The organism is Falsiroseomonas sp. CW058 (assembly GCF_050563535.1).
In the GTDB taxonomy this organism is placed as follows: domain Bacteria; phylum Pseudomonadota; class Alphaproteobacteria; order Acetobacterales; family Acetobacteraceae; genus Falsiroseomonas.
Genome location: NZ_JBNXUO010000028.1, coordinates 1 through 52,372, shown reverse-complemented (window position 1 = coordinate 52,372; position 52,372 = coordinate 1). Strand labels below are relative to the sequence as shown.

Genomic DNA, 52,372 nt, shown 5'->3' with positions numbered 1-52,372 from the left:
ACGAGCGCGGGCGACCCTTCGACGCCGGCCGCGTGGCAGCCAAGCGCGCCGAGCGCGGCGCAGCCGGCGATCAGCGGCAGTTCGTAGACCAGCACCGTCGCGACGCGGCGCCAGGTGAGGCTCTCGCGGGAGACCTTGGCCAGCAGCAGCGTGCGGCCGGCCATCGCCGCCAGCAGCGAGGCGCCGGCCTCGGCGCCGCTGGGCAGCGGTTCGGGAAGCAGGGTCATCGGCCGGTCACGCCAGCAGTTCGATGACGGTGATGAAGCCGTCGCCGCCGCGCCCGCCAGCGCCGCCGATCGCCGCTTCGGCCGAGCCGCCGCCGCCGCCGCCGGCGGACCGGCCGCCGGCGCCGCCCGCGCCCCCCACCGCGCCGATCGCGCCACCGCCGCCGGCGCCGGAGAATCCTGCCATGCCGGGCACCGGCGCACCGGCCGTGCCGGCACCGGCCGGCACCGTGCCGCCGATGCTGAACAGGGCACCACCGGCCAGCGGAGACCTGCCCGTGCCGCCCGCGAAGGCGGTGCTGGCGGTGCTGACGCCGCCCCCGCCCGCGCCGCCGCTGCCGCCGGACAGCGAAGCGCCTGCGATGCTGCCGACCGCGCCATTGGCGCCGCCGCCGCCCCCGCCGCCGCCACCGGCATTGGTCCCGCCGGACGTGACGGGGGACGGCTGCGTGCCCGCGCCGCCGATCCCGCCGCCGCTCGGCCCGGCGGTGCCGGCCACCCCGGTCGCGGTGCTGCCGCCCACCCCGGCGAAGCCACCGCCGCCGCCGCCGCCGCTGACGCCGGCCAGCTGCCCCCCCGCGCCGCCACCGCCGGCGAAGGCGGTCAGGATCGCGACGCCCCCCATCAGCAGCGTCGTGTTGCCGCCGGCCGCCCCCGCCCCGCCCGCGGTGTTGCCCACCGTCGCGCCGGCCCCGCCGTTGCCGCCGGCGCCGATGGTGGGGGTGAGCGGCCCGGTGATCTCCGCGGCGGGGATCACGCGCTCGACCACGGCGGCGCCGCCGCCGCCGCCGCCGCCGGACGAGGCGGAGCCGGCCGCCGTGCGCGCGCCGCCGCCGCCACCCCCGCCACCGCCACCGGCGATGATGCGGATCGCCACCACATCCGGCCCGGGCGAATAGGGGACGCCGCCCGTCAGCGTGACGCTGCGGGCCCGGGGTTCCAGCCACATCGGCATGCGTCAGGCCTCCCAGGCCACGAAGGTCTGCCCCGCGGTCGCGCCCCAGATGCTGAGCGCGGTGACCGGCACGTCATGCGCCGCAGCCTCGTAGAGGGCCCCGGGCGGGATGCGGATGCCGGCGGAGGAGGAGGCGACGCCGGTCGAGCGCAGCCGGAGCTCGGCGCCCGAGGTGTTCTGCACGCCCAGCGCGCGGCGGTTCGGGTTCGAGACGGCCATCACCTGCGCCGTGTCGGCCGCGGCGATGGAGCCGGACAGGTCGGTGCGCGTCGTGCCGCTGCTGCCGGCCCGGACATAGGGCTCCAGCGCGCCGCTGGCGGGGTCCTGGAAGTGACGCGTGAGCGCGGCCGAGGCCGCCCTTCCGGGGAAGGTGACGTCAGGCATGGGGAATCCTTGTTGGTGGGGCCGCCCGCAGCTTCAGGGCATCAGCAGCGGCGACATGAAGCCGGCGAGCAGGTCGTCCGCTGCCGCGTAGCCAAGCCTGTCGATGCCGAGCACGCGGGCATCCGCGCCGGCGCCCAGGCCTGCGTCGTTGCCGAGGCGCAGGGTCGTCGGCGTGAAGGCCAGCGCGGCGACGCTCGCGGGCGCGCCGCCCTGCAACTGCACCACGGCCCGCCCGCCCTTGAGCGCGAGGGCGATCGCTTGGCGCCCCCGCGTCACCGTGCCGAGCGTCGTGACATCCGCCACCGCGCCACCCGCCGTGACCGTGGACAGGCGGATATTCCCCGTGCCCGCCGGGTTGCGGACGATCAGGCGGTTGCCGTTGCCACCGTCGTCCAGCTGCATCAGCACGCGATCCGCGGCGCCCGCCGGGAAGGGCAGCCGCAGCGACGCGAGGACCGTCCCCTCGCCCGCCGGCCACAGCACCGCCAGCGCCCCGGACAGCCCTTCCGCCGCCCGCGTCGCGGCAGCCGCGCCGGTCGCGACATAGGCGGAGGGCCCCCGTGCGCGTTCGAGCTGCGCGCCCCAGACCGGCACGGCGACGCCCGCCGGCGACCAGGTCACCGTGGCCGGGCTGTTGCTCAGCAGGGCGTAATGCCGGTGCGTCGTCTCGCTTCCGCTCGTCACCGTCAGCCAGGGGCGCCACCAGCCGTTGCCGGTCGCCTCGATCCCAGCCTCGATGCCGGTGAAGGAACCGAACACGGCGGTGCTCACGATCGCCATGGCGCCGAGGTCGACCACCGCGCGGCCGCCGTTGCCGTTGGTGCCCGCATCCGCCCAGAGATGCAGGTAGAGCCCTGCTGCACCGCGCGTGAACACGCTGCAGGACAGCCACATCGGCGCGGCCGGCTTGGCGCGCGACTGGCCGACCGCGAGCGAGGTGGATGCCCCCGTCCCCCCGAGTGTCTGCGCCGTGGCAGTGCCGTCCGGCGCGGTGCCGCCACCCCAGGCCGCGATGGCCGCGACGCCCACCTTGGTCCAGGCTGCCTGCCCGAAATCCCCGCTGTGCAGCAGTTCGTTCGTGCGGGCGCCGTCCAGGGCCATCTCGCCGGCGGGTCCGTCCCAGCGCGGCAGGTTGGGGGCGATGCCCTCCACCACGCCGGCGGCCGAGACCCGGTTGCCCGCCGTGGCACGCGCGAAGGCGAGCCCGGACAGCAGGTTCGGCCGCAGCAGCACGCTGCGGCCGCCGAGGATGCCGTCCATCAGCGCCACCATGCGCGCCGTCACCCATTCGGTGTTGGCGACCTGACGGCTGCTGTCGAGGACCGCCGGGGTGGCGGACTGCAGCGGTGCGGCCGCGTCGTCGGCGCCGTAGTAGGCGCCCCCGGTCATCACCACCTCCCCGCCGCGGGCAACGAACCGCGCTGCGGACAGCGTGGCAGCGAGCGGCTGGGTGACGGCCCGCAGCGTGCGGATGTTGCCGCCACTGACCGAGGCGTCGCGCAGGTTGACGGTGCGGGCCGGGTTGGCGGCGCTGATCCGCAGTTCCTGCCCGTCCTCGAGGCCGGTGACTGTGTCGAGGTCGTCGGAGGCGGCGCCGCCTTCCGTGTCGACCACCAGGTCGCGCGTGTCCGGCCAAGCGGCGACGGTCCCGCCCACGATGGTGGCCGTCCGCCGCGTGTCGGCGGCGACCCGGTTGCTGGCGTTGGCGCCCCGCACATAGGGGGTCGCGCAGCCCCGCAGGTCGTTGTCCGCCGCGATCCGAGCGTTGCCGACCCCGTCGTCGAGGCGGATGCCCACGGCCGAGGTGGGGCCGTCGGCAGTCACCCCGTTGCCGCTGGCCTGCGCGCCGTCGACCAGGCCCGGCGCGGTGGCGTTGAGCCAGATCGCCGTGCCGGTGGCGCCGGCGGGCAGGTGCACGGCATTGTCGCGGATGCGGGGGGCTGCGGTGTCGCGCAGCCGGATCGCGTGCTGGGCGGTCCCGTTGGTGATGACCGTGTTGCCGCCGACCCGCAGGTTGCGGGCATCGCGGATCCACACCGCATCGGCCGCGACCGAGCGCCCCCGCGCATCGACGCGGTTGCCCTCGATCCGGCCGCCGGCGATGGCGCGCGCGGCGTCGCCCTGCACGAACAGGCCCTGCGCGTTGAAGTCGCGCACGCGGTTGCCGATGATGTCCACCCGGTCGTAGCCGGCTGCGGAGGCGTTGCCGACCGCGACGCGGATTCCGACGCCCGATGCGGCCAGGCCGACCGCCTCGACCTCGCAGTTGAGGATCCGGATGTCGCCCGGCCGCCCCGTCTCGTTGTGGACCCCGATGCCGTGGCTGTCGGCGCCGATCACCCGGACATGCTCGATCACGCCGCTGGCACATTCGAAGTTCACCGCCTGCAGCGTCGCGCCCCTGACGGTGACATGGCGGAAGTTGATCCGCTCTGCCGCCGCGTGGGTGTCGAGCGCGTCGCCGCCGCCGCCCGCGCCGTAGTTCGCCCGCGCCGAATTCTCGACGTCCGAGAACGCGTATTCGCAGTCGCGCGGGATGCCGCCATAGGCGGCGCTGTTGCCGGTCGTCACCGCGTGGCGGCAGTTGCGGCTGGTCATGTGGTGCGCGCGGCAGTGCTGCGCGGCATCGGAGAAGGAGACGCCGTAGCCCGTGGTCGCGGTGACGGTGTCGAGGGTCGTGCAGTGTTCCGCCACGCCGGAGATCGTGTCCCGGAACTGGATGTGGACGGCGTCGAAACGCGCGATCTCCACGCCCCGCACGGTCACGTCCTGCGCGCGGTAGAACCGGATCGCGGCGGCGGCGTCGCCGGGTGGCGTCGTCGGCCCCCAGATCTGGCCCCCCTCGATCACGACGCCGGTCGACGGCGTCACGACCTCGACCATCGCGGCGGCCGCCAGGCGGTAGGTGTCCCACAGCGCGGACTGCAGGGTGACCATGTTGCCGGTCACGCCCCCGACGCGCACCATCTCGCCCAGGCGGGAGTTGGTGCGGCCGGGGTCGAACAGGTCGGTGGACCAGATGCGCAGCAGCGCGCCGGGCGGGATCGCCGCGCCGTCGGCGACCGCGATCGTCATCGTCCCGCGCACCGCATCGCCCGTCAGCGCCACCGCGCCGCCGGCGGAACCGGCGACGAGGAGGCCGGTGACGTTGGCTGCCGCCGGCCCGAAGTCCAGCGCGACACCCCCGTCGATGATGACGCGCGTGCGCGGCGGCACGACCAGGCCGGCTGCCAGCCGGTAGATGCTGCCCGCGGCCGTCCTGCGGATCCTGACCTCGCGGCCTGCCCCCCGCGTGAGCAGGAGCTGCAACGCAGCCGCGTTGTCCGTCGTGCCATCGGGCACCGCGCCGAAGCCGGCGGCCGTGAACTCCCCGTCGCGGATGATGTTGGCGACCGGCAGCAGGGGCGCTAGGTCGTCCTGCCGCGCCGCCGCCGCCGCATCGCGCAGCCCCTGCCAGGATACGCGGCCGCCCTGGCCGCCCCGCACCACGGGCAACAGGTCCTCCTCGAGCGGCGCGCCGAGGGCCGGGAGATTGTCGATGCGCTGCGCCGTCACCGGCTGGCCGGACGGCGTGATGAGCGCGCCGCTGCCGGCATCGACCCAGGGCGGGGCGCCATCCGCGGGCACCACGGCGGATGCTACGCAGTCGAAGACCCGCTCATCCACCGCTTCGGTGGGGCCGGCGCAGGACACGCGCACGGCCCAGGCGCCGGCCTGGTCGAGCCCGACATCGACCCACCAGGTCGCCGCAGCGCCGCCCACTGCCGCGCCGCTGAGGACCAGCACGGTGCCGTCCGGCTTGCGGAGCCGGAATTCGACCCCCGCCACGGCGGCGGGCGTCGCGGCGACCTGGTCGGCGAAGTCGGCCAGGACCCGCAGGCTTTCGCCCCGCCAGTAGCGGGGGCGCAGGCGGCCGGCGTCGCGCTCGAAGCGCAGCGTCGCCGTGACGGCCGCGAGCGTCGCGCTCATCGGGATCTCCGGACGTGATGGGGGGCGTCGGGTCGGGGCTGGGTGTCAGGCGGTCTCGGCCGGCGTGCCGTCGGCCAGCAGCGCGGCCGCTTCCGCGGGGGTGACCAGGCCGGCGCCCCGCAGCGTGGCGACGCCGGCCGCGATCTCCGGATCGTCGAGATCCACCTCGCGGCTCGCGGCAAGATCGTCCAGGAACATCTGCAGCTCGGCCGAGCCGCCCTCCATCGCCTGCGACGCGGCCAGCGTGATCGCGGCGCGCGAGGCGGGCGAGAGGCGGCGGCGGAAGGCCAGGGTCCGGATGCGACGGATCGGCGGCGCGGGCGGCGACGGCGGCGGATCGCAGGGGACAAGCGCGGTGCCGTCCCATCGCTGCCCCGCCGTATCGGCGATCCAGGCGGTCCAGGTCTCGGCCGGGATGGGGAAGCTGCCGGGCGGAATCGCAGCGTGCAGCGTCGCGTCATGGAAAGCCAGCACGCGGCCGTCCGCGTCGGTCAGGGCGAAGATGGTCATGTCATCAGTTCCCGAGCACGAGGTAGGCCGCCTGGAACCCCTGCGTGGGCGCGTAGCCCGAGGCGATGCCGGTGACGGTGATCTGCGATGCGGTCACGCCGCTGAGCCATACATTCGTCCCGCCCCAGCCGGTGCCGACGATGCCGCCATGGATCAGCGAGACGAGCGCCCGCAGCGCCCCGGTGGGGAAGGTGGTCGGCAGCGTGACGGTCTGCGTCGCGTTGATGTTCTGCCCGGCCGCGGTCGGGGTGGTGACGAGGCCCCACTGGACGATGAGGCCGCCGGGCAGCCGCTGCCAGCCGTTGCCGCCGAGGCTGCCCCCGCCGCCGTAGAGCACGGCCAGCGCGTCGCGCAGCTGGGTCCAGACCGTCTTGCTCGGCGTCAGGCCGCCGGCGACGACGACGGCGCGCAGTTCCTCCTGCAGCATGTTGAGGAACCAGTCGGGGATGACGGTGGCGGGCACGCCGCCACCCGGGTTCCCGTTGGTGAAGAAGCCTTCCGTTCCCGCGGCCGGGACCGCGGGGGCGGCGGCGGCGGCGGTGGCGACATCGATGCGGCGCATGGATCAGGTCCCGTAGAGGAAGCGGATGACGGTGTGGGCGGGCCGCAGGCGCGACAGGGCGCATTCCAGCGGCCCGTTGCCCCAGCTCCGCAGCGGTTCGCCGGCGACGGCCGCGCCGGCCTGCGCCTCGGTGACGGTGTCCGCCGGCGCACGCACGGTCAGGGCATGGGCCCAGGCCTCGCCGCCGACGGGCGATCCGGCGGTGGCGACGCCGGCGCGGGCCGGGGCGTGTTCCTCGATCGTCACGGCGAAGCCCGCGGCCGCCGCGACGCCGACGAGGTAGGGGACCGACTGGCCGCCGCGCGCGGCGACCCGCGCCACGACACCCGCCCGGCGCTGCTGCACCGTGTCCGGCGTGCCGGTGCAGGGGTCCGGCAGGCCGACGGTGAGTTCCCAGTCGGCCAGCAGTTCCAGCGCGCTGCCCGGGAAGGCATCGACCAGCAGCCCCCGGGCGCGGGCACGCAGCCGCGCGACGCCGGCGACCAGGCCGCCCAGCACCGCATCCTGGGTGGTGCCGGGGTGGCGCGGCCAGACCGCGCCGGTCGGCATGAGGGCCCGCGCCGCGGCCAGGTGGTCCGCGGCACCGCGATCGACATCGGCCATCGTCAGGCCGGCCAGGTGATGGTGCCGAGCACCGGCAGCGCGCCGGCCGGCGCGGTAAGCGAGGCGACCGGCGACAGCAGCGAGAACCGCCCGACCCCGGGAACGCCGTCGATCGCGGCCACCAGGTCGGACTGGTAGATCGTGCCGCCGGGGGCCGCGGTGCGGCGGAACATGCCGCGCAGCGCATCGGTGATCGCGGCGCGGATCCCGCTGTCGTCGGCCGACAGGTCGGCGATCGTCAGGTTCACCGGGTAGGCGGTCGGCGCGACGACATGCACCAGCGCCGTCGCGGGGCGGAGGGGGTGGATGCGGTCCGCCACGACCAGCTGGTCGCCCGTGGCCGGGATGCCGCGCGGCTCCGCCGCGGCGACGCCGCCCGTGCCCTGCGGAAAGCCACCGAAGGACGCCCGGACATCGTCGAGCATGACGTAGACCACCACGGTGCCCGCCCCGGCCCCGTTCGGCGCCGCCCAGGCGCGGGTGACGCCGGGCACCTCGAGGGCCCAGAGCGGGTAGTCCGCCGCGGCACCGCCCTGCGGCGGCGCGCGGTAACGGTCGAGCATGCGGGTCCGGAAGTCCTCCTCCGCCTCCTCGTCCGCGCCGCCGGCGGCCGCGGTGGCGAGCGCGCCGGTGGCGTTGACCCCGGACGCCGAGCCGGAGATGACGAGTTCCGCGCCGGCCGGGGCATTGCCGGCGCTGCCGGGCTGTTCGGCCGCGACCGGGACCGTCACGGTGCCGACGCCGCCGACGGTGCCGATCGCGGTGGTGAGGTAGGACACGCCGTCGGCGGCGCGGCTCAGGCGCGTGCCCTCCGCCAGGATCGCACCCGGCGTGCCGGTGAAGGTCGCGCTGCCGGTCGCGGAGGCCTCGCCCTTGCGGATGACGCCGACCAGGGCCGCCCAGGCGATGAGGTGGACGCCCGTCGCGGTCGCCGGCACCGCCTGCCGCGCGATCCAGTCGAGATAGCCGTAGACGCCGTGGACGAGGCCGGAGGCGACCTTGGCGAGGATCGCGAGCGGCGAGCTGCGGAGGATGGCGCCGCCGCCGACGGCATCGCGCAGATCCGCCCGCGCCTGCCGCAGCAGGGCGGTCAGGGTGGGCCGTTCGAAGGACATGTTCCTGTGCCTCAGACGCCGGCGCGCATCCGCGCGCCAGGCTTGCGCGCCGATGCAGCGGCGCGCGGGTTGGAATGTCGGCCGGTGCGGTCTGCGGGGGGCCTACAGGCCCCCCCAGGCCCATTCGGCCCGCAGCGCAGCGGTGCCGCCCCCGGGCTGGGTGACCGTGATGACGGCGCCCATGCGGGTCGGCGTGCGCCATTCGGTCGCGACCTCGACGCGGTCCGCCAGGCCATCCTCGACCAGCCAGGCCAGGGCTTCCCGGATGTAGTCGCGGGCGAGCGCCAGCGTCTCCGGTAGGCGCTTGGACCGGCGCAGCAGCCAGAGCCGGGAGCCGACCGGATCGCCGAGGGCGTTGCCCCACCAGCCGCGACGGTCCGTCTCGCCGGGCGGCAGCCGGTCCCCCGGGTCGGCGCGGGCGTCGGTGAAGAGGCTGACGATCACCGCCGTTTCCAGCGCCGCCGCGGTCAGCAGCGCGCCGTCGCCGGTGAGCTGCCAGTCACCCGTCGTCAGCGCGGGATCCCAGACGATCGCGATGTCGGTGGCGGTCATGCCGGGGAGCCGGTGCTGCTGCCGGTTTCGGGGTGCGTGTGGGTGTTGAAGGTGCGGGCGCCCACCCGCACGTCCCCGGTCACCTCGAGCAGGGACTCGATGCGGACCTTCGGCGTATTGGTGACCGTGACCTGGCGGCCCCCGCCATCGATAACGATACCGGCGCGGGTCAGGTGGACCCGCTGGCCGAGATCGTCGTGGACGGCGCATTCGCCATCGGCCAGTTCCAGCTGGTAGCGGCGGTCGTTGGTGGCGACGATGAAGCCGGCGGCGCGGTTGCCGCCGGGAAACAGCACCACTACATCCGCGCCGGCCCGCGGGCGCGACGCGAAGCCGTAGGCGTTCAGCAGCGGCGTGTCGTCGCGGATCTCCGCCCCGTCGAAGCGCACCTGCAGGCGCCGCGCGCCGCGGCCGCCGAGCGCGGTGCTGGCGACCACGCGGCCGACCGCGATCATCGACATCAGCCGGGCATAGAGGCGGTCGATCACGGGGTCGGTCCGCTGGCCGGGCGCAGCGCCTCCGCGACCTGCCAGTCGAAGGGCTGGAGGATGATCGGCTGCGGCTGGAAGGCCTCGCGGGGCATCAGGGTCAGGCGCGCGCGGGTGCCGGACCGCCCGAGTTCGAAGTTCACCTCGGTGATGAGCCAGTCGGCGTCGGGCAGCCCCAGCGTGGGCAGCTGCACGCGGGCGATCGTGTTCGGCCGCCACAGCGCGCCGGCGGCATCGCGCCAGGAATCCGCGACCACCTCCACGGCCTGGCTGCGGCCGAGCCGGCGGGCCCGTTCCCATTCCACGCGGCGCTGGATGAAAGCCGGGTCGTTCTGCGCCACCTCCGCGACGATGATCAGCGGGCGGAAGCGGCGCCCGCTGCCTGGCACGGCGGCGCCAATCGAGATGTCGGGGGCGGATGCGCGGGTGTTGAAGTCCGCCGACGCCGTGGCGCGCGCGACGTCGCCCAGCGTTTCCACCGGCATGAAGACCGCTTCGTACAGGCTGTACCGCTTGTCGGCGGAGCGGGTGACGTTCGCCTCCTCGACGTTCACGCCTTCCTTGAAGCCGCTGGCGGCGCGGTCGGCGCCGAGCCGCGCCAGGACCAGCCGGCCGTCCGGCCCTTCATGGGCCAGGAAGTCGGAATGGCGCGCGATCCGGTCGATGATGTCCCAGGCGGTTTCCGTGAGGATGACGTTGAACTGGGGCACGACCTCCCCATCGCCGGCGCGTGCGTCGACCTCGATCCCGTAGACCGCGGCGAGGCGTTCGATGACCGCGCGGGCTCGGCTGGCCCGGATCTGGTTGGCGCTGCCGCGCAGATAGGCCGAGCAGTCCACCAGGTCCTGGCAGCGCCCCCGCCCGGTGACCTTGATGGCCGTCCCGCCGCGCCGGCTGACGGCGACCGCGTAGCGGTCCACATAGCCGGTGACGACGGTGTCGGTGCCGATCTGCAGGACGCATTCCATCCCCGGCTGCACCGGCACTGCCGCCTCACCCGGGAAGGTGTCCGTCACCAGCAGGGTGAAGTCCCCCGGCATGCGTTCGATGCCGATGCCGACGGAGATCTCCTGCCAGCCGGACAGCTGCCGGTCGCCCACCGTCAGGGTCACGTCGCCGTCGCGGCTGGGCATGGGCTCTCCGGAGATCATCGGGCATATCTGCCCGGTCTGCGCTTGACGCTCGGGCACATCTGCCCGATATTGTCGGCATGAAGCCCGCCGATCTTCTTCGTCGCCTCCGCCGCCTCGCCACCCGGCGCGGCTGGGACATCGATGTCAGCGAAGGCGGGCGGCACACGAAGGTGACGTTGAACGGCCGGTCGACCACCGTGCCGCGCCACCCGGTCGACCTGAAGACCGGGCTCTACCACGCAATCCTGAAGCAGCTCGGCCTCAGCCGGGCGGACCTGGAGGACTGACCATGCGCTACGCCTATCCCGTGACGCTGACGCCAGAGCCCGGGGGCGGCTTCAGCGTGTCCTTCCCGGACGTGCCGGAGGCGCTGACCCAGGGCGAGGACGAAGCCGACGCGCTGGCGATGGCAGAGGACGCACTGGTCAGCGGCCTGAGCTTCTACGTCGACCGCGAGGCGCCGCTTCCGGTGCCGAGCGAGGCGGCGGGCCGTCCTGTCGTTGCCGTGCCGGTGCTGGAGGCCACCAAGCTGGCGCTGCACGAGGCGATGCTCGCGGCCCGCATCAGCACGGTGGAACTGGCCCGTCGGATGGGCATCGACGAGAAGAACGCCCGCCGGGTGCGGGACATCCTGCACCGCAGCCGGGTCGACCAGGTGGAACTGGCCCTGCGCGCCCTCGGCCGCCGCGTCGTCGTCGAGGTCGAGGCCGCCTGAAGCGTGGTCCACGCCCCCGCTGGCGCGGATCACGCTTCAGTCCCCGCGCACGCGGAACCGGCCGCCGATGAAGTTCGGGTCCTCGGCGCCGGCGGCGAGCGCGACCTCGTCCGCGCGGTCGGGATCCTCGAACAGCCGCCAGGCGTGGACGAGGGCGGGCAGCGGTTCCGCCACATTCACCTCCCGCAGGCGGGAGAGGTCGGCGGCGCGGGCGGTCAGATCCTCCGCCACCGCGGCGCGCAGGTCCCGCAGGGCCAGCGCCGCGGCGGCGTCGCCGGCATCGGCGGCGCGGATCTCCTCCGCCTCCAGCAGGGTGCAGGTGGCATCGCGCAGCGCCACCGCTTCCTCGTAGCCCGGCGGCGTCGCGGCGGCCGTGGCGCGGGCCAGGGCCGCCAGGGCGGCGCGGCGGCACAACGCGGCCGCCGCTGCCTCGGCCGTTGCCATGGCCCGGCCCAGGCCGTCGTCCCCGGTCGCCGCGACGGGCCCCACGGCGGCCAGCAGCGCCAGCAGGCGGATGGCGTCGGCCGGGTCCTGCCCCAGCCGGCGCACCGCCCCGGCGAGGTCCTGCACGGCCGCGGCCAGGTCCGACAGCGCGGTCACAGCCGGGCCGCCAGGCGCGTGACCCGGTCCACGCCGTCGGCCACGCGGCGGCGGGCCGAGCCGAGCGCAGCCAGGCCGCCATCGACCGTGCGCAGCGTGCCGCCGACCGGCGACAGCGCGTTGCGGTAGCCGGCCGTGAAGCGCCCGAAGGCACGGTCGACCCCGGGCACCACGAGGCCGGCGACGTTCAGCACCGCGCGGGCGTCGCCGATCAGGCCGCTGGCGATGCGGGTGTACTGCCCGACCGCCGTCTGCACCTGGCGCACCACGGCCGCGCCGCCGCGCAGTGCGTCGCCGGCGGCGCGGGCGAAGTCGCCCGCCGCGGCGGCGTCGAGGGCGCCGGCCAGCGATTCCACCCGCGCGCCGGGCGCGAGACCCGCGAGCGGGAACAGCTCCGCGCCGTTCTCGATGAAGGTGAAGTGCAGTTCCACCACGCGGCCAAGGTCGTGGCGGACCGTGCTGCGGAATTCCACGAGGCTGGCCTTCAGGGGGCCGAGCGTCGGGTGCATCAGCTGGCCCGGCCCTTCCGCCTCCGCCGCCTCGATCATCTCGGCCTCGAGCGCGGCGACGTCGTCACCGACGAGGAAGCCGCGGAGGCCGAGCTTGCGGGTGGCGCGGCCGAGGTCCTCGACCCAGACGGAGTCCCGGAAGGGGTATTCGTGCACCGCCGTGGCGCGGCCGAAGGCGCCGTCGGCGTCCCAGACGCCGAAGGGCACGCCACGCCAGGAGGCGGGGCGATAGGGGCCGGGGCGGGTCATGGCGTGGCCCCGAGCGCGGGGCGTTCGATGCGCACGCCGCCGCCCGGCGTCTCGGTGCGGATGGTGGCGCCGGCGCTGCCGGGCCCGGCCAGGGTGACGCGCACATTCACCTCCTGCGGGGCGGCGGCGGCGGCCGGCGCGCGCGCGGCTTCCAGCACGCCATCGACGGTGCGCTGGTCCACGCCCGGGCGGCGCTGCCCGGCATAGGCGCCCTGCCCGGTGCGCGGGTCCGGGATGGACGCCCATTCGCGCGCCAGGCGGGACTGAAATTCGTCACGCGAGATCGCGCCAGCCTGGAACTGGCGCAGGCCGCGGCGTTCCGCCAGCGCGGTGGCCAGCCGGTCCTGCATCGCCGCATCGAAGCGTTCCGACCCGTCGAGGCCGAGCGCCCCGCGCAGGTCGCGCAGGGTGCTGCGGGTGATCTGGTAGCGGCCGGCGGCAGAGGAGTTCAGCGTGTTGCCGGGATGGCGGAGCATCGCGCCCTGCATCTCGTCGATTTCGTCGAGCGTCATGCCGGTGAGGTCGCGGTCGCCGCCGATGAAGGCGCCGTAGCCGAGTGTCTCGTTGTAGCCGCGGCCGCGGTCGGTGCCCTCGGCACGGCCAATGAGGCCGAGCAGGTCCGTCGGCGCCGGGCCGGGTTCGGCGGGGATGCCGCCATAGACGGCGCCGCGGTCGCGCCACAGCGTGGCGCGTTCCCTCTGCCGTTCCGGCGAGCCGGCGCCCGTCTCGCGATACCGCTCCAGCATCCGCACGAAGCCGTAGCCAGCACCGCCGACCACGGCAGCGCCGCCCAGCGCCGCGGCGGCGCTGGTGCCGGCTGCCGTCCCGGCGAGGGATGCCGCGCCGCCCAACGCCGACAGGCCCAGCCGGCCAGCCAGCAAGGCGATCGAGGTCAGCGGCGACAGGAGACGCGCCGTCAGGACGGCGCCCAGCACGATGGCCGCATTCTGCATTCCGCCCATCCAGCCGATGACGGTGTCGAACGCGCCGCCGATCGCCTCGAGGCGTTCGCCGAGCCGGGTCAGGCCGCCGTCATCGACCCAGGCTGCGAACCGACGGGCCAGGCCCTCGACGATGTCGCCGAGCTGCGGCCCCTTCTCGATCAGCCAGTTCGACAGGCGGTCCAGCAGCGGCACGAGCACCGGCGCCAGCCGCGCGGCGAGGATGTTGGTCAGGCCCTGCCCGGCGAGGCTGAGGCGCGTCTGCGCCATCTCGAACTGCCGGGCGGCGGCCGCACCCTCCTCGGTCACGGCGCCCGCTCGGCGCGCCTCCTCCTCGTATGCGCGCATGCCGGCGGCGCCCTGGCGCAGGTAGGGCAGCAACCCGGCCGGCAGGCGCAGCGCGCCCATGACGCGGGCCTGCAGGCGCGGATCGGCGATGCGGGCGATGCCGTCGGCGACCTCCGGCAGGACCTCCGACGCGGTGCGTGCCTCGCCGGCCGCGTTCCGCATGTCGATGCGGAGCATGCGGAGATACATCGCCGCCGTGTCGTCGCGGCCGCCGGCGGCGTCGATCACGGCGCCGCCGAGGCCTTCGAGGCCGGCGGACAGGTCCTCGGCCGAGGATCCCGCGAGCCGCGCAGCGCCGCCCATCACATGCAGCGCGGATGCCGTGGTCTGCACGCGGTAGGCGGTGCGGCCGAGTTCTGCCCCCATGGCCGCGAAGCCGCCGACCAGGCGATACAGGCCGGCGACGCTGCCGGCGGCGGTCACCGCGCCGAGCGCCGGGACCATCGCCGCGAGGTTCCGCACCGCGGCGCCCAGGCCGGCCGCCAGCGTCCGGACCGCCGGCGTGACGCCGGAGGCATTCCCGAGCCGCCCGAGCGCCGCGTTCAGCGCCCGGACATTGCCCCCGATCTTCAGGAGCGGCGCCGAGACCTGGTCGACGCCGCGGATGACGACGTTCAGCGTGCCGGCGGATGCCGTGGTCATGTCAGAGCCGTCCCATCTCGGCCGCGCGGCGGGTCCACCACAGCAGCTGCGCCGGCGTCATGACGAAGGCGTCCCGCGGCCCGAAGCCGCAGGCCATCGTCACCCGGGCGGCGGCGCGTCCCCAGCCGCCATCGGGCCATTCGGCAAAAAACGCGCGAAATACTCCGAGGCGTGTTCCAGCACCTTCGGCGACATCTTCACCGCGAGCTGGGGCGGGATGCCGGCGCTGGCCACCATCATCGCCACCGCCTGTTCCACCTGCCCCTTCTGGCGCTGCGCGGCGAGGATCATCTCGATCGTCAGCGGCCGCAGCGTGATCTCGGTCCAGGTGGTGCCGTTGTACTCGACCGCCGGGAAGCGGACCGTGCGGGGCGGGATCTCCTCGATCACGTCCTCGGCGTCAGTCAGGCTGCGTGCGTCCATCGTCAGCCCTCCTGCACGTCCGCGCCTTCGAAGCGGACTTCGAAGGTGGCGTCGTCGCTGTTCACCTCGACCGCGTTGACGCACCACATGCCGTTGCCGGTGATGCGCTTGCCGCTGGTGAGCTCGAGCGAGACGGAGACGCTCTCCATCCCCTCGAAGTCACCGACGCGGGTGCCCGCGCTGTCGCGGATCTGCGCCTTGATGTAGGGGGCGACCGGCTTCACGCTGAAGCCGTGGACGCCGCCCTGGCCCATCAGCGTTTCCTTCACGCTGCGGCTGACCTGGTAGCCGACGCTGCCGACGACCGCGTATTCGACGCCGTCGATGTAGAGGTAGGAGGTGCCGGCTAGGGCACCGGGCTCGAAGGCCATGGAATCGATCCTGCCGAGGATGGTGGGGATGTGCCGGGCGGGCCGGGCCGCCCGGCGACCGGGGACGTCAGGTCAGCGAGGTGGACTTCCGGAACTGGATCAGCGCCGCGAACTGGCGGAACTGGTCGATCGGGACGATCGGCAGCAGGCCGTTCACCCGGCAGCGGTTCGCGCTGTCGCGCTCCACCACCAGCGCCTCGGCAAAGGCATCGTACTCCTGCACCAGGCCGTCCGCCTCCATGCGGCGGTACTCCGCGAGGATGCCGTCGCGGATCACGCCCGTGGTGACGATGTTGGAGCCCGGGCGGAAGCGCGTGCCCTCGCTGCCCAGCTTGAAGCGGCCGAAGGTGCTGGTGACATAGGCCTTCAGCCGGCGGATCGCGGCGGCGAGGACGTACATCGTCTCCGGGTACAGGTAGCTGTCATCCGGCACCGACTGGGCATTGAGCCGGTAGGTGGTCACCAGCGTGTCGGTGAGGACGGTGCCGTCCGCGGTGACGACGAAGGCGCCGAGGCCGTTGTTCAGCAGCGTGTTGCGGTCATCCACGTCGCCCCACCGCTTTTCCCGCGGCGGTGCCATCACGTCGAGCCGCAGGCCGTGCAGCGGCAAGCCCGGATCGGCGCGGATGGAGGCGGCGCAGGCGCCGGCGAGGTTCGCGGCCCAGAGCCAGGCAGGGGTGGGGGAGCCGTCGGCCGGCAGGCAGACGGTGTGCTGGTCGTTGCGGGTAAGGCCGAAGGTGACGGCGGTGCCGAGCGTGCCGCGGAGCCCGGCGAAGGCACCGCCGTAGAGCATCCGGTCCCAGCTCCACCGCGCCGCCAGGTGGTCCCGCAGCGCGTTGAGGCTGGCCGCGTCGGTGTAGGGCATGGCGTGGAATTCGAAGGGCTCGCCGGCGAGGTTCGCCAGCGCGGCCGCGAGGTCCGGCGCCGTGGTGCCGCCCGACAGGCCGGCCGCCGTGATCGCGAGGCCTGCGGGCGCGACTTCCCCGCCCGCGGAGCCGAGGAGGTTCCGCGCGAGGGTAATGTCGTTGCCCGTCAGGCCCTTGTGGCGCGCCGTGACGGTGACGGTGTTGGTCGCGGCCGTCGCGGTGACCGGCAGCGAGGTGTCGGCATTGATCGCGGCGGCGATCGCGGTGGCCACCTGCGCCGTCGTCTGGGTCGGGGCGACCGCCACCTGCACGCGGCGGTCGCCGATGTAGACGGCCTCGGTGCCGGCGGCCGTGGGCGCGGCGGTGACGGTGAGCGTGCCGGTCGCGGCGACGCCGGCGCCGTTGTCGGCCAGCGGCAGCAGGTGGACCTCGCCGCTGCGGTCGCCCCGCCGGTAGGCTTCCGCCATCAGGGCGAGCATGGAGCCGCGGCCGGCGCGACCGCGCAGCCAGTCCAGCCCTTCCAGCAGCACCGGCAGGCCGGTCGGCAGGTCGCCGGTCGCGAGCTGCTGGCCGATGATGAGGCTGCGGAGCGAGCCGGCGGTGCCGGAATTGGCGCGGGAGTTGTCGAGCTCGGCGAAGAACAGGGTGGACCTGTTCGAGGCCGGGATCTCTCGGAAGCCGACCATCAGCGCACCTCCCCATCATCGACGGGCATGGGCGCATCGCCGGAGGCGCGCGGGGTGACGGTCTCGATGACGTCGCCGTCGCGCAGGCGGCGCATCCAGTAATCGGAGCGCGGCACCTCCCGCCCGGTGGCGGGCAGGTGGTCGCGCAGCTGCGGGTCGGGGACCGTCAGGCCCTCGGCGGGGATCACATACATGGGGCTTCCCTTCAGGCGGGGCGGAGACGCAGCGAGGTGGCATCGGCGCCGCAATCGACGGCCGGGCCCGGCACCTCGGTCGCTTCGGTCCAGGCCATCTCGAAGGCGACCAGGGCGCTGCCGATCGCGACCTCGGAGGATTTCGTGTCGATGCCGAGCGTCGTCTTCACCTCGTCCACCCGTTCGATCAGGCGATCCGGCGGCAGCAGCAACTCGGCGGCGGTGAGGACGGCGTCGGTAACGGTGCCGGTGATCGCCTCGAGCTCGTCCTCGAGCGCGGCGCCGTCGCGGGAGCGGGCATCGAGCCGGACCTCGACGGCCAGGACGAAGCTGACCGCGTAGAAGGACCGGTAGGCAGTGCCGCCGGTGCGCTTCCGCGTCTCCTGCCAGCCATAGACCAGCAGGGCTGGCAGTTCGCTGTCCGGCAGCGACCAGGTGCGGGCGCGGTGGACGCGGCCGGCGACGGCGGGCACCCGCGCGGTCAGGATGTCCGCCACCTTGTCCCGCACGGCGGCGCGGTGTTCGGCGCTCATCCTATCCGGCCCAGCTGCAGCACGATCCAGCCGGCGGCGTCGGCCGCCGGCACGTCCCGCACGTCGAAGGTGACGCCGGCGACCAGCACGCGGTCCCGCGCGAGCGGGGCGAAGCCCGCCGGAAGGTCGGCACCCCGGATCGACAGCGTCGTGCGCGGAGCCGCGACCGGCGGCCCATCCCCCGGTCCCTCGACCTCGACCGTGTAGCGGTCGAGGATGCCGGGCAGGTCGAAGGTCGGGCCGGAGTGCGGCGCATAGGTGACGGGCACGGCTTCGGCGAAGGCGCCCATCACCGCGGCGTCGAGCGCGGCGAAGTCCATCAGCTGATGGACGGGCCGCGGGCTTCGGCGGGCTCGTCGGCCGCGAGGCGGGCGCGGCCGAGATAGGCCGGCGCGTCGTAGCCCGACACCTCGAACCGCTCGCCCGGGCTGACGACGCGGCCGTCGGGGCTGTCGTCGTCGATCACGGTGAAGCCGACATGCGCCACCATGGCGACCGTGCCGGACCGCGCCCGCGCCTCGTCCTGCTTCGCCTGCTGGCGCTGGATGATGTCCATCTCCCGCTGCCGGGCGGCATCGGCAGGCGACATCATCACGATGGGCGCGGGCGGGGGCGCGGGCTGAACGGCGGGGGCTTCCGCCTTCGTCTTCTCGGTCATGGCGTCAGTTCACCTTGGCGCTGGCCGAGGCGTTGACACGGCTCGGGATGACGAGGGGGGAGGACTGGGTCATCACCCAGCGGGCGCCGGGGTCCTTCTCCGTCCAGCTCTTGGGCGCGAAGGGGATGACGGGGAAGTTGATGTCCTCGTCCTGGATCGCGGCGAAGGCGCGCACGCCGTCCACCTGGCGGGAGCCGAGGATCACCGTGCCGTCGGTGAGCATCGGCTTCTCGACGCCGTCGGCGGGGTCGATGAACCACTCGTAGTACATCCAGAGCGTGTACTGGCCCCAGGTGCCGAGGCGGATGCCGCCGCGTTCCGGCCGCACGCCGGCGGCCGCGAAGTCCTCGTTCCCGTTCTTGAAGCTGGACACGACGGCGGCCACCAGCGGATCGGCGCGGAACAGGCGCCAGGCCGCCGGGGTGAAGACGATGTCCGTCACCGGGAAACCGGACTGCTGGAGCACCAGCGCAGCCCAGTCGTCGATGTTGTTCGACGGCGAGATGCCGGCCTGGCCCCAGCGGTTGGCGCCGGCGAGCGTGATGTTCAGCGCGGCATTGCGGCCGTAGTTGATGACCGCGGTCGGCACGCCTTCGCCCACCACGGTGATGGCGCCATCGGTCATCGTCTTCGCCGCCATCCATTCCAGGCGGCGGAAGATGGTGTTCAGCTGGTCCTCCAGCTCGAAGCGGAGATTCGCGGCGGCACGCTCGGCCGGCGACATGGCGCCGCCGATGCGCTCACCCATCTGGCGCCGGATGGCGCGGCGGGGATCCAGCCGCGACTTCGGCTTCAGGTAGGGCGGTGCGAAGGTGGGCGTGCGGTAGCCGAGGCTTTCCACCACCTTGCCTTCGACCAGCGGGTTCACGAAGGGCGCCAGGCGGCGCTTGCCGTCGAACACGTCGATGGAGACGAATTCCGTGTCGCTCATCGTCGCGTTCGGGAAGAACAGGTCCAGCAGGAACTGGCTGGGTTCCTTCAGGTTCTCGACCACCCGGATGAGGGTGGCGGTTTCGTAGATCGACAGGGCCATGTGCCCGATCTCCTGCGCGCGTCCGCGTGCGTGTTGGGTTCATCCGGCCGGGGTCGCCGGCCGGGGCCGCGAATGCGGCCCGCCGCTCGTGCGGCGAAGACAGGCGCGCGGATGCGCGCGCCCGGCGTCTGAAGGCGGAGGGGGCGGGCCGATCAGGCCGTGACGGGCGTCTTGAGGTAGATGCCCCGGTCGCGGAGGCCCGCGCGGATGGAAGCGAGGGTGTGCCCCGCGCCGAGGATCAGCGCGTTGTCGTTCACCTCACCCGCGAGGATGACGGGGCAGTTCGCGAGGTCACCGCCCGAGGCGTTGCAGTCGTCGGCCAGCACGCCGTAGGGCACCTGGCTGCCGTCGCCCGCCGCCGAGGCCGACAGCGTGATCTTGCCCGATGCGGTGATGAGGCCGACCACGGCGCCGCGCGCCAGGTTCTGGCCGGAGAGCAGCGTCTCCGGCCGGGTGACGATCTGGGTCAGGCCGGCGATCAGCCGGTCCGGGGTGTAGGTCTCGGAGAAGGTCTGGGGGCCGGACATGCGGGTGTTCCCTTACTTGCCGCGCGGACGGCGGCCGGCGTTGAGGACGAAGTCGGCGTTGCCTTCCGGCGTGTCGCGGCCCGGGGTGCCGGCGCCGCCATCGGCGCCGAGCCGGGGCGGCGTCTCGGCCGCCATCCGGTCGGCGAGGCCGCGGCGCCCGCCCGTGCCGGCGGCCCGCAGCGCGCCGATCGCCGCCGCCGCGGGCAGGTCCGTCTCGAAGGCGAGGTGCGCGGCAAGCGCGACGTTCCCGGCGGCCTCGGGCGCGGAGAAGATGCCGGCGCAGCGCGCGCGTTCCGCCCGGCGCGCCGCGGCAAGGCCGCGCGCGGCGGAGGCGGCGGGCTTGTCCTCCTCCTCCTCGTCGTCGCCCTTGTCGTCGCCGTCCTCCTCCTCGGCCCCCTTGCCGGCCTTGGAGTCCTTCTTGTCCTTCTCCCCCTCGTCCTCCTCGGAGGACGTGTCCTTGTCCTCCTCGTCGTCGGACTCGTCGGTGGCCTTGTCGTCCCCCTTGTCCTTCTCGTCGTCGGACACGTCGGCCTTGCCGCGGGCAGGGGCGCGGCCGGCGAGGTGGGCGAAGCGGGACAGGGCGCCGCCCGCGGCGGTGCGGAGGGTCATCGGGTGTTCCTTCGGCTGGTGTGCGGCGGTGCCGCGCGGTGACGGCGGAGGCCGCCGGGATGGGGGTCAGGCGAGGCTTGCGCGCAGCGCGAGGAAGGCGGCGTCGGCCGAGCAGACCTCGTCGGCCAGCCGGGCCTCGACGGCGAGCTGGCCCATGAAGCAGGCGGCTTCCTGCCGGCGGATCGCCCCGGGCTGGACGGCGCGGTTGCGGGCGACGGCGGCGACGAACATCTCGCCCAGGCGGTCCACATCGGCCTGCAGGGCGTCCAGGACGTCCGCTGTCATGCCGGTGTAGCTGGCGCGCAGTTCCGCGGCCTTGCGCTTGCCGAAGGTGATGAAGTGCGGCGCGATGCCGTCCGCCTTCAGCATGGCCGAGATGTCGACCAGGGCGGTGATGACGCCGATGGAGCCGGCGCCGCCGGTTTCCGGCACCGTCACCCGGTCGCAGGCGCTGGCGATCCAGTAGGCGGCGCTGAAGGCGCTGTCGTCGAGGATGGCCCAGAGCGGCTTGACCCCCCGCGCGGCACGGATGAGCGCGGCCAGGTCCGGCAGGCCGGACACCATGCCGCCGGGCGAGTTGACGAGGAAGGCGATGGCCTTCGCTTCCGGATCGTCGAGCGCGTCCATCAGGTTCGCGCGGATGCCGTCATAGCCGGTGACGAAGCCCCAGCTGCGCCGATCGCCGAGCCGGTTCACCAGCACGCCCGAGACCTCGATGACGGCGATGCCCGCCACCAGGTCGTAGCCGATGCGGTCGCGCGGGGCGGGCGGGGCGCTGCCGAGGGCTTCGATCGCGGCCGAGACCTGCGGCCAGGCGCGCGGGTCGAGCAGCAGCGGCGTGTTGGCGAGCCGCGGGTCGATGCCGTGGGCGGCGGCGGTCAACGCAGGTTCTCCAGCGTGTTCCATCCCGCCGGTGCGGGGCGCGGGTCACGCGGCGCCGCGGTGGCGCAGCCGACATGGAGCCGGTGCGGTTCGGCGGGGGCGAAGGGCGGCATGTGACCGGCATCGCCGTGCCCGCATGGCGGGAGGGCGAGCGCCAGCGTTTCGCCGTGCAGCCAGCGGGTGAAGCGCAGCTCGGCCGGCGGTGTGCCGGCGAGGGCCTCCGGCCGCGCAGCGGCGAGCAGCGCCGCCATGCCGAGCGCGCCGCGGCGGGACAGGATCATGGGCTGTCATCCTTCGTGCCGGCAGGCGGGTCCTGCGGTGCCGACTGGTCGGGCTGCTGCCCGCCGGTGACGGTGTAGGTCAGCGTCAGGCCGCGGGCCTGCGCGGCCTGCTGTTCGAGCGCGAGCTGGTCGAGGTTCTCCTCCCAGTCGAGCCCGTCATTCTCCTCGGCCTCGCGTTCGAGGGTGGAGAGGCCTGCGCCGATCTTCATGCGGCTGCCCTCCGGCTCCTTCGTCGGATCGACCCAGCCGCGGCCGGGGCCGATCCAGCGGCAGCGCGCGTATTCGGCGCGGGCTTCGGCGAAGTCCGGCGCGCCGGCCGGCAGGGGCACGTCGCCGTGCTCGATCATCTCCTCGAGCAGCGCCACGTAGTGGGGCGTCGCCCAGCCGCGGCCGAAGTCGCGGCGGCGGCGCGTCAGCGTGCGCCACGCCTCCAGCAGCGCCTGCCGGGCAGAGGAGTAGGTGGAACCGCGGAAGTTGGCGCTGACCGTCTCGAAGCTGTTGCCGGTGGCGACGGCCAGGTTGCGCAGCATCGCTGCTTCGAACATGTCGAAGGCGCCGGCCGGGCGGCTGGAGCTGATGGTGCTGACCTTCTCGCCTGGGAACAGCTTCGCGAGGCGGATGGACCCGGCGGAGAGACGGTTGTCGGCGTGGAAGTCCGAGCGCAGGCGCTGATAGGCGGAAATGCTGGCGCCGTCGCCGTCCTCCTCCAGCGCCTTCTGGACGTCGTCGGCGTCGAAGGGCGATTCGATGTAGGCGCCGAAGATGGCGTTGATAACGGCTGCCTGCACTTCCAGCCGGTCGTACTGCGCCAGCATCCGCATGCGCGCCAGCACCGGCGTGAAGATGCCGCCGACCGGGCGGTGATCGCCGGCGCGGTCGGCGTCGTAGTGGTGCACGAAGGACGGGCGGCCCCAGCTGGTCCGGCGCGGCACCCGCTGCCAGGTGACGGCGCGGCCGGCGGCCCACCACTCCGCCTCATGCGCCTGGCGGATGTGGTAGGCGACCGGCGCCAGGCCGCGGGCGTCGAGCTCGACCCCGCCGCGCAGGGTCAGCGTGTCCATCGTGCCGTTCGGGTTCGACAGCCGGTCGGGGTCCACCAGGTGCATCGCGGTGGCGTAGCGGGCGGCGCCGTAGCCCACGCGTTCCGGCATCCAGTCGATCGGGCCGAGGGCCTCGCCTTCCACCAGATAGTGGCGGAAGGCGAGGCGGGCCTTCTGGCTGAAGCTGTGCTTCTCCTCCGCGTCGCCGTAGTTGCAGGGGTCCTCGCCCCAGGCGCGGAAGGCGGCTTCCGCCGCATCGGCGAATTCCTTCGCCCATTCGACATCGAAGGCGCCGCCGAAGCGGCGGGCGAGCGCGCGATAATCCGGCTTGGCCGAGAGGCGGAAGTCGGCGCCGATCGACGCGTCGAGCGTGCGGGTGACGGTGCCGGCGGCCCAACCATCATTGCGGACCATGTCGCGGATTCGCGCGACGGCGAGGTCACGGTTCGGCCCGGTTTCGGTGTCGGGCGAGCCGAGCACCGCGTTCCAGCCCGCCATCTCGGCCGAGGAGCGATCCGCGGCGTCATAGGGCGCGCCGGGATTGCCGATGAGACCCCGGATCCGCGCGCGCGCGATCTCGCCCCGGGTGATCTCCCGGCCGTGCTGGTCGACGATCTTCGCGGTCATCGGTGCCCCGTGGCGGGCATGCGGGCGTGCGGGGGCACCATCAGAACCTGATCCCGATGGCGCGGCGGCGCGGGCGGGCCTGCGCCAGCGCCCCGCGAGCGGCCAGCGCATCGGCGATCTGGCCGATCCACTGCATGAGCTCCGCGCGGTTCGCGGGCGTGAAGGCGCCGGCGCGGCTGCTGCCTGGCGTCGAGTAGCTGAGCGACACCTCCCGCCGGCCGATCGAGAGCGCCTGCAGGGCGGCCAGCGCCTCGGCGTGCCAGGCCTTCAGCGTCGCGGTGTCGATGACGCCCAGGTCCATGTGTCCCCGACTTCCCTGCGAGAGATGGCGATGCGCCTGCCGCGGGTGCGGCGACGCCTAGCGCCGGATGGTCGCGCTCGGCGCCGGAGGCGCGCGTCAACGAGCCCGGCGCCGGAGGGCGCCCTTCAGCGCGCGTAGCGGGACGCCCGGCGGTTCCGGGTGGCGTCCTGGCCGGCGACCCGCACCGAGACCGCCGGCGCGGGTTGCGGCAGGACGACGGGGCCGGTCAGTGCAGTGGGCACGGCGTCCGCCGGCGGCGGTGGCGCGGTGGCCACCGCTGCGGTCGCGTCCTCTCCGGCGCTGCCATGCGGCGATGCGGCGGCATCGGCGCGGGCGTTCAGGCGCAGGCCGAAGTGGATCAGGCCGCACAGCGCGGCATAGGCGTAGACGCGACAGTCCAGTGCCTCGTTGGCGCGGCCGGGGATGGGTTCCCAGACGCGATAGGTGACCGCGCCGACCGACTTCTTCACCAGGCGTTCGGCCAGCAGCTGCTGGTACCACCCGACATCGCGCTCGGCCGGGACGTGCATGAAGCCCGGCCCCGGTGTCTCAAGCGCAAGGCGGTTGCGGACCACGTCCTTCGCCGCGTTCACGCCGATGATGATCGGCCGGTAGCTGGAGCGCGTCGCGGCCGTGGGCCGCTTCGTCGGCCAGACCGGGGAGCGCGTGCCGTTGCGCGCGCTTTCGCCCTTGATGCCCCAGACCTTGCGGCCGAGCCGCGCCTTGCAGAAGGAGTAGACCTTCTGCGTGGAGTGGCCGCCGGTGTCGATGCAGGCCGCCTCGATGCGGAAGGGGCGCCCATCCTCTCGGTGGAAGCGGCGCAGCAGCAGCGCGTCCACCCGGTCCCACAGGGCATCCGTGTCGGGATCGCCCTCGATCACCTCCTGGGCGACGGACCAGGACTCCTCGTGCCGGCCCCAGCCGACGATCTCCACCTCGACGCGATCATGCTGGACGTCGATGCCGGCGGTCAGCAGCGCGACGCCGTGCGGCACCTCGCCGGCCCATGTCTCAGCGCGGGCCAGCAGCGCGTCCAGCACCACGGCCTTGCCGGCCGTGGGGCGGTAGGGCAGGCCGGCCTGGGTGTTCCACCAGACCTGCTTTCGGTCCTCGTCGCCCTGCGCCAGCAGCCATTTCGCCGCGATGTCCTGCGGCCGGTCCTTCTGCCAGGGCGAGTAGAGTTTGCCGGCCTGGAAGCCGGCGTGGTGGTTGTTGACCGGCCAGGTGCCGCAGGTGGCGCAGCGGGCGCGGTAGACGGCGTGACGCGGGCCCGCCCACCAGTCCCACGCGGCGGCGATGCCGCGGCCCGTGCGCTCCGGCTCCGGCACGTCGGCGTGGCGCCAGGCGGTGTTGTAGGCCTCGATCGGCGACTGGCGGATGCCGCAGCAGGTGAAGGGGCGTGTCTGATGCCAGCGCGCGGTGCGCAGCGCCCGCAGCCGCTCACCTTCCGACCAGGCCCGGGAGCAGGAATCGCAGTGGATGCGCGCCGTCTCTGGCCGGTGCACAGGGCCGTCCTTCTCCCACTGCACATGGCGGAAGAAGTCCGGGAACTGGCGGTGCCCGCAATGCGGGCAGGCGAGCGACGCGCGGCGCTGGTCCGAGGCATCGTAGCTCGCGGCGATCCGGCTTTCGTCCTCGACCGTTGGCGAGCAGGCGCGGATGGACAGCCAGTTCGTGTCGAAGGAGGCGGTCCGCTCCTCCGCGATGGCGATCGGCTCGCCTTCCCGGGTGACGGGGTACTTGTCCACCTCGTCCGACAGCAGGATGCGGATCGGGCGCCGCGCCAGGTTGTCCGGGCTGCCGGCGCCGGCGAGCGCGAGGAAGCCGCCGGGGAATGACTTGAACAGCAGGGTCTCGTCCGCGGAGCGGGTGCTGCTGGTGCCCACCAGGTCCCGCAGGACCGGGGTGGCGCGCACCATCGGCGTGATGCGCTCCTTCGAGAACTGCTCGGCCGCGGCCTCCTTCGGCTGGAGGAGGAGCATGGGGCAGGGGTCGAGATGCGCGTGGTAGCCGAAGACGTTCTCGAGCAGCGCCGTCTTGAGCAGCTGCGTGCAGACCATCACGGTGATGACGTGCACGCCCGGCTCGGTCACCGCGAGCATCGGCCCGCGCGCCACCTCGACCGTGCCCGTGTCCCACCGGCCGGACCGGGCGCCGGCTTCCTTCGCGAGCTGGCGGTAGCGGTCAGCCCATTCGGGGACGGAGATGCGCGGCGGCGGCGTCCAGCCGCGACGCGCGGCCTGGCGGAGGCGGTCAGCCTTCGTCGCGGGCGCGGAAATCGGCTTCGGGTTCGCCGAGGGCCTCGAGCTGCTGCTGGACATGGGGGGTCAGGGCCTGCACGACGCGGTCGGCCTCGATGCCCAGATCAGCGGCCAGCAGCGGGCCGATCTTGGCGGGGAAGTTGAGCCAGGCATCCCGCGCGGCCCGGAAGGTCGAGAACAGGACCGCCTCGGCCGCCTCGAGCTCGACCAGGGCGCCGCCGAGCTGCTGCGCGCCGATCGTTGCCTTCATCGCGGCCGCGGCGGCCTTCACCTTCTCCGACGTGGCGAGGTCCGGGACGTCGCCGGCGAGGAAGCGGCGGGAGAAGTCGTCGAGGTCGACCTCGCCAGGCTCGTCAGCGGCGGTGCGGCGGCGGCGGGTGAGTTCCCCGCCATGGTGCTGCGGCTCGCGCTCGGTGCGGACGGGTGCGGAGGGGGTGTCCGCAGAGGTGTCCGCGGGCGGCGACGCGTGCCGGTTGGAGTGGCGCCAGCCGGTGCCGACCAGGGTGGGATCCAGCGTTCCATCAGGCCGGGCCTGGAGTTTTCCGGCCCCGAGCGCGTTGCGGACCAGCTTGTCGCTGCATCCCTCGCGCCGGGCGAACTCCCGGATGGAGATCCCGACGGGCATGGGTGCGGACACCTTTCTTCACCCATAGCTGGGCACTGTACGAGGCGCGAAGCGTCCCGTGTCAGGAGGGTGGGGCAGGAAGGACCCGAACCGGGGGGGAGGGGGGTCGGTTCGGATCCTTCCGCCCGTTGCGCCGCATCCCCGTGCTGTCCTGCCCGTCGCGTCGCGATGGGATCGCCGTCGGCAGGGACGTGGGAGCGGCGCAATCTCAGCCGCGGGCCAGACGGCCCTTCGTCGCGATCGAGCGACGAGCCTCGGCCCGATTGCGGGGCAGGCGGCGCAGCAGGTTCAATGCGTCGACCTGATTCAGCGGTCGCCGCGCCGTCGCAAGCACCTGCGCGCAGATCCGCTGCGCGAGCGTCATCGCCTGCATCCGCAATTCCTTCGATGTGGAGGTGTCGGCCCGCTACCGCCGCGCGGTGGCGAGTGCCTTCGCAAGAGCCTGTCGGAAGGCTGGTGCCATCGTCGCCTGCGCGACCTTGATGACACGCGCTTTGAAGCCGAAGCGGGGCTTGTAGGCCGCGCTGCGGACGAAGATCACGAGCGGTTGCAGCTTCCCGTCTTCGAGACGCCGGAAGAAACCCCCGGTGCCGTTGGCGGTCTTTCCTACGAAGACATCTTTGCGTCGCTTGAGCGAGGCCAGCCCACGGAAGCCGATATTGCCAAACGCATTGCGCTTAACCGCCTTCGGCATGACGAGTGCTTGCCCCCGTCCCGTGCCGCCATGCTTCGAGCGTTCCGGCTTCCGCGTGCCGCCCGTCTCCTCGAGGACGAGGTACTCGGCCTGCCTCTCCTTCACGTAGACCCGCGCGACGAGGCTGTTCTTCCGCGCCGGCGCCACCGCGATGCCGGCCCGCGTGAAGGGCGTCGGCCGGTCGAAGATGGAGGGCAGCGCGCGACGGTTCGCCACCGCGGCCGCGTCCGCCATAGCTGTCAGCGCACGCGCGGTTGCGAAAGGCACCTGGCGCCGCGCCAGGTCATCCAGGTTGCGCGTCAGCGGCCGGAGATCGGCGCGTATGTCGAACATGCTACTGCACGGTCAGCTGGGTGTAGCCCCGCTTGCCCGGCTTTCCCGGGATGACCTGCCCGATCATCGCCTTCGTGATGGTCACGTTCGGCGTCGGGTCGGTGCCGGCGACGGCGGACCTGGTCAGCACGCGGTTGCCGGCGACGACGCTCTCATGGTCGCCCATGGCGGCGAGCAGCTCAGGCTTCAGCGCGTCGCACTGCGCTTCCAGGCGCTTGATGTCCGCCTTCGCCGTCGCATAGGCCTCGGCCTTCTGCGCCACCGCGCGGTCGCGGATGACATGGCGCGTCGCCGGCGCCGGGGCGGCGACGGACTTGGTGGTGCGCGGCATCAGGCCGGACTCCTGTCGAGGATGCGTTGCACCTGGGTCGGGTGCCAGATTTCGGCGCCGGCCGGCGTCTTCACGCCGCGCGCCATCAGCGCCGCCGCGATCTGCGGCAGGCTTGTGCATCCGGCCGCCTGGGCGGCCCGGATGAGGGGGAGCACGCGGGCCGCGTGCTCGTCGGAAAGACGCTGGCGCACTGCATTCGCGGCGCGCGCGGCCTCGGCGTCGCCAGCGATCAGGCGCGGACTGCCGAGCTTCACGCCACGGGCCCGCGCGGCCTGCAGGGCTGCCTTCGTGCGGGCGGAAATCATCTCCCGCTCATGCTCGGCGACGGCTGCGAGGATGTGGATCGTCAGCCGGTTCGCATGCGGGTTGTCGCAGGCGACGAACTCGACGCCGCTCTCCATCAGGTTGCTGACGAAGGCGACGTTGCGGGCCAGCCGATCGAGCTTCGCGATGATCAGTGTCGCGCGACGCGCCCGGCAGGCGGCGATCGCGGCCGCGATCTCCGGCCGGTCGTTCCTCTTGCCGCTTTCCACCTCGACGAAGGTGGCGAGGATCGTGCCCCCGGCCGCACGCACGTGGCGCTCGACCGCTTCCTGCTGCGCTTCAAGCCCGAGGCCGGAGGCGCCCTGCTTGTCGGTCGAGACCCGGAAGTAGGCGACGTACCCCGGCAGTCCCGCGGCGACGCCAGCGGCCTTCTTGAAGGGCTTGCGGGCCATCTCCGGACGGGGGTGCGGGGTGGTGGGCCTTCACAGACCCATACGTTCGTTTGACCGAATGAAAAGGCGGATCCCGGCCCGGCCAGGTGTCCGCGGCGGCCCTGCAGGGACCGCGACGCGCTGTGCGCGCGAGGATGACGGGGCCCTGAATGCGGGAAACCCCCGGCACCTTTCGGCACCGGGGGCTTTGTCTGCGGCGGGGAGGGCGGCTTGGGGTCCGCCCGCCCCTCTCTGGGCATTATGCCGTCTCGGCTACGCCAGAACCTGCCATGTGATCAAGGGGAAAAATTACCGCCTGTCCACATAGGCAAAGGGCGGCATTGATCGGGAACGAATGGGACTTCCGCGCCGCTCATCATCCTGCTTTCGTATCGGAGGAGAGGGGTGCTCCACCGATGGATCCTGATGTCATTGTCGAAGCTGACACCAAGCTGGTCTTCTTCGTCCAGGGCAGCCAGCCCGAGCCTTACCGCTGCGAGTTCGTGCGTGCGAGAGGCCGCTTGTCGGGGCGCTGCAGCTGTCCAGCAGGTGAGGCTGAACAGGCTTGCAAACATCGGCTCGCGCTTCTTCGGGGCGACGGTGCAGCCGTTGTTGGCGGGAAAAGCGAAGATCTGAGGTGCCTGGCAACGATGCTCGACGGCACTTCCCTCCAGAACGCTTTGAGGGAAGCGGAGGTCGCAGAATCCGAGTTGTCGGCCGCCAAGAAGAAGCTGTCGAACGCCAAGCACCGCCTATCCCGCATCATGCATGAGATCCACTGATGTCGGGCCCAGTTCGCTACCGTCGGCATCTGAGCCCGATCGTCTTCAAGGACGGGATGGCACAGGGCTGGGTGTTCGGCGTGCCGGACGCGTTCAAAGCCTGCCTCGACATTGCGACTGAAGGCCGGATCCTCTCACCCCGCAGCATTCTCCTGCGCGAACTACGCCGTCTGAAAATCGAATGTCATCAAGCTGCGATCGATGGTGATCGGTCGCAGCTGCACGATCTGTACGATGCGATGAAACGGGCCGGCCTTCCGGTTCTCGGCTGGGCGATGACGAGGGATGCAGTCGGCAAACCGCGCGGCGAATTTCTGCTTGAGCTTCAAGGCGTGCCCGCCAGCATCGAATTCGCGGAGGGTGACATATTCTTCGAACCCGCCGAAGTGCGGCGGATGCCCTGGCACGACGCGCTGCCGCTTCTTCGGCGATCCGTTCAGATCAAGGACTATTTTGTGGGTCGCGCCACAATCGACGTGATGGACTACAGCGCAGGCGAGATTGTCAAACGCACGGTTCTTGAGTGCTCCGGGCAGGAACTTGTCCAACTGTTGTGGCATGGAACGCTGCCCATCGTGAACGCCGATATGTCTCTGTGCCAAGAAGCCGAGAACTGATGCGCACCACGTTGTCGTTGGCTGCCGTCTTGCTATGTGGGTGGGCGACCGTCGGTAGGGCAGAGACCCGGCGACCCGTTGATACAATGCGACTGGACGAATTGGGCGTTGAATGGGTTCACGAAGAGCGCGCGGATGAGATCGACGACAAATGGCAAGTTCTCGTCTACGCAACGGTGCGTCGCGGCCCTTCTCGCGACTTCGCCTTCGGAGTGCTGTGCGTGGCCGACACCGGCCGCCGTGTTAGCATCGAACTTCCTGATGTCGTCTTCGGTGGGGGCAACAGGCGCGAGCTGCTGATCCGCGCCGATAGTGATCCTGCATTCACAGTAACTGCCATCGGGAGGACGACAGACCAGCACATGGCCGACATAGAGGGCGCACGGCTGGTTTGGGCTTTATCAAGAATGCTCGCATCGGCTCGCGAAAGAATTGTCGTGCGAGACGTGGAGACTGGCCGAACCTTCGTGTTGCCGTTGGGTCCTGCACGGCCAGAGGCGAACCTTGCCGCAGATCGATGCGAAGAGCTGCGCCGGCCGCGATCTTGATCTCCATACCGAACTCACTTCTCGTCAGGCCTTTCCCTGCTGCACATGCAGCACATCACCGACGCTCAACCAGCGGAACGCACCGTCGCAGGCCCGGAGACTGACAGACGAATGAGCGGCATGCGTGCGAACAAGCGTCTATCGGTTCCGGCTCTCCGGCGAGCAGAATTCCGGGCCATCGCGCGCAAGATCTTGGAAGATGCAGCCATTCGGAAAAGACTTGGGGCTTCCGACGATCTGGCCGGCCGCATCGCGACCGCGATGGGCCGCATCTATCTCGAAGGCGCACATGACGCCGAAGCCTTGATGAATGGCGCTCTCAAGCAGCCGGGAGAGATCGACCACCTCGATCTTGGTCTACTTTCCAGGAAGTCGTGGTGGAGTTTTCTCGATGCGGCAGCAGAGGTATTCGGCGGGCCGTATTGCGGCCCCCTCACGGCTACACCAAGAGGTTTCCTCCAACTCGTCACACCAGAAACTTCGAAAGCATCAGACGCGAGGTGGAAGGTCACAGTCCTCGAAGTTGATGGGCCTCCCGCGTGGGCATGTCTGTCCGGGCCATTCAGCAACAAGGCGGTTGGCCCCTGGCGTAGACATGGGCTGGTCAATCACGCCGAAACTGGCGGGCATCTCGTGTTCACGCAGTTGGCGTTCCGCAGCTGGCGCGCCTTCCTGGTGAAGCACCCTGACCACTTCGCTTGGCGGCGCGACAAGGATATGTCCGGCTACGTGCCGCCATAAGCCGGCAGCAGGTCACCCACCCGCAGGCCGGTCGGCAAGGTCCGAAGATGCCGTGAGCTTCAGGCGCCGCCGCACATATGCTGCGCGTCGGGCAGCGTCCAGGATTCCAGCGTCCGACGATTTGTCGTCGTGTAGACGCGGCCGCGCGGGTCGCCGGGTGGACAGTCCTGGGGAATGCTGATCAGGCAGAAGAAGACCTGGTCCCCCACCCGTGACCTGCGGATCGCGTCCACATCATCGTAGGACACCTGCACGCCGCCATTGGCGAACCGCACGGAGGATCCGGACCCATGGATGGGCCGGCCCGTGCGGCCGTCGACAAGGCGCGTCCCGATCGACGATACAGTGGTCGCCACGCAAGTGCCGGGCCGCGTCGGCAGGGACTGGGCCAGGGCTGGTATCGGCGATACCGCGCCGGAGATGCCCAGCAGCAACACGCTCGACAGGCGCACACGACGCAGCATCGTCATCTCGTCTCCCCGCACGTCCCCGGTGCGGCGGAAAGACTACAGCCGGAAGCCAGGAAGGGCAGCTACCACCTGGTCGTCCTGATCCCCTTCCCCAGATCCGCATGCGGCGCGTCGCCGGCGTGTCGCGCCAGGCTGTCCGGCCCCTCCCGCTCCGCCCGCCACAGCCGCGCCCAGTCGGCGCCGCCGAGCTGCTGCGCGTAGAGTGCCTGGACGATCCAGCCGATGCCCTGTGCGTGCCATCGCTGCACCGCGCGATAGTCCCAGCCGAACATCTCACCGATCGACCGCCAGCTGTGCCGATGGCGGCCCGTAACCGGGCTGGTCAGCGCACGCAGCAGCAGGATGCGGCGATGGTTGATGCGGTCCCGCGGCAGCAGCCGGATCCAGCCGAAGGCCTCGTCCATCTGCGTGACGCGCCGCGCCGACGGCACCGGCGGTCGGACCCCGCCCTCTCCGTAGCCGTAGGCCTCCGCAGCATCCGCCACCACGTCGGGCCAGTTGCTGCGGTAGCCCGCCGGCAGGCACCCGCGGGACGGCAGGGCCAGCAGCGCCGCGCCGGCATCCTCCAGGCGGAGCTCCACGACCTCCGTGTCGTAGATCGGCTCGGGCGGCAGTCCGGCGAGGCTGAGGCCGGCGGCCGGCCCGGCCCGGCCCTTCGGGGGCATCACTGTCATCGGACGGCACCTCCGGCCAGGATGACGGCGCGCGGGCGCGGCCGCGCGGCGCGGGGGGGTGGGCACGGCATCATGGGAAGGCTCCGCGGGTGGAAGGGTGCCGGGCGGGGCCCAAGGGCCGGAAACGACAAAGCGCCCGGAACCGTTCTGGCTCCGGGCGCGTCTCGCCTAGCGTAAGGCGAAAACTACTCCAGGCGCTGCCATGTGATCCAGGACCGCAAAGATCACTCTCCGCGCACGCGTGGTGGTCCACCCGGCCTCTCCGACGGCGGGCCCCCGCCCGGCGCCGATGGAACGATAGGCATATTTCCCGCCCATTAGCGAGAACATACAGCGCACACACATCAACGTGCGGTTGCTTGCGCTAACTTAACGACCGGCGGCTATCTTCCCTTTCGCCCCCAGAGTCCGCGCGCACAGGCAATAGAGCGTGTAACCTGTGTAACCGTGTTACCATGCTGAATCTAATGAGTTTTTCGGTTACACGGAATGCATGGCGACGTGTAACCGTGTAACCTCGCGTGCCGGAACAACATAGGTTCCGCCCGGTTACACGGTTACACCGAAAAGACGGAGGCGTGTAACCGGAAACTCGTTCGATAACAGCGAGGTAACACGGTTACACAGGTTACACCGCCCTTTTCCCTCCCGGCTCTCAGCCCTAGGCGTCGTCTTCGCCCGGCTGGTCTCGCATGCCGAAGATCGCGCCGGAGACTCTGTAGCAGCGCACCGGGCCCTCGCTTGGGATCTTCACCACTGCGGCCGGTGCGCGGTCCGTGGCACCGAGCAGAAGCCCCGCGCTGCGGAGCACGGCCACGGCGCGCTTCGGGTCCATGCCCTTGCAGACCTCGGTGGCCCAGACCTGAGGCATGATGAGGAACTCCCACCCCTCGGCACTGCCCGGCGGCCGCCGACGCCATCCAGCGCGATTCTGCGTCCGCATCTGGTCGGCGGCCGGAGGGACGACGTCACCCCGCTCGTCCCTGCGAATCAGCGGAGTGAAGCGGCTTTCCCCATGGAGCTCGAGGAAGGCCTGCACCTGCGCGATTGCCTGCTGGTCCTCCGTCGCGCCGGCGCCGCCGCGCTCGCCCAACCAGGTCTTGAAGCAGGCGGCCGCGGCCGCCATCGCCTCACCCTTCGGCCAGGGCAGCACGCCCCACTCGATCGCCAGCTCCCCGGCGGCGCCAATCAGGGCGAAGCGGTCCGCCACGCTGCGCACCTGGCCCGCGGCCTCGTCCGGCACATGGCGCTTGGCGAAGCCGGTCTGTGCCGCCTTCACCCGCGTCTCCAGCCCCTTCGTGTCGGTCACCCGGGCGCGGACCAGGTGCGTCAGGAAGCTCCGCCCGGCGGTGCCGTAATGCATCCGCGCGGCAAGCTGCAGCGCCTTCGCCAGCTCGCCCGGCTTGGCGAAGCCGTGCAGTTGCTGGAACACGCCCATCCGGGCCCCGGCATCGGCCGGCAGGTTCACCAGCCGCACCTCAAGGCCGGCCATCAGCTTCCGCCCGGCCTCCGCCATCTTGGCGCCGAGTGTCACCTCTCCGGTCGAGAGGAACATCGTCCGCCAGGTGCGGGATTTTCTGGCCCCGCCCTCCTTCCCCGCACGGAGCTTCCCGCTGCCGTTGGCCAGCATGTAGATCGTGTCGGCCACATCGTTGCTGCTGGCCTGGCCCATCTCATCCAGGATCAGCACCGTGTCGGAGGTCTCGGCCGCCGCGCTCTCCAGGCCGTTCGCCGTCGCGCGCCACTGCCGCACCTGCGCGCCGCGCGCCCCCCGCCCCCAGACGCTGCCCGCGACGTAGAGCGTGGTGGACTTGCCCGTCTGGCTGTCGCCCACGATGTGGAGGCCGCCGGAATCGCCGCCGACCACATCCAGCAGCGGTGTCGCCAACGCCGCGGAGATGGCGAGCGCCAAGCGATGGTTGCCGATGGCGAGCCGGCCGATGCTCTCCTGCCACTCCGCCAGCGTGCCGGCGGCGATGAAGGCGCCGTCGGTCCCGGCATGCTCCGTCTGCAGGATGACGGTGCCCGCCGCCGGGCCGTAGGCCTCGCCGCCCGGCAGGACGAAGACGTGCTTGCCGTGCGCCAGGTGCCATCCGGTACGGTCCACGCAGATCCGCCGGCGCTTGCTGCGCACGCCGCCGATGAACTGCTTCAGCAGGCTGCGCGCCTTGCCCGAGGGGTTGCAGTGCAGCCCGGCATCCTCGAGCTCCTCGGCGATGCGGTTGCCGTCGGCATGCACGAAGCGCTTCGGCACGCTCCACTGGTGCTGCCGCTCGTCGCGGTCCTTCCAGCGGATCACCAGGCCCCAGTTGTTGCCGGTGCCGTCATTCGCCTCGCCCACCACCTCGAACGGCGCGGCGATGAAGACGCGCTCGACCGGCAGCCCCTCCTCGTCCATCTCGGCCGCCTGGTCGTAGTAGAGGCCGCTGTCCTTGAAGACGAAGTTGGGCGGCAGCTGCGGCGGGTCCGCGTCCTGCGCCTCCGCCAGCAGTTCGGCCAGCAGCTCGGCCGAGGCGCCGGGAGGCATCGGATCGGCCAGGTCCCAGCCATCGGGCCAGTCGCGCGGGACCTCGACGATGCGCATCGTCTTCGCGCGGGTGTGGCGCGATCCCTGGCGCAGCAGGGAAGCGACGTCGTTGGCATAGGCCCGCCCGGGCTCGTCCTGGTCCGGCCAGCACACCACGTCGCGCCCCGCCAGGGGCGACCAGTCGGATCGCGCGGCCGCCTTGCCCCCGCCCTGGCTGGCCACGGCGACACTGTCAGGGAAGATCTGCGCCGCGCGGTCGGCTGCCTTCTCGCCCTCCACCAGCAGCACCGGCGCCTTCGGCCGCGCCGCCAGCCGTTCCAACCCGTAGAGCGGCCGCGGCGCCGGCGGCGCCTTCATGTGCCACCCGGTGCGGTCCCCGCGCTTGCCCTTGCTGTCGGTCCAGGCGCGGCGGCCATGGACGAAGGGGGTGACGTCCTTCCGCAGCTTGTCGCCGTCCCGCCGTTCGAACCGGGCCACCACGAACAGCAGCCCGCCTTCCGCGTCGCGATAGGGCCAGACCGCGACGGCGTGGCCATAGCCCGGGTGATACAGATCCTTCAGCTCCGGCACCGGCTGGTCGAGCGGCGTCGGCGTCGGCTCCCAGACGTCATCGCCGCCGGGCTTCGGCGCCGCGTGATGCGCCACGCCGTTGATCTTGCCGTTCGGCAGGGGCGCGAAGGGATCGCCAGGGGTTGCGGGCGAAAGGTGGTCAGACATGGCGTTCCCCCCCAAGGGACATGGGATCGAGGCCGAGCATCTCGGCGATGCGCCGGGCCGCATCGGCCTGGCTGAGGTTGTGGATGGCGGCGGCGAGGCTGACGACGTCTCCGCCGCCGATGCCGGCTGCGAAGTCCGCCCATTTGCCGGTGCGCAGGTTGACGCTGCACGACCGCCCCGGCGCACCGCGCAGGTCGCCGCAGCGCCATTCGTGGCCCTGCACCCGGCCGCCCGGCAGCCAGCGGGCGCAGAGCGATTCGAGATGCGGCAGCGCGGCGCGGTTGATCGTGTCGAAGGCGATCTGCCGTTTCGGCTGGCGCGCAACGGTTGAGACGTTGCGCGCGCGTCGCCGCGCGGCGCCACGGGTTCGGTCTGTCACGGGCGCGACCCCCGCGGGGTCTGGCGCCCGCCGTCACCCCCGCCCGGCGGGCGGCGATCGGCGGGCGCCCCCTCGCCCTCGGCCACGGGGGTGGCGGGCGAATCCTGCGCGGCGAGAAGGGCGGCCTGCGCCGCGATGCGGACCAGGTCCTGCGCCTGCTGCGCGGCGCGGCGACCTATCTCGGCAAGCTCGGCTGCGGTGAGACGGCCATCGGCCAGGCCTTCGCACAGCGCGGCCGGCACATCGCCGGCGTGGCGTGCAAAGCTGGCAACGGCGGCAGCCAGTTGCTCGCCATCCGCTGCATCGAGCGGAACGAGGCGATGGCTCGACAGTCGTGCGATCTCCGCCGTGACGAGTGGCGCGCCCGCCACTGCTTCGAGCACAGCGACGACATCGGCCGGCGGGTACGTGGAAGTATCGCCAAGGTCGTAGTAGCGCGCGATCTGCGCATGCGAAACGCGGACGCAGGCCGTCGCAGCCAGCACGCCGCCGACGCGGGAGACCAGCAGCCGGAATGCCGTCTTGATCGCGCGGAGGTCCTCTTCCGCGGGCAGGCGGTGCGTCATGGGCAGCCGCCGACGTGGGGAGAACGATTCCCGGTGCCGACCGCGGCGGCGATGCGCAGGATGGAAGTAGGGAGGGCGGGCATCATGCGCGGCTTTTCGCACCGGCAACACGCGCGGGGCCGCATCGCACCGGTATCGGTGGCGGAGCGAAGAAGTCGCTCGCCGTTACCGCGCCGCCGGTCACTGCCATGATGCGTCGCATCACAGCAGGACGGGGGATGCGTTCGCCGTGCAGGTAGCGGTGCACGGAACGGGCATCATGGAGGCCAAGCTCGCGTGCGAGCTCGGCGAGGGTGAGGCCGCGGCTTTGCCGGTATTGCTCGAGCGTCATGGCGACATGCTGGCCATATTGGCCACAAAAGGCAAGGCCACATTGGCCGCAGACCGGCCGGCTGCCGCTGGCCACTATGGCCAAATGCCGACTCGACTTCAGGAACTTCTCGACGCGAAAGGCTTGAGCGCCGCAGATCTGGCGCGCATGGCCGGGGTGCAGCCCAGCACGCTAAGCAAGCTGACGACAGGCAAGCGCCGGCTCGGCCTGCATTGGGCTAGGCGCTTTGCACCCCACCTCGGCGTATCACCGGCGGAACTGATCGTGGAACCAGGCGAGGCGGCGCTGTCCGAATCGCAGCCATTCGCCGAGGAAGGGCCGAGAGACCCGCCCCACGTTCCGCGCGGCTATGTCCTCGTCCGGGAATACGTGGCTGACGGCGCTGCTGGTGGAGGAAGGCTTCCGGTAGACTGGCAGGAAGGCAAGCAAGTCGTTGCCGAATGGGTTGTCCCGCGGGACCTGCTTCCGCCAGAGCACCGCAACGCGAAGGTGGCCGTGGTACGGGTGGTGGGTGACAGCATGACCCCGCTGCTGAGACCCTATGACCGCGTCATGGTCGATGTCGGCCACAACTTCATGGGTCCGGACGGCACCTATCTCGCATGGAACGGCATGGGCATCGTGTTCAAGCGACTGCAGGCCATGCCCGGCGATCCGCCGCGAATCCGCTTCTCCAGCGACAACCCGGCCTACGAACCCTATGTCGTGCCTGCTGATGAGGTGCATGTCCTCGGCCGCGTGATAGGCGTGTGGACCTGGCTGTAGCTAACTGGCCATATTGGCCTTGACCGACTGGCCATAGCGGCCATACTCCCCCTGTCCACGACGGGGGCCCTGGATGGTCACGCAGACGAACACCGCCGCATCCGGCAGCAGCATGCCGATGCTCACCCTCTATCTCTCGGCGCATTGCGCCGCCCGCGCGCCGCGCAGCAGCGCCGCGGCCAGGATCGGCGCGCTGGTGCTCGCGCGGCTGGCCCGGGACATGGCGCAGGACCTCGACGCCGCGGCCATCGCCCATGCGGCGCGGATGCTGCGCGCCCAGCCGGCCCGGCGTGACCTGCCCGGCCTCATCCTCGACGCCCGCCGCGCTGTCGCCGCCGCCCTGATGTTCGGCATGGGGGAGGCCGCAGCCCATGTCTGACGCGCTGCCTCGCGGCGGCCTCGCCGTCGCGCCGCCACGGATGCCGTCCCCGGGCCGCGACGCCGCCGCCCAGCACATCGCCGCGCTGCGCGTCCTGTCCGCGCTGGCGAGCCAGGACGTGGCGTCGGATGCCCTGCTCGTGCTGGCCGACATGGCCGACGAGGCATCCCGCACCGCCTGGCCCTGGCACCGGCGGGACTGGCGCCAGCTCTCCGCCGTGCTGCGGGACATCGCGCCCGCCTTCGCCGGGGTGCCGCTGCCGGCGAACGACCGGCGCGCCATCCCGTCGGTGGTGCTGCGCCGCGCCGCCGCGGCGCTCGATGCGGAAGGCACCGCCGGCGCCGCTCGGCTGCTGGCGCGCATGGCCGCCGCCGTCGAAGCACGGGGCGGCCGTCGATGACCGGCATCCCCCCGCGGCACCCGGGCGCTTTCAGGACCCCGATGACGGCCGCATCGACCTCCAGGCTGGCCGAACGCGGCAAGCGCGTGCCCCTGACGCCCGCGGCGCGTGCGGCGCGCGGCCGGGCACGGCTGCTGGCATGGCGCGCGATGCGGAAGGCTCGGATTGCCGGCGGGACGGGGGGCACATGATGGCTACCACCCGCACCATCCCCTGCATCACGGTCTGGCAGCCCTGGGCGAGCCTCATCGCGATCGGTGCCAAGCCGTTCGAGTTCCGCCGCTGGCACGCGCCCGCCTGCTACGTCGGCGCCACCATCGGCATCCATGCCGGCGCCCGCCCCCTGCGCCTGAACGAGGTGATGGACCTGCTGCTGCACCTGAAAGGTGCCCGACGCCGGCCGCGGCACCGCGCTGCGCGCCGACCTCGCGGTGCCGCTCCTGCAGGCCGCGATGCGCAACCCGCGCGCCCTGCCGCTGTCCTCCATCGTCTGCACCGCCGTCCTCTCGCGGCCGCGCCGCGCGACGACGCTGACCGGCGCCGAGGGTGGCGACAGCGAACGGGCGGACCACCACGTCTACGCCTGGCCGCTGTTCCGCATCCGCGCCCTGGAACCCGTGGTGCCCGCCACCGGCCGCCAGGGCTTCTGGCACCACCAGGTGCCGCTGCCCGAGGAGATCGCGGCGTGAAGTCCGGCACCTTCATCGTCCGCGCGCTGCAGGGCGGCGCCTGGGCGGAGCGCGAGTTCCGCACCAAGACGGCGGCCGACTTCTACTTCGCAGGCGTGCGGGATCGCGGCCACATCGACCCGGACCGGCCGGACCTGACCGCGCTGCAACTGCTGCACGTCGCCCGCCGCGGCGGCGCGCCGGTCCTGCTGCGGGAGATGCTGCGCGCCTCGGGTGGGACGCCGTGATGACGGATGGCTACACGCCCGACCTGCTGCAGGACCTGGCGCCCTGGCCGTTCGGGGCGCTGCGCCGGCGCTGGTATGCCACCATCCTCGCGGACCCGCCCTGGGCCTTCCGTCTGCACTCCGATGCTGGCGACCGGAAGAGCCCGCAGCACCACTACGGCTGCATGGACCTTGCCGCCATCCAGGCGCTGCCCGTCGCCGCCCTGGCCGCGCCGGACGCCGCGGTGTGCGTGATGTGGGCAACGGCGCCGATGCTGCCACAGGCGATCGCCACGCTGGAGGCCTGGGGCTTCCGCTACTCCACGGCCGGGGTGTGGGCGAAGCGGTCGCGCACCGGCGCGGCCTGGGCCTTCGGCACCGGCTACGTCTTCCGCTCCGCCGCCGAGTTCTTCCTGGTGGGCATGCGCGGCCGGCCAGAACTGCGCGCGCGCAACGTGCGCAACCTGGTGGTGGCGCCGGTGCGCCAGCACAGCCGCAAGCCCGATGACCTGCGCGATGCCGTGGAACGGCTCTTCGCCGGCCCGCGCTGCGAACTGTTCGCCCGCGAAGCCGCCCCGGGCTGGGACGCCTGGGGCAACGAAGTCGGGAAGTTCGGGGAGGACAGCGATGGCTGATCTCGTGGTGGAGAAGATGCTGGCCGGCATGGCGCTGGTGTTCGCGATCCGCGCCGGCGCCGTCGACGTGCCGCGGACCGACGCGATGCGCGGGGCGCTTCTCGGCATGACGCATGTCGCGGGGCTGCAGGCGTCGCACATCGCGATGGCTGCCGACGCGGTCGAGGCGAGTCCGGGCTGGCCCGATCACGACGCGCAGCGCCGCACCGCCAGCCTGCTGCGCGTGGTCGCGCTGGCGATGGAGGGGGGCGGGGCGGATGTAGCGCCGCGACCACGGGCTGGGGCGGCCGATGCCGATCTCCCGTGAGGACCGTGCACGCTATCCGGCCGACTGGGCGGAGATCTCGCTGCGCATCCGCGGCGGCCGCGCGGGATGGCGCTGCGAATCCGTCATCGACGGCCGCCGCTGCGATGCCGTCGATGGCGGCCGCCACCCGATCACCGGCAGCCGCGTGGTGCTGACCGTCGGCCACCTGAACCACACGCCCGAGGACAACCGAGAGGATAACCTGCGGGCGATGTGCCAGCGGTGCCACCTGGCGTGGGACCGCGAACACCACCTCCTCCGCCGCCGGAAGAAGCGCGGCACCCCTGACCTGCTGGAGACCGCGCCGCATGGCCGCAACCGAACCTGACGGGGCGATCCTGCTCCCCCCGACCGAGGGCCACCAGGCCTGCACCCGCGATCACCGCAGCTGCGGCCCCTGCGGCGCGCGGGAGATCGTGCAGCATGGCCGCAGCGATGTCGTCGGCGACCTGATCGACATCGCCGCGGATTACGGGGCGCGCGTCGCGATGACCCGCGCCGACATGGCGCTGTTCTGCGCCCGCGCGCTGGAAGTGCTGATCCGCGATGGCGGCCCCGGTCTCGCCGTGGCGCGCGGCGCCCTGCTGCTGGCCGAGGCGAACGCCAAGGCCCTGCGCCACGCCGAGGCCCCGGAGCGGAGGCGGCTGCATGGTTGAGCATCGGGACGTCATCACCCGGACCAGCAGGGCGCGGCCGCGGCCGAAGCTGACCGATCTGGACCGGGCCTACATCCGCACACGGCTCGCCGAACAGTGCGAGCAGATCGCGGAATCGCTCGACCTGCTGGGCTCCGGCAGCTTCGTTGTCGGCGTCGAGGTCATGCGTGAATTCGCCCGCACGGGTGGTCCCCGTCTGGTCACCCGTGTGGTCGTGGATCTGGTGGACGGCGAGGCACCATGACGATCATCGACACCAACCCGGCCGAGCCCCCGGAAGGGCCGGACGGGCCGCCCGTGGATCCCTGGATCGGGATCTCCCGCGTCGAGGCGGAGGTCGGCCTCGGCCGGTCCACTATCTACCGCCGGATGGACGCCGGCACCTTCCCCGTGCCGCGCGACCTCGGCGGCGGCGTGGTGCGCTGGCCCCTGTCTGAGATCCGCGCCTGGAAGGCCGCGCGGCCACCGGTCGAGCCTACGCGACGCGGCGCGAGCGCGCCGGAGGGGTCCCCGCGGCGTCCTCGCCCCCGGAAGGCGGAGCGCGCCTGAGCGGCCGGCGCGGGCCGCGCAGCAGATCCTCCGCGGCGGGCAGGCCATCCAGGAGCAGGCCTGCCCATTCCTCCGCCAGCTCGCGCCGGCGCGCGAGGTGCTCCGCCCGGTTGTAGGCGGCTTCCACCCGTTCCTTCGGAACATGCGACAGCATCGCGTCGATCACGGCGCGGTCAGCCCGGTGCCGTTCGTTCATCACGGTCGAGAAGGCGGCGCGCCAGCCATGCGGCACATGCTGGCCGTGATAGCCCGCGCGGTTCAGCAGGTAGCCGATCGCGTTGTTGCTGATCGCCCGGCGCGTGGTGCGGGCGGTCGGGAACAGCAGCCCCGACTTGCCGATGAAGGGCATCAGGGCCTGCACCACCTCCACGGCCTGCGGCGCCAGCGGCACCAGGTGGTCCGCCCGCTTCGTCTTGGTGCGCGGGGCCGGGATGCGCCAGCTGGGCTCCGGCCCGTCCAGGTCCTCGATCTCCGCCAGGCGCGCGCCGAGCAGCTCGGCGCCCGGGCGCACCACGGTCAGGGCCAGGAAGCGCAGCGCGAGCTTCGTCACGGGCTGCGCGGGCCGCCCCTCGGCGTCGCGCAGCATCTGCCGCAGTCCGTCGAGATCGGTGATGGCCGGCTGGCGGCCACGCTCGACCGGCTTCAGCAGGCGCTGCACCTGGGCCGCGGGATCAGTCGTCGCCACCCCCTCGCCGATCGCGTGGACGAAGGCCGCGCTGATCCGCTGGCGCAGCCGGTGGGCGCTCTCGACGGCGCCGCGCGCCTCCACCTTCCGCAGCACGGCCAGGACCATGGGGGCGGTGATGTCGGCGATGGGCAGCCGGCCGAGCGTGGGGAAGGCATCGGCCTGGAGGCTCGCCAGCACGTCGGCGGCATGCCGATCCGTCCACCTGGTTCGCTGGCTCTCATGCCAGCCGCGGGCGATCGCCTCGAAGGTGGTGCCGCCGGCGGCCATCGCGGCCAGACGCCGCAACCGCTTCTCGGTGCTGGGGTCGCGCCCCTCCCGCAGCAGGTCGCGCGCCGCGTCCCGCGCCTGCCGCGCCTCGAGGAGCGAGACATCCGGATAGGTCCCGATGGAGAGCGTCCGCTCCTTGCCCCCGATCTGGTACCGGTAGTGCCAGAGCTTGCTTCCGCTCGGCATCACCTGCAGGACGAGGCCACCGCCGTCGCGGACGCGGTAGAGCTTCTCGGACGGCTTGAGCGCCCTGATCTGCCGGTCCGTCAGCATCCGCCCCCCGTTACCCGGTTTCCTCCAGGGCGTTCCCCGGCCGGTTACCCTTCCTGCCGTGGGCTTGCACGGGAACGAATGGGAAACCCGGCGGCTAACCTAGGTGGTGTCAGGAGACGAACGCAAGCGATTCCAAGGGGTCTGCACGGTGATCGGGACAGGACAGGAACATGCGCTGGCGGAGAGGGTGGGATTCGAACCCACGGTAGGCTTGCACCTACTTCGGTTTTCGAGACCGACGCGATCGACCACTCCGCCACCTCTCCGCGGGCGGGACGGGCCATATAGAAGGCGTGGGCGCGGCTTGCAACATGGCAGGGCAGCCTGTTGGCGGGCGTTGACTCGCCTGGCCCGGCGCCGCTATACGCTGCGCCCTCCGGCAGGCCTCGCGGCTGCCGGCGGCTTGCTTTCGGCCGGACGCCGCAGAGGCGGACGGGGCGGGGCAGGTCGCAGACGATCCTCACGGGCGCACCACGCCCGGCACAGCACCGGACCACGAAAGCCCGAGCGCGAACATGACCTATGCAGTGATCCGCACCGGCGGCAAGCAGTACCGCGTCACGCCCGACGCCGTGCTCACCGTCGAGAAGCTCGAGGCCGAGCCCGGCGCCACCATCACCTTCCACGACGTCCTCGCCCTGGGCACGGAAGCCGGCCTGACCGTCGGCGCGCCGACCGTGCCGGGCGCCCGCGTCACCGCCACCGTGGTCGAGCAGACCCGCGGCGACAAGGTGATCATCTTCAAGAAGCGCCGCCGGCAGAACAGCCGCCGCAAGAACGGCCACCGCCAGCACCAGACCGTGCTGCGCATCAGCGAGATCGCCGCGGCCTGAGCCGCGCCGCCAGCGACAGGGATATCCTACCATGGCACACAAGAAGGCAGGCGGCTCGTCGCGCAACGGCCGCGATTCCGCCGGCAAGCGCCTCGGCGTGAAGCGGTCGGGCGGCCAGTTCGTGAAGGCCGGCAACATCATCGTCACCCAGCGCGGCACCAAGATGCGCCCGGGCACCAACGTGCTCGTCGGCCGCACCCATTCCATCCACGCCGCGGTGGACGGGCATGTGACCTTCGAACGCAAGGCGGAGGGCCGGGTCCACATCTCCGTCACGCCGCTGCCGGTCGCGGCCGAGTAGCCAGCCCTCTCCGGAGGCATGTGGAACGGGGGCCGCAAGGCCCCCGTTTTGCGTTCCAGGGAGCGTCGAACGCCATGAAATTCCTCGACGAAGCGAAGGTCCACCTCAAGGCGGGCGACGGCGGCGACGGCGTCGTCGCCTTCCGGCGCGAGAAATACATCGAGTTCGGCGGCCCGGACGGCGGCAACGGCGGCAAGGGCGGCGACGTGATCGTGGAGGCGGTGGACGGCCTCAACACCCTGATCGACTACCGCTACGCCCAGCATTTCCGCGCCCGCAAGGGCGGCAACGGCGCCGGCTCCGACCGCACCGGCGCGGGGTCGGAGGATGTGGTCCTCAAGGTCCCGGTCGGCACCCAGGTCCTGGACGAGGACCGCGAGACGCTGCTCGCCGACCTCACCGAGGTCGGCCAGCGGGTCGTGCTGTGCCGCGGTGGCGATGGCGGCTTCGGCAACGCCACCTTCAAGTCCTCCACCAACCGCGCCCCACGCCGCGCCGACAAGGGCTGGCCGGGGGAGGAGCGGTCGGTCTGGCTGCGCCTGAAGCTGATCGCCGATGCCGGGCTGGTCGGGCTGCCCAATGCCGGCAAGTCCACCTTCCTCGCCGCCGTGACGGCGGCGAAGCCGAAGATCGCCGACTATCCCTTCACCACGCTGCACCCGCAGCTCGGCGTGGTGCGCCCGGATGCCGGCACGGAATTCGTCCTGGCCGACATCCCCGGCCTGATCGAGGGCGCGCATGAGGGCGCGGGCCTCGGCGACCGCTTCCTCGGCCATGTCGAACGCTGCGCGGTGCTGCTGCATCTGGTGGACGGCACCGCCGCCGATCCGGCGCGGGCCTACGCCACCATCCGGGCCGAGCTCGCCGGCTATGGCGGAGGCCTGGCGGACAAGCCGGAGATCGTGGCGCTCAACAAGGCCGATGCGATGACGCCGCAGGCCCGCACCTCGCGGCTGAAGGCGCTGTCCCGCGCGGCGGGCAGGCCGGCGCTGCTGGTTTCGGGCGCCACCGGCGAAGGCGTGGCCGAGGTGCTGCGCGCGCTGCAGGCCGCGATCTCGGCCGCCCGGGGCTGAAACCGGGGCAAGGGCCGCCTTCGCGGCCCCGGCCCGGCGGGGGCAGGCCGGCCCCGCCGGATCGCCGCCAACCCCGCCTCGGATGAGGCGCTGCCGGCCTCGCGGCCGGCCTTCCTTCCCCTTTCCTTCCGCCTGACGCGCCCTTGGGCGCGGGTGATGCCGGCCGCGCCGCGGGTTGCGCCGGTGGCGATGTGCCCGCGCGGCCATGGCGCATGGGGACAACCAACAGCCCATGAACGTCCGGGTTGATACCTAGTTTTCGTGCCCCAACCGTTTGGTTTTCAAGCAAACGGCAGATTGAATACTTTTTGGCTAGACATTCCACCCAAGGTTGTGGCCTCACAACCTCGCGAGCGCATCACGGCGCCGTGAGCAGGTAGGGATCCAGCCATGGGCACGTATAACGACGCCAACCCGAACGCCCTCGACATGTCGGGGTGGCAGACCGTCTTCTTCGACGGCTTCAACGGCACCAGCCTCGACTGGCAGAAATGGCCGATCACCTATGGCGGGTCGCTGTACTGGAACGGCGCCTTCGAGTGGGACAACGGCCAGCTTTCCGTCGGCAACGGCGAGCTGACGATCGGGATGGACAAGCAGTCCAACGGCATCTGGTCCGTCGGCGGCCTCTCCACCTCCCCCTATGAGGGCGCGCCCTCCGGCGTCGGCAACGGCTTCCTCTATGGTCGCGTCGAGATCCGCGCGAAGACCAGCGAGGAGGTCACCGGCGCCGGCCCCTGCTTCCTGCTCTGGCCGACCGACAACGACCATTGGCCGCCGGAGGTCGACATCCTGGAGACGCCGGCCAACGGCAACGGCATGTTCACCAACCACTGGCAGGGCCCGGGCGGCAACAACGACGACCGCTACGCCTCGCATGAGTTCGCCCTGGATCACAGCCAGTGGCACACCTACACGCTCGACTGGTTCGCCGACCGGATGACGCTCTACATCGACGGCCAGGAGATCTACACCACCACCGAGAACATCCCGCATGAGCGGATGTCGGTCGGCCTGCAGGGGCATGTCGGCCTCGCCTGGGATGGCTGGTACGGCTCGCCCAACTCGTCGGGCGTCGACAGCGTCGACATCAGCGTGGACTGGGTGCGGGTGTCGCAGTTCACCGGCGAGGCCACCGCGCCGACGCCGACGCCGACCCCCACGCCGACCCCGACCCCCACCCCGACCCCCGCGCCCACGCCGTCCGGCCTGGTGCTGAATGGCGGGGCGGGTGCGGATGTGCTGCGCGGCGGGACGCTGGCGGACCGGCTGTCGGGCCTCGGCGGCGCCGACAACCTCTCGGGCGGCGCCGGCGCGGACACGCTGCTGGGCGGCGACGGGCACGACACGCTGGTGGGCGGCGCGGGCGATGACCGGCTGGAGGGCGGCGCCGGCAACGACGCGCTGCGCGGCCAGTCCGGCAGCGACGTGATCGTCACCGGCGCCGGTGTGGACCGCGTGATCTTCGCCACCGGCGACGGCGCGGACCGCGTGACGGACTTCGCCCTCGGCACCGACCGGGTGCAGCTGTCGGGCACGACGGCGGACCAGGTGACGGCCGCGGTCGTCACCGATGGTGGCGTGTCCGGCCTGAAGCTGACCATGGCAGGCGGCGAGACGCTGTTCCTCGAAGGGGTCGGCAGCGCCACCGCGAAGCAGCTCGGCATCGCGGGCACCTTCAAGGCCGCGCCGCCGCCCCCGCCGCCGGGTGCGGGGCTCACCGTCAGCGGCACGACGGGGGATGACTGGCTGAAGGGCGGCACGGGGTCGGACACGATCTCGGGCGGGGCGGGGTCGGACGACCTGCAGGGCCTCGGCGGCAACGACCTGCTGCGCGGCGGTCGGGACCATGACGGCCTGACCGGCGGCGCGGGCATCGACACCTTCGCCTTCGCCCGTGGCGACGGGCCGGACTGGGTGGTGGACTTCCAGCCGGGTGTCGAGAAGATCCGGCTGGAGGGCATCACCGCCGGCCAGGTGGTGCAGACGGTCGAGACGCGCTGGGGCATGGTCGGGCTCGACCTCGACTTCGGCGGCGGCGACGAGATGTTCCTCCAGGGCGTCTCGGCGAGGATCGCCGCCACCGACTTCGTCTTCGCCTGACGCGACCGGCGGGGGCTGCCGCCGCGCCCCCCGCCCCCGAGGCCGGCGGATCCCCTCGCCGCCGGCCCTCCGAAGGCCGCGCCGCCTCCCCGCGGCGCGGCCTTCGTGCTACTGGCGCGGCGCATGTCCACCCTCGCTGCCACGCCCGATCTCCGCGCCGCCCGCCGCATCGTCGTGAAGATCGGCTCCGCCCTCGTGGTCGACGAGGCCACGGCCGCCCCGCGGGAGACCTGGCTCGCCGGCGTCGCGGCGGATGTGGCGGCGATGCGCGCGCGGGGCGTGGAGGTGATCCTCGTCTCCTCCGGCGCCATCGCGCTGGCGCGCCGCGCGCTCGGCCTCACGCGGAAGAAGCTCCGGCTCGAGGAGAAGCAGGCGGCGGCCGCGGTCGGGCAGATCCGCCTGGCCGGCGCCTGGGCCGCCGCGCTGTCGGCCGAGGGGCTGAACGCCGCGCAGCTGCTGCTGACGCTGGAGGACAGCGAGGACCGGCGCCGCTACCTCAATGCCCGGGCCACGCTGAACACGCTGCTCGCGCTCGGCTGCATCCCCGTCATCAACGAGAACGACACGGTGGCCACCGCCGAGATCCGCTTCGGCGACAATGACCGCCTGGCCGCCCGCGTGGCCGAGATGGTGGAGGCCGATGCGCTGGTGCTGCTGTCCGACATCGACGGGCTCTACACCGCCGACCCGCGGGTGGACCCCGCCGCCGCGCATCTGCCCGTCGTGCCGCAGCTGACCGAGGAGATCATGGCGATGGGCGGCGAGCCGCCGCCCGGCTACTCCTCCGGCGGGATGCGCACGAAGCTGATCGCGGCGCGCATCGCCACCGGCGCGGGCTGCGCCATGGCCATCGCGCTCGGCAAGCGGGACCGGCCGCTGGCCGCGATGGAGGCAGGGGCGCGCGTCACCTGGTTCCTGCCGGAAGGCGAGGGCCGGTCCGCCCGCAAGCGATGGATCGCCGGCAGCCTCGCGCCGCTCGGCGCGCTGGTGGTGGATGACGGCGCGGCGCGCGCGCTCTCGCGCGGGTCGTCGCTGCTGCCGGCGGGCGTGCGGGCGGTGGAAGGCGGCTTCCGCCGCGGCGACCCGGTCAGCGTGAAGGACGCGGCGGGGCGGGAGGTGGCGCGCGGTCTCGTCGCCTATGATGCGGGCGACGCCGCCCGCATCGCCGGCCACCGCAGCGAGGAGCTGGAGGCAATCCTCGGCTGGCGCGGGCGGGACGAGGTGATCCACCGCGACGACCTGGTGGTGCTGGCGCCGGCGGGCTGAGCTTCGCCGTCGGCGGCGCCTGCCCTACAAGCGCCGTGACCAACCGGGAGCGAACGCGATGACCCTTCCCCTGCCCCGCCGCGGCCTGCTGGCCGCCGCCGCCGGCCTGCCGCTGGCCCGCCCGGCGCTGGCGCAGGACGTCTTCCCGAACCGGCCCGTCCGCATCGTCGTCGGCTTCACGCCCGGGGGCGCCACCGACATCGCCGTGCGCGCCTTCGGCCCGCGCATGGGCGAGATCCTGGGCCAGCCCGTGGTGGTGGAGAACCGCCCCGGCGCGGGCGGCAACATCGCGATGGAGGCGGTGGCGCGCTCCGCCCCCGATGGCCACACGCTGCTGCTCGGCACCATCGGGACGCTGGTGATCAACCCGATGGTCATGCGGATGCCGGTCGACCCGCAGCGGGACCTGGTGCCGGTGTCCATCGCGGTGGACCTGTTCAACATCCTCGTCGTGCCGATGGACCGCCCCTGGCGGGGCGTGGCGGAGCTGGTGGCGGCGGCGAAGGCGGCGCCGGGGCGGCTGTCCTGGGGGCACAGCGGCATCGGCGCGTCCCCGCACCTGTCCGGGCTGATGCTGGACCGGCTGGCGGGGATCGAGACCATCGGCGTGTCCTATCGCGGCGGCGCGCAGGTGGCGGGCGACCTGCTGGCCGGGCGGCTCGACTATTCCTTCGCCACCGCGCCGTCGGTGATGCAGTTCGTCGAGACGGGGCGGCTGCGCGCGCTGGCGGTGCCGACGGCGCAGCGGTCCCGCCTGCTGCCGGGGGTGCCGACCGTGGCGGAAGGCGGCGTGCCGGGCTTCGACGTCGCGTCCTGGTACGCCATCACCGCCCCGCGCGGCACGCCCGATCCGGTGGTGGCGCGGCTGGCGGAGGCGATGCGCGAGGCGCTGGCCGATGCCGAGGTGACCGCCAACCTCAACCGCAACGGGCTGGAGCCGATGGCCACCACGCCCGCGCAGTTCGCCGCCGCCTGGGCCGCGGAACGCGCGAAGTGGGAACCGGTGGTGCGGGCGGGCGGGCTGCGGGTGGAGTAGCGCCCGGCCGCGGTCCGGGGCAGGCTTCCCGCCCCCGCCGGAGGTCATGCCGCATGTTCCGCCCCGCCCGACTGTCGCTCGCGCTGCTGCCCCTGCTCGCCGCGCCCGCCGCCGCGCAGACCACGCTGCGCGTCGGCATCGGCGCCGACCCGAACGTGCTGGACCCCGCGCAGTCCGGCTCCTTCGTGGAACGCGTGGTCTTCGCGGCCATGTGCGACAAGCTGGTGGATGTCGGCCCCGACCTGTCCTTCCGGCCGGAACTGGCCACCGCCTGGGAATGGGCGCCGGACGGCCTCGCCCTCACGCTCACGCTGCGCGACGGCGCGCGCTTCCAGGACGGCGCGCCGATCGACGCGGCGGCGGTGAAGGCCAATCTCGACCGCTACCGCACCGCGCGCGAAAGCCGCCGCCGGACGGAGCTGCGCCAGGTGGCGGAGGTGGTGGCGCTGGACCCGCGCACCGTCCGCCTGGTGCTGAGCGAGCCCTTCGCGCCGCTGCTGTCGGTGCTGTCGGACCGGGCGGGGATGATGCTGTCGCCCGCCGTGCTGGGGATGGGGGAACGCGTCGCGGAGAACCCGGTCTGCTCCGGCCCCTTCCGCCTGACGCGCCGCATCGCGCAGGACCGGATCGAGATGGAGCGCTTCGCAGGCTACTGGAACGCGGCCGAGATCCACGCAGACCGGCTGGTCTTCCTGCCCATCCCCGACAACAACATCCGCCTGCTGAACCTGCGGTCGGGCCAGCTCGACCTCATCGAGCGGGTGGCGCCGTCGGACCTCGGCGCGGTGGAGAGGGACCGGCGGCTGCGGCTCGTCAGCGGGCCGTCCATCGCCTACCAGACGATGAGCATCAACACCGGCAACGGCCCCGCCGCGCAGCGCCCGCTCGGCGCCGATCCGCGCGTGCGCCAGGCCTTCGAGATGTCGATCGACCGCGCCATCATCAACCAGGTGGCGCTGGAAGGCCGCTTCACGCCGAACAACCAGCCCGAGGCGCCGGGCACGCCGTACCACTTCGCCGACCTCGCGCCCCCCGCGCGCGACCCGGCCCGCGCCCGCGCCCTGCTGCGGGAAGCGGGGCATGACCGCGTGGCCTTCACGCTGAAGGTGCCGAACCAGCCGATCGAGGCGCAGGTCGGCCAGATCATCCAGGCCATGGCGGCCGAAGGCGGCTTCGACGTGCGGCTCGAGGTGCTGGAGGCGAGCACGATGGTCGCCGCCACCCAGCGCGGCGACTACGACGCCGCGATCGCCATCTGGTCCGGCCGCCCCGACCCCGACGGCAACATCGCCTTCTGGCTGGCCTCGGACGGGTTCCTGAACTGGGGGAAATACGCCAACCCGCGGCTCGACGCGCTGTTCGCGGAAGCGCGCGCGGTGACGGACACGGCGCGCCGCCAGGCGCTGTACCGGCAGGCTGCGCAGATCTGGCTGGCCGAAAGGCCGCACCTGATGCTGTACCACCACCGCTGGTTCTGGGCGATGCGCACGGGGGTGGAAGGCTTCCAGCCCAGCCCGGACGGCATCATCCGCTTCGCCGGGCTGAAGCCGGGGCGGTAGCCGGCGGGGCGAGGCGCAACACGCGCCCTTCCCGCACGGTGGCCGGGGCCGCCCGGGCGGGCGGCCCCCGTCTTCGGGCTAGATCCAGAGGAAGTCGGCCGCCGACAGGTCCGCGATCGCGACCCCGGTCAGCGTGACCGCCATGTCCCCCGTGCCGCTGCCGTCGGTGTCGAGCGAGAGCAGCTTCGTGGTGTCGTCGAAGCGCGCCTGGGTCGCCCCCGAGGCCGTGAAGCTGGCCGCGCCGATGAAGCTGAAGGCGCCCTTCAGCAGGCTCTTGAACACCAGCAGGTCGGCATCCGCGGCGAAGTCGGTGATGGTGTCCGCCGCCCCGGTCGCGCTTTCCGTCACCTTCGTGAAGATGAAGCGGTCCACGCCCGCGCCGCCGGTCATCACGTCGATGCCCGCGCCGCCGTTCAGCTGGTCCGCGCCGCCGGCGCCCACCAGCGTGTCGTTGCCGGCATTGCCCACCATCTGCACGCCGACCGGGCCGGACGCCGTGACGCTGTCCGCGGCCGCGCCGCCATTCACCAGCTCCACCCCCGTCACGGTGACGCTGTTGGCGCCGAGTCCCGACAGGTTCAGCGTGTCGAGCCCGTTGCCGAGCGTGATCGCGCCGCCGGTCAGCGCGGTGGCCAGCGTCACGCTGTCCGCGAGGGTGCCGCCCGTCACCGTCTCCACATTCGACAGGGTCACGGTGTTGGCGCCGTTCGCCAGCACCAGCGCGTCCGCGCCTCCGCCGAGGTTGATCGTCCCGCCGGCGACCGCGGCGCCGAGCGTCAGCGTGTCATCCGCCGCGCCGCCGGTGATCGTCTCCACCCCCGTGACCGTCAGCGTGTTGGCACCCGCGCCCGACAGCACCAGCGCATCCATCCCGAGGCCGAGATTGATCGTCCCCGCCGAGAGCGCCGCGCCGAGCGTGATGGCATCCGCGCCGCCGCCGCCGGTGATCGTCTCCACGTTGGAGACGGTCAGCGTGTTGTTGCCGGTGGCCAGCGTCAGCGCATCCGCCCCGTCGCCGAGGTTGATGGTGCCGGAAGCCTGCAGCGCGGCCAGGGTCAGCAGGTCCGCCCCCGTCCCGCCGGTGATCGCCTCGATCCCCGCCACTGTCAGCGTGTTGCCGCCATCCGCCAGCACCAGGCTGTCCACACCGGCGCCGAGCTGGATGTTGGCCGCCGTCACCGATGCGGTGAGGGTGACCGCATCCGCCCCGGTGCCGCCGATGATCGTCTCGGCATCCGCGCCGACCGACAGGGTGTTGGCGACATTCGCCAGCACCAGCCGGTCCGACCCGAGGCCGAGCGCGATGGTCGCGCCCGTCGCGGTGGTGGACAGCGTCACGATGTCCGCCCCGCCGCCGCCGGTGATCGTCTCCGCCCCGCCGACCGTCAGCGTGTTGGCGCCGTTCGCCAGCACCAGGCTGTCCGCGCCGGCGCCGAGGTTGAACAGCCCTGCCGTCACCGCCGCGCCGAGCGTGACGCTGTCATCCGCCGCGCCGCCGGTGATCGCCTCGACATTCGTGGCGGTCAGCGAATTGGCCCCCGCGCCCGACAGCACCAGCGTGTCGCT

At 72.6% G+C, this 52,372-nt stretch carries 66 protein-coding genes and 1 tRNA gene (1 of these 67 cut by a window edge); 24 read left to right on the top strand and 43 right to left on the bottom strand.

What is annotated here, in order from left to right; genetic code table 11:
* The 11 genes from ACK8OX_RS19565 to ACK8OX_RS19515 all read right to left on the bottom strand — a co-directional run.
* Positions 1-227: the 5' portion of a hypothetical protein gene (locus ACK8OX_RS19565; protein WP_430665920.1), read on the bottom strand. 100 nt of this gene lie to the left of the window's left edge; 227 of the gene's 327 nt are visible here — the first part of the coding sequence; it begins with the start codon at positions 225-227; the stop codon falls past the left edge of the window.
* 7 nt (positions 228-234) lie between these two features.
* Positions 235-1,179: a hypothetical protein gene (locus ACK8OX_RS19560; RefSeq protein WP_430665919.1), complete on the bottom strand. Its 945-nt coding sequence runs from the start codon at positions 1,177-1,179 to the stop codon at positions 235-237.
* Between the two features lie 3 nt (positions 1,180-1,182).
* Positions 1,183-1,563, bottom strand: coding sequence for a hypothetical protein (locus ACK8OX_RS19555; RefSeq protein ID WP_430665918.1), 381 nt, complete (start codon positions 1,561-1,563; stop codon positions 1,183-1,185).
* A gap of 33 nt (positions 1,564-1,596) precedes the next feature.
* Complete coding sequence (locus ACK8OX_RS19550; RefSeq protein WP_430665917.1) at positions 1,597-5,532, bottom strand: right-handed parallel beta-helix repeat-containing protein; 3,936 nt, start codon at positions 5,530-5,532, stop codon at positions 1,597-1,599.
* A gap of 45 nt (positions 5,533-5,577) precedes the next feature.
* Positions 5,578-6,042 carry a hypothetical protein gene (locus ACK8OX_RS19545; protein ID WP_430665916.1) on the bottom strand — a complete coding sequence of 155 codons (465 nt, stop codon included), beginning with the start codon at positions 6,040-6,042 and terminating at the stop codon, positions 5,578-5,580.
* A 4-nt stretch (positions 6,043-6,046) separates the two neighbouring features.
* Positions 6,047-6,604 (bottom strand): gp53-like domain-containing protein, encoded by a 558-nt coding sequence (locus ACK8OX_RS19540; RefSeq protein WP_430665915.1) that lies wholly within the window; start codon positions 6,602-6,604, stop codon positions 6,047-6,049.
* 3 nt (positions 6,605-6,607) lie between these two features.
* Entirely contained in the window at positions 6,608-7,207 is a 600-nt protein-coding gene (locus ACK8OX_RS19535; protein ID WP_430665914.1) for a YmfQ family protein, read from the bottom strand.
* A 2-nt stretch (positions 7,208-7,209) separates the two neighbouring features.
* Positions 7,210-8,322, bottom strand: coding sequence for a baseplate J/gp47 family protein (locus tag ACK8OX_RS19530; protein WP_430665913.1), 1,113 nt, complete (start codon positions 8,320-8,322; stop codon positions 7,210-7,212).
* A 102-nt stretch (positions 8,323-8,424) separates the two neighbouring features.
* Positions 8,425-8,874, bottom strand: a complete 450-nt coding sequence (locus ACK8OX_RS19525) for a phage GP46 family protein (RefSeq protein ID WP_430665912.1) — start codon at positions 8,872-8,874, stop codon at positions 8,425-8,427.
* Positions 8,871-9,362 (bottom strand): phage baseplate assembly protein domain-containing protein, encoded by a 492-nt coding sequence (locus tag ACK8OX_RS19520; protein WP_430665911.1) that lies wholly within the window; start codon positions 9,360-9,362, stop codon positions 8,871-8,873. Before ACK8OX_RS19520 ends, ACK8OX_RS19525 begins: the two co-directional genes overlap by 4 nt.
* Complete coding sequence (locus ACK8OX_RS19515; RefSeq protein ID WP_430665910.1) at positions 9,359-10,495, bottom strand: phage baseplate assembly protein; 1,137 nt, start codon at positions 10,493-10,495, stop codon at positions 9,359-9,361. Before ACK8OX_RS19515 ends, ACK8OX_RS19520 begins: the two co-directional genes overlap by 4 nt.
* Before the next feature lie 77 nt (positions 10,496-10,572).
* Here ACK8OX_RS19515 and ACK8OX_RS19510 point away from each other — a divergent pair, with 77 nt between their 5' ends.
* Together ACK8OX_RS19510 and ACK8OX_RS19505 are read left to right on the top strand one after the other, a co-directional pair.
* Entirely contained in the window at positions 10,573-10,782 is a 210-nt protein-coding gene (locus ACK8OX_RS19510) for a type II toxin-antitoxin system HicA family toxin (RefSeq protein WP_430665909.1), read from the top strand.
* Positions 10,783-10,784: 2 nt separating this feature from the next.
* The gene (locus ACK8OX_RS19505) at positions 10,785-11,210 is read left to right on the top strand and encodes a type II toxin-antitoxin system HicB family antitoxin (protein ID WP_430665908.1); all 426 of its coding nucleotides are present in this window, start codon (positions 10,785-10,787) and stop codon (positions 11,208-11,210) included.
* Positions 11,211-11,246: 36 nt separating this feature from the next.
* Here the strand turns inward: ACK8OX_RS19505 and ACK8OX_RS19500 are convergent, their stop codons facing one another.
* The 23 genes from ACK8OX_RS19500 to ACK8OX_RS19390 form a co-directional block, all read right to left on the bottom strand.
* On the bottom strand, positions 11,247-11,810 hold the full coding sequence (locus ACK8OX_RS19500) for a hypothetical protein (RefSeq protein WP_430665907.1): 564 nt from the start codon (positions 11,808-11,810) through the stop codon (positions 11,247-11,249).
* On the bottom strand, positions 11,807-12,568 hold the full coding sequence (locus tag ACK8OX_RS19495; protein WP_430665906.1) for a DNA circularization N-terminal domain-containing protein: 762 nt from the start codon (positions 12,566-12,568) through the stop codon (positions 11,807-11,809). The genes ACK8OX_RS19500 and ACK8OX_RS19495 overlap by 4 nt, the downstream gene beginning before the upstream one ends.
* Positions 12,565-14,499, bottom strand: a complete 1,935-nt coding sequence (locus ACK8OX_RS19490) for a hypothetical protein (RefSeq protein WP_430665905.1) — start codon at positions 14,497-14,499, stop codon at positions 12,565-12,567. The genes ACK8OX_RS19495 and ACK8OX_RS19490 overlap by 4 nt, the downstream gene beginning before the upstream one ends.
* A gap of 99 nt (positions 14,500-14,598) precedes the next feature.
* Complete coding sequence (locus ACK8OX_RS19485) at positions 14,599-14,922, bottom strand: phage tail assembly protein (RefSeq protein WP_430665904.1); 324 nt, start codon at positions 14,920-14,922, stop codon at positions 14,599-14,601.
* Positions 14,923-14,924: 2 nt separating this feature from the next.
* Positions 14,925-15,293: a phage tail tube protein gene (locus ACK8OX_RS19480; protein ID WP_430665903.1), complete on the bottom strand. Its 369-nt coding sequence runs from the start codon at positions 15,291-15,293 to the stop codon at positions 14,925-14,927.
* Between the two features lie 67 nt (positions 15,294-15,360).
* The gene (locus tag ACK8OX_RS19475) at positions 15,361-16,845 is read right to left on the bottom strand and encodes a phage tail sheath subtilisin-like domain-containing protein (RefSeq protein WP_430665902.1); all 1,485 of its coding nucleotides are present in this window, start codon (positions 16,843-16,845) and stop codon (positions 15,361-15,363) included.
* A complete protein-coding gene (locus tag ACK8OX_RS19470; RefSeq protein ID WP_430665901.1) occupies positions 16,845-17,039 on the bottom strand; it encodes a DUF2635 domain-containing protein in 195 nt (64 codons plus the stop codon). Before ACK8OX_RS19470 ends, ACK8OX_RS19475 begins: the two co-directional genes overlap by 1 nt.
* Positions 17,040-17,050: 11 nt before the next feature.
* On the bottom strand, positions 17,051-17,572 hold the full coding sequence (locus ACK8OX_RS19465; protein ID WP_430665900.1) for a hypothetical protein: 522 nt from the start codon (positions 17,570-17,572) through the stop codon (positions 17,051-17,053).
* Positions 17,569-17,892, bottom strand: a complete 324-nt coding sequence (locus tag ACK8OX_RS19460) for a head-tail joining protein (RefSeq protein WP_430665899.1) — start codon at positions 17,890-17,892, stop codon at positions 17,569-17,571. The genes ACK8OX_RS19465 and ACK8OX_RS19460 overlap by 4 nt, the downstream gene beginning before the upstream one ends.
* Positions 17,892-18,230: a hypothetical protein gene (locus ACK8OX_RS19455; RefSeq protein WP_430665898.1), complete on the bottom strand. Its 339-nt coding sequence runs from the start codon at positions 18,228-18,230 to the stop codon at positions 17,892-17,894. The genes ACK8OX_RS19460 and ACK8OX_RS19455 overlap by 1 nt, the downstream gene beginning before the upstream one ends.
* A gap of 4 nt (positions 18,231-18,234) precedes the next feature.
* Positions 18,235-19,263: a major capsid protein gene (locus tag ACK8OX_RS19450; RefSeq protein ID WP_430665897.1), complete on the bottom strand. Its 1,029-nt coding sequence runs from the start codon at positions 19,261-19,263 to the stop codon at positions 18,235-18,237.
* A 152-nt stretch (positions 19,264-19,415) separates the two neighbouring features.
* On the bottom strand, positions 19,416-19,790 hold the full coding sequence (locus ACK8OX_RS19445; protein WP_430665896.1) for a head decoration protein: 375 nt from the start codon (positions 19,788-19,790) through the stop codon (positions 19,416-19,418).
* Positions 19,791-19,802: 12 nt separating this feature from the next.
* A complete protein-coding gene (locus ACK8OX_RS19440; RefSeq protein WP_430665895.1) occupies positions 19,803-20,399 on the bottom strand; it encodes a hypothetical protein in 597 nt (198 codons plus the stop codon).
* Positions 20,400-20,465: 66 nt separating this feature from the next.
* Positions 20,466-21,281, bottom strand: coding sequence for a S49 family peptidase (locus tag ACK8OX_RS19435; protein WP_430665894.1), 816 nt, complete (start codon positions 21,279-21,281; stop codon positions 20,466-20,468).
* The gene (locus ACK8OX_RS19430; protein ID WP_430665893.1) at positions 21,278-21,562 is read right to left on the bottom strand and encodes a hypothetical protein; all 285 of its coding nucleotides are present in this window, start codon (positions 21,560-21,562) and stop codon (positions 21,278-21,280) included. Before ACK8OX_RS19430 ends, ACK8OX_RS19435 begins: the two co-directional genes overlap by 4 nt.
* Positions 21,559-23,229, bottom strand: coding sequence for a phage portal protein (locus tag ACK8OX_RS19425; RefSeq protein WP_430665892.1), 1,671 nt, complete (start codon positions 23,227-23,229; stop codon positions 21,559-21,561). The genes ACK8OX_RS19430 and ACK8OX_RS19425 overlap by 4 nt, the downstream gene beginning before the upstream one ends.
* Before the next feature lie 40 nt (positions 23,230-23,269).
* Positions 23,270-23,530 (bottom strand): hypothetical protein, encoded by a 261-nt coding sequence (locus ACK8OX_RS19420; protein ID WP_430665891.1) that lies wholly within the window; start codon positions 23,528-23,530, stop codon positions 23,270-23,272.
* Positions 23,531-23,655: 125 nt separating this feature from the next.
* Complete coding sequence (locus ACK8OX_RS19415; protein WP_430665890.1) at positions 23,656-25,851, bottom strand: phage terminase large subunit family protein; 2,196 nt, start codon at positions 25,849-25,851, stop codon at positions 23,656-23,658.
* Positions 25,784-26,416 carry a hypothetical protein gene (locus tag ACK8OX_RS19410; protein ID WP_430665889.1) on the bottom strand — a complete coding sequence of 211 codons (633 nt, stop codon included), beginning with the start codon at positions 26,414-26,416 and terminating at the stop codon, positions 25,784-25,786. The genes ACK8OX_RS19415 and ACK8OX_RS19410 overlap by 68 nt, the downstream gene beginning before the upstream one ends.
* Before the next feature lie 208 nt (positions 26,417-26,624).
* Positions 26,625-26,789 (bottom strand): hypothetical protein, encoded by a 165-nt coding sequence (locus ACK8OX_RS19405; protein ID WP_430665888.1) that lies wholly within the window; start codon positions 26,787-26,789, stop codon positions 26,625-26,627.
* Between the two features lie 33 nt (positions 26,790-26,822).
* Positions 26,823-27,443, bottom strand: a complete 621-nt coding sequence (locus ACK8OX_RS19400) for a hypothetical protein (protein ID WP_430665887.1) — start codon at positions 27,441-27,443, stop codon at positions 26,823-26,825.
* Between the two features lies 1 nt (position 27,444).
* Complete coding sequence (locus ACK8OX_RS19395; protein ID WP_430665886.1) at positions 27,445-27,774, bottom strand: hypothetical protein; 330 nt, start codon at positions 27,772-27,774, stop codon at positions 27,445-27,447.
* The gene (locus ACK8OX_RS19390) at positions 27,774-28,490 is read right to left on the bottom strand and encodes a recombinase family protein (RefSeq protein WP_430665885.1); all 717 of its coding nucleotides are present in this window, start codon (positions 28,488-28,490) and stop codon (positions 27,774-27,776) included. The genes ACK8OX_RS19395 and ACK8OX_RS19390 overlap by 1 nt, the downstream gene beginning before the upstream one ends.
* Positions 28,491-28,885: 395 nt before the next feature.
* Here ACK8OX_RS19390 and ACK8OX_RS19385 point away from each other — a divergent pair, with 395 nt between their 5' ends.
* From ACK8OX_RS19385 to ACK8OX_RS19370, 4 genes are all read left to right on the top strand, one after another.
* Positions 28,886-29,251, top strand: coding sequence for a hypothetical protein (locus ACK8OX_RS19385; RefSeq protein ID WP_430665884.1), 366 nt, complete (start codon positions 28,886-28,888; stop codon positions 29,249-29,251).
* Complete coding sequence (locus ACK8OX_RS19380; protein ID WP_430665883.1) at positions 29,251-29,868, top strand: hypothetical protein; 618 nt, start codon at positions 29,251-29,253, stop codon at positions 29,866-29,868. The genes ACK8OX_RS19385 and ACK8OX_RS19380 overlap by 1 nt, the downstream gene beginning before the upstream one ends.
* An 86-nt stretch (positions 29,869-29,954) precedes the next feature.
* Complete coding sequence (locus ACK8OX_RS19375; protein WP_430665882.1) at positions 29,955-30,416, top strand: hypothetical protein; 462 nt, start codon at positions 29,955-29,957, stop codon at positions 30,414-30,416.
* Between the two features lie 45 nt (positions 30,417-30,461).
* The gene (locus tag ACK8OX_RS19370; RefSeq protein WP_430665881.1) at positions 30,462-31,157 is read left to right on the top strand and encodes a hypothetical protein; all 696 of its coding nucleotides are present in this window, start codon (positions 30,462-30,464) and stop codon (positions 31,155-31,157) included.
* 59 nt (positions 31,158-31,216) lie between these two features.
* Here ACK8OX_RS19370 and ACK8OX_RS19365 read toward each other — a convergent pair whose 3' ends face one another.
* The 6 genes from ACK8OX_RS19365 to ACK8OX_RS19340 form a co-directional block, all read right to left on the bottom strand.
* Positions 31,217-31,627 (bottom strand): hypothetical protein, encoded by a 411-nt coding sequence (locus ACK8OX_RS19365; RefSeq protein ID WP_430665880.1) that lies wholly within the window; start codon positions 31,625-31,627, stop codon positions 31,217-31,219.
* Between the two features lie 62 nt (positions 31,628-31,689).
* Positions 31,690-32,301, bottom strand: a complete 612-nt coding sequence (locus tag ACK8OX_RS19360; RefSeq protein WP_430665879.1) for a DUF6362 family protein — start codon at positions 32,299-32,301, stop codon at positions 31,690-31,692.
* 661 nt (positions 32,302-32,962) lie between these two features.
* Positions 32,963-35,545 (bottom strand): DUF927 domain-containing protein, encoded by a 2,583-nt coding sequence (locus tag ACK8OX_RS19355; protein WP_430665878.1) that lies wholly within the window; start codon positions 35,543-35,545, stop codon positions 32,963-32,965.
* Entirely contained in the window at positions 35,538-35,924 is a 387-nt protein-coding gene (locus ACK8OX_RS19350; RefSeq protein ID WP_430665877.1) for a hypothetical protein, read from the bottom strand. Before ACK8OX_RS19350 ends, ACK8OX_RS19355 begins: the two co-directional genes overlap by 8 nt.
* Positions 35,921-36,490, bottom strand: coding sequence for a hypothetical protein (locus ACK8OX_RS19345; RefSeq protein ID WP_430665876.1), 570 nt, complete (start codon positions 36,488-36,490; stop codon positions 35,921-35,923). Before ACK8OX_RS19345 ends, ACK8OX_RS19350 begins: the two co-directional genes overlap by 4 nt.
* Before the next feature lie 82 nt (positions 36,491-36,572).
* Complete coding sequence (locus ACK8OX_RS19340) at positions 36,573-36,821, bottom strand: helix-turn-helix domain-containing protein (RefSeq protein ID WP_430665875.1); 249 nt, start codon at positions 36,819-36,821, stop codon at positions 36,573-36,575.
* Between ACK8OX_RS19340 and ACK8OX_RS19335 the strand changes: the two genes are divergently transcribed.
* From ACK8OX_RS19335 to ACK8OX_RS19285, 11 genes are all read left to right on the top strand, one after another.
* Entirely contained in the window at positions 36,750-37,586 is an 837-nt protein-coding gene (locus tag ACK8OX_RS19335; RefSeq protein WP_430665874.1) for a LexA family transcriptional regulator, read from the top strand. The genes ACK8OX_RS19340 and ACK8OX_RS19335 overlap by 72 nt on opposite strands.
* Positions 37,587-37,698: 112 nt before the next feature.
* Positions 37,699-37,965, top strand: a complete 267-nt coding sequence (locus ACK8OX_RS19330) for a hypothetical protein (protein ID WP_430665873.1) — start codon at positions 37,699-37,701, stop codon at positions 37,963-37,965.
* Positions 37,958-38,365 (top strand): hypothetical protein, encoded by a 408-nt coding sequence (locus tag ACK8OX_RS19325; RefSeq protein ID WP_430665872.1) that lies wholly within the window; start codon positions 37,958-37,960, stop codon positions 38,363-38,365. The genes ACK8OX_RS19330 and ACK8OX_RS19325 overlap by 8 nt, the downstream gene beginning before the upstream one ends.
* Before the next feature lie 386 nt (positions 38,366-38,751).
* On the top strand, positions 38,752-39,054 hold the full coding sequence (locus tag ACK8OX_RS19320) for a hypothetical protein (protein ID WP_430665871.1): 303 nt from the start codon (positions 38,752-38,754) through the stop codon (positions 39,052-39,054).
* The gene (locus ACK8OX_RS19315; protein WP_430665870.1) at positions 39,051-39,281 is read left to right on the top strand and encodes a hypothetical protein; all 231 of its coding nucleotides are present in this window, start codon (positions 39,051-39,053) and stop codon (positions 39,279-39,281) included. The genes ACK8OX_RS19320 and ACK8OX_RS19315 overlap by 4 nt, the downstream gene beginning before the upstream one ends.
* Entirely contained in the window at positions 39,281-39,895 is a 615-nt protein-coding gene (locus ACK8OX_RS19310) for an MT-A70 family methyltransferase (RefSeq protein ID WP_430665869.1), read from the top strand. Before ACK8OX_RS19315 ends, ACK8OX_RS19310 begins: the two co-directional genes overlap by 1 nt.
* Positions 39,888-40,202, top strand: coding sequence for a hypothetical protein (locus tag ACK8OX_RS19305; protein WP_430665868.1), 315 nt, complete (start codon positions 39,888-39,890; stop codon positions 40,200-40,202). The genes ACK8OX_RS19310 and ACK8OX_RS19305 overlap by 8 nt, the downstream gene beginning before the upstream one ends.
* Entirely contained in the window at positions 40,186-40,530 is a 345-nt protein-coding gene (locus ACK8OX_RS19300) for a hypothetical protein (protein ID WP_430665867.1), read from the top strand. Before ACK8OX_RS19305 ends, ACK8OX_RS19300 begins: the two co-directional genes overlap by 17 nt.
* Positions 40,511-40,858, top strand: a complete 348-nt coding sequence (locus ACK8OX_RS19295) for a hypothetical protein (RefSeq protein ID WP_430665866.1) — start codon at positions 40,511-40,513, stop codon at positions 40,856-40,858. Before ACK8OX_RS19300 ends, ACK8OX_RS19295 begins: the two co-directional genes overlap by 20 nt.
* Complete coding sequence (locus ACK8OX_RS19290) at positions 40,851-41,102, top strand: hypothetical protein (protein ID WP_430665865.1); 252 nt, start codon at positions 40,851-40,853, stop codon at positions 41,100-41,102. The genes ACK8OX_RS19295 and ACK8OX_RS19290 overlap by 8 nt, the downstream gene beginning before the upstream one ends.
* A complete protein-coding gene (locus ACK8OX_RS19285; RefSeq protein ID WP_430665864.1) occupies positions 41,099-41,407 on the top strand; it encodes a helix-turn-helix transcriptional regulator in 309 nt (102 codons plus the stop codon). The genes ACK8OX_RS19290 and ACK8OX_RS19285 overlap by 4 nt, the downstream gene beginning before the upstream one ends.
* Here ACK8OX_RS19285 and ACK8OX_RS19280 read toward each other — a convergent pair.
* Together ACK8OX_RS19280 and ACK8OX_RS19275 are read right to left on the bottom strand one after the other, a co-directional pair.
* Complete coding sequence (locus ACK8OX_RS19280; RefSeq protein ID WP_430665863.1) at positions 41,334-42,635, bottom strand: tyrosine-type recombinase/integrase; 1,302 nt, start codon at positions 42,633-42,635, stop codon at positions 41,334-41,336. The genes ACK8OX_RS19285 and ACK8OX_RS19280 overlap by 74 nt on opposite strands.
* A gap of 176 nt (positions 42,636-42,811) precedes the next feature.
* A tRNA-Ser gene (locus ACK8OX_RS19275) sits at positions 42,812-42,901 on the bottom strand.
* A 249-nt stretch (positions 42,902-43,150) separates the two neighbouring features.
* On the opposite strand from ACK8OX_RS19275, the gene rplU reads away from it, so the two are divergent.
* The 7 genes from rplU (at position 43,151) to ACK8OX_RS19240 (ending at position 50,806) form a co-directional block, all read left to right on the top strand.
* A complete protein-coding gene (rplU, locus tag ACK8OX_RS19270; protein ID WP_430665862.1) occupies positions 43,151-43,468 on the top strand; it encodes a 50S ribosomal protein L21 in 318 nt (105 codons plus the stop codon).
* Positions 43,469-43,499: 31 nt separating this feature from the next.
* Entirely contained in the window at positions 43,500-43,769 is a 270-nt protein-coding gene (rpmA, locus tag ACK8OX_RS19265) for a 50S ribosomal protein L27 (protein ID WP_430665861.1), read from the top strand.
* Between the two features lie 74 nt (positions 43,770-43,843).
* Positions 43,844-44,842, top strand: a complete 999-nt coding sequence (gene obgE / locus ACK8OX_RS19260) for a GTPase ObgE (protein WP_430665860.1) — start codon at positions 43,844-43,846, stop codon at positions 44,840-44,842.
* 390 nt (positions 44,843-45,232) lie between these two features.
* Complete coding sequence (locus tag ACK8OX_RS19255; protein WP_430665859.1) at positions 45,233-46,945, top strand: family 16 glycosylhydrolase; 1,713 nt, start codon at positions 45,233-45,235, stop codon at positions 46,943-46,945.
* Between the two features lie 123 nt (positions 46,946-47,068).
* The gene (proB, locus tag ACK8OX_RS19250) at positions 47,069-48,211 is read left to right on the top strand and encodes a glutamate 5-kinase (RefSeq protein ID WP_430665858.1); all 1,143 of its coding nucleotides are present in this window, start codon (positions 47,069-47,071) and stop codon (positions 48,209-48,211) included.
* A 58-nt stretch (positions 48,212-48,269) separates the two neighbouring features.
* Positions 48,270-49,247, top strand: coding sequence for a Bug family tripartite tricarboxylate transporter substrate binding protein (locus ACK8OX_RS19245; RefSeq protein WP_430665857.1), 978 nt, complete (start codon positions 48,270-48,272; stop codon positions 49,245-49,247).
* Between the two features lie 53 nt (positions 49,248-49,300).
* Positions 49,301-50,806 (top strand): ABC transporter substrate-binding protein, encoded by a 1,506-nt coding sequence (locus ACK8OX_RS19240; RefSeq protein WP_430665856.1) that lies wholly within the window; start codon positions 49,301-49,303, stop codon positions 50,804-50,806.
* 78 nt (positions 50,807-50,884) lie between these two features.
* Here ACK8OX_RS19240 and ACK8OX_RS19235 read toward each other — a convergent pair.
* On the bottom strand, positions 50,885-52,372 hold a 1,488-nt coding region (locus ACK8OX_RS19235; RefSeq protein ID WP_430665855.1), incomplete at its 5' end, for a beta strand repeat-containing protein.

Coding starts and splice junctions, on each gene's coding strand:
- ACK8OX_RS19365 (WP_430665880.1), bottom strand. CDS start 31,627: ATGACGATGCTGCGTCGTGTGCGCCTGTCGAGCGTGTTGCTGCTGGGC.
- ACK8OX_RS19390 (WP_430665885.1), bottom strand. CDS start 28,490: ATGGCCCGCAAGCCCTTCAAGAAGGCCGCTGGCGTCGCCGCGGGACTG.
- ACK8OX_RS19440 (WP_430665895.1), bottom strand. CDS start 20,399: ATGACCCTCCGCACCGCCGCGGGCGGCGCCCTGTCCCGCTTCGCCCAC.
- ACK8OX_RS19455 (WP_430665898.1), bottom strand. CDS start 18,230: ATGACCGAGAAGACGAAGGCGGAAGCCCCCGCCGTTCAGCCCGCGCCC.
- ACK8OX_RS19485 (WP_430665904.1), bottom strand. CDS start 14,922: ATGGACGCACGCAGCCTGACTGACGCCGAGGACGTGATCGAGGAGATC.
- ACK8OX_RS19550 (WP_430665917.1), bottom strand. CDS start 5,532: ATGAGCGCGACGCTCGCGGCCGTCACGGCGACGCTGCGCTTCGAGCGC.
- proB (WP_430665858.1), top strand. CDS start 47,069: ATGTCCACCCTCGCTGCCACGCCCGATCTCCGCGCCGCCCGCCGCATC.
- ACK8OX_RS19465 (WP_430665900.1), bottom strand. CDS start 17,572: ATGAGCGCCGAACACCGCGCCGCCGTGCGGGACAAGGTGGCGGACATC.
- ACK8OX_RS19420 (WP_430665891.1), bottom strand. CDS start 23,530: ATGGACCTGGGCGTCATCGACACCGCGACGCTGAAGGCCTGGCACGCC.
- rpmA (WP_430665861.1), top strand. CDS start 43,500: ATGGCACACAAGAAGGCAGGCGGCTCGTCGCGCAACGGCCGCGATTCC.
- rplU (WP_430665862.1), top strand. CDS start 43,151: ATGACCTATGCAGTGATCCGCACCGGCGGCAAGCAGTACCGCGTCACG.
- ACK8OX_RS19380 (WP_430665883.1), top strand. CDS start 29,251: ATGTCGGGCCCAGTTCGCTACCGTCGGCATCTGAGCCCGATCGTCTTC.
- ACK8OX_RS19450 (WP_430665897.1), bottom strand. CDS start 19,263: ATGGCCCTGTCGATCTACGAAACCGCCACCCTCATCCGGGTGGTCGAG.
- ACK8OX_RS19305 (WP_430665868.1), top strand. CDS start 39,888: ATGGCTGATCTCGTGGTGGAGAAGATGCTGGCCGGCATGGCGCTGGTG.
- ACK8OX_RS19255 (WP_430665859.1), top strand. CDS start 45,233: ATGGGCACGTATAACGACGCCAACCCGAACGCCCTCGACATGTCGGGG.
- ACK8OX_RS19400 (WP_430665887.1), bottom strand. CDS start 27,443: ATGTTCGACATACGCGCCGATCTCCGGCCGCTGACGCGCAACCTGGAT.
- ACK8OX_RS19405 (WP_430665888.1), bottom strand. CDS start 26,789: ATGCAGGCGATGACGCTCGCGCAGCGGATCTGCGCGCAGGTGCTTGCG.
- ACK8OX_RS19340 (WP_430665875.1), bottom strand. CDS start 36,821: ATGACGCTCGAGCAATACCGGCAAAGCCGCGGCCTCACCCTCGCCGAG.
- ACK8OX_RS19335 (WP_430665874.1), top strand. CDS start 36,750: ATGGAGGCCAAGCTCGCGTGCGAGCTCGGCGAGGGTGAGGCCGCGGCT.
- ACK8OX_RS19490 (WP_430665905.1), bottom strand. CDS start 14,499: ATGACCACGGCATCCGCCGGCACGCTGAACGTCGTCATCCGCGGCGTC.
- ACK8OX_RS19240 (WP_430665856.1), top strand. CDS start 49,301: ATGTTCCGCCCCGCCCGACTGTCGCTCGCGCTGCTGCCCCTGCTCGCC.
- ACK8OX_RS19330 (WP_430665873.1), top strand. CDS start 37,699: ATGCCGATGCTCACCCTCTATCTCTCGGCGCATTGCGCCGCCCGCGCG.
- ACK8OX_RS19430 (WP_430665893.1), bottom strand. CDS start 21,562: ATGATCCTGTCCCGCCGCGGCGCGCTCGGCATGGCGGCGCTGCTCGCC.
- ACK8OX_RS19525 (WP_430665912.1), bottom strand. CDS start 8,874: ATGACCGCCACCGACATCGCGATCGTCTGGGATCCCGCGCTGACGACG.
- ACK8OX_RS19535 (WP_430665914.1), bottom strand. CDS start 7,207: ATGGCCGATGTCGATCGCGGTGCCGCGGACCACCTGGCCGCGGCGCGG.
- ACK8OX_RS19495 (WP_430665906.1), bottom strand. CDS start 12,568: ATGACCCGCCCCGGCCCCTATCGCCCCGCCTCCTGGCGTGGCGTGCCC.
- ACK8OX_RS19480 (WP_430665903.1), bottom strand. CDS start 15,293: ATGGCCTTCGAGCCCGGTGCCCTAGCCGGCACCTCCTACCTCTACATC.
- ACK8OX_RS19360 (WP_430665879.1), bottom strand. CDS start 32,301: ATGACAGTGATGCCCCCGAAGGGCCGGGCCGGGCCGGCCGCCGGCCTC.
- ACK8OX_RS19475 (WP_430665902.1), bottom strand. CDS start 16,845: ATGGTCGGCTTCCGAGAGATCCCGGCCTCGAACAGGTCCACCCTGTTC.
- ACK8OX_RS19245 (WP_430665857.1), top strand. CDS start 48,270: ATGACCCTTCCCCTGCCCCGCCGCGGCCTGCTGGCCGCCGCCGCCGGC.
- ACK8OX_RS19470 (WP_430665901.1), bottom strand. CDS start 17,039: ATGTATGTGATCCCCGCCGAGGGCCTGACGGTCCCCGACCCGCAGCTG.
- ACK8OX_RS19345 (WP_430665876.1), bottom strand. CDS start 36,490: ATGACGCACCGCCTGCCCGCGGAAGAGGACCTCCGCGCGATCAAGACG.
- ACK8OX_RS19425 (WP_430665892.1), bottom strand. CDS start 23,229: ATGACCGCGAAGATCGTCGACCAGCACGGCCGGGAGATCACCCGGGGC.
- ACK8OX_RS19375 (WP_430665882.1), top strand. CDS start 29,955: ATGCGACTGGACGAATTGGGCGTTGAATGGGTTCACGAAGAGCGCGCG.
- ACK8OX_RS19290 (WP_430665865.1), top strand. CDS start 40,851: ATGGTTGAGCATCGGGACGTCATCACCCGGACCAGCAGGGCGCGGCCG.
- ACK8OX_RS19510 (WP_430665909.1), top strand. CDS start 10,573: ATGAAGCCCGCCGATCTTCTTCGTCGCCTCCGCCGCCTCGCCACCCGG.
- obgE (WP_430665860.1), top strand. CDS start 43,844: ATGAAATTCCTCGACGAAGCGAAGGTCCACCTCAAGGCGGGCGACGGC.
- ACK8OX_RS19385 (WP_430665884.1), top strand. CDS start 28,886: ATGGATCCTGATGTCATTGTCGAAGCTGACACCAAGCTGGTCTTCTTC.
- ACK8OX_RS19285 (WP_430665864.1), top strand. CDS start 41,099: ATGACGATCATCGACACCAACCCGGCCGAGCCCCCGGAAGGGCCGGAC.
- ACK8OX_RS19295 (WP_430665866.1), top strand. CDS start 40,511: ATGGCCGCAACCGAACCTGACGGGGCGATCCTGCTCCCCCCGACCGAG.
- ACK8OX_RS19410 (WP_430665889.1), bottom strand. CDS start 26,416: ATGCCCGTCGGGATCTCCATCCGGGAGTTCGCCCGGCGCGAGGGATGC.
- ACK8OX_RS19515 (WP_430665910.1), bottom strand. CDS start 10,495: ATGCCCAGCCGCGACGGCGACGTGACCCTGACGGTGGGCGACCGGCAG.
- ACK8OX_RS19540 (WP_430665915.1), bottom strand. CDS start 6,604: ATGCGCCGCATCGATGTCGCCACCGCCGCCGCCGCCGCCCCCGCGGTC.
- ACK8OX_RS19310 (WP_430665869.1), top strand. CDS start 39,281: ATGACGGATGGCTACACGCCCGACCTGCTGCAGGACCTGGCGCCCTGG.
- ACK8OX_RS19545 (WP_430665916.1), bottom strand. CDS start 6,042: ATGACCATCTTCGCCCTGACCGACGCGGACGGCCGCGTGCTGGCTTTC.
- ACK8OX_RS19355 (WP_430665878.1), bottom strand. CDS start 35,545: ATGTCTGACCACCTTTCGCCCGCAACCCCTGGCGATCCCTTCGCGCCC.
- ACK8OX_RS19460 (WP_430665899.1), bottom strand. CDS start 17,892: ATGGACTTCGCCGCGCTCGACGCCGCGGTGATGGGCGCCTTCGCCGAA.
- ACK8OX_RS19560 (WP_430665919.1), bottom strand. CDS start 1,179: ATGCCGATGTGGCTGGAACCCCGGGCCCGCAGCGTCACGCTGACGGGC.
- ACK8OX_RS19415 (WP_430665890.1), bottom strand. CDS start 25,851: ATGTCCAGCAGCAGCTCGAGGCCCTCGGCGAACCCGAAGCCGATTTCC.
- ACK8OX_RS19555 (WP_430665918.1), bottom strand. CDS start 1,563: ATGCCTGACGTCACCTTCCCCGGAAGGGCGGCCTCGGCCGCGCTCACG.
- ACK8OX_RS19370 (WP_430665881.1), top strand. CDS start 30,462: ATGCAGCACATCACCGACGCTCAACCAGCGGAACGCACCGTCGCAGGC.
- ACK8OX_RS19445 (WP_430665896.1), bottom strand. CDS start 19,790: ATGTCCGGCCCCCAGACCTTCTCCGAGACCTACACCCCGGACCGGCTG.
- ACK8OX_RS19530 (WP_430665913.1), bottom strand. CDS start 8,322: ATGTCCTTCGAACGGCCCACCCTGACCGCCCTGCTGCGGCAGGCGCGG.
- ACK8OX_RS19505 (WP_430665908.1), top strand. CDS start 10,785: ATGCGCTACGCCTATCCCGTGACGCTGACGCCAGAGCCCGGGGGCGGC.
- ACK8OX_RS19280 (WP_430665863.1), bottom strand. CDS start 42,635: ATGCTGACGGACCGGCAGATCAGGGCGCTCAAGCCGTCCGAGAAGCTC.
- ACK8OX_RS19325 (WP_430665872.1), top strand. CDS start 37,958: ATGTCTGACGCGCTGCCTCGCGGCGGCCTCGCCGTCGCGCCGCCACGG.
- ACK8OX_RS19395 (WP_430665886.1), bottom strand. CDS start 27,774: ATGCCGCGCACCACCAAGTCCGTCGCCGCCCCGGCGCCGGCGACGCGC.
- ACK8OX_RS19300 (WP_430665867.1), top strand. CDS start 40,186: ATGCCGATCTCCCGTGAGGACCGTGCACGCTATCCGGCCGACTGGGCG.